Below are 57,671 nucleotides of genomic sequence, written 5' to 3'. Positions count from 1 at the left end.
AGCGGCGCTTCGTCGAGATCCGGCTCCGCGTTCCTGTGCTCGACGACGGCGACGCGCGACCACAGGTTGCGCGTATCGAAGGCCGAGCCAGCCGCCGCCAGGACGAACATCAGGGTTCCGAACGACCACAGCGCCGGGCCCACGACCACGCCTGCGATCGCAGACAGCTTCACGAGCGCGACCAGCAAGCCGAGGATCAGCACTTCGGTCATTCCCCACGGCTGGCAAAGGTGGCACAACCGGAATATGGCTGGGCCGCCCCACGGCGCACGGTCAAACTTCAAGGGTATCAGTAGCCACAGCATGCTCACGGTCTGCAAAATCGGCATCAGGACCGTGGTCGCAAACACGAGGCCCGCAATTGGCCATTTTCCGTCGTGGTACAGCACGTTCACTGAGCCCAGCAACGTTGTCTCAACGACCGTCCCGCTCACCGACAGACCGACTATCGGGTACACGTTCGAAACCGCGAAAAGCACAACGGCGGCAAGAGAAAACGCGAGTGCGCGGTCGAGGCTGTTGGGAACCTCGCGGTACAACTGGGCCCGGCAACGCTTGCAGCGCAAGGCGCCCCCCTCCGGCACGGCCACCTCGCGCTGCAGGAGATCGCATTCGTGACAGGCCACGAGTTTCCCGTGAGTCATTGTGGCCCCTTCGTCCACACACTTCGTAATACGAATCAATATTTGGACTCACAACTTGCGGCACCGCGAAATTCATACCGTCGATAGAACGCTTGAACCTGACAATCGACGTTTTGTTCGGGCCATGACATTCCGACGTTTTCGCAAATAATACGTTTGCACAGCACTGCGAGCAGGCAATCCGGGTTTGATTCGATCCGCTAGATTCCTTACGAATTCCAAACGACTGTAGATATCTCTACGGCAGGCCTCCAGCTTTGAGGCACCGAGGTCCGCGTTCATGTCAACGGGAGCGGGGGTCAACAGGTCGCAAGCGGTGCGGAAATTGGCGCCGGCTCGCTCTTGCCAGTTGTCAGCGGATTGCGAGTCCACACGCCGCCGTGGCCACCTTTGGTCAAGTCTGCACACCACCGGGGTGAAGCACAATCGGACTTTGGTCCGATATTCAAGCACTTGATCAATGCCGTGCCTCCCTGGAGGCTGACCAAAGATCGTGGCGATCTCTTCGCCTGCCCATCTGTCACGGACTGACACGAGAAATCTTGGTTCCGCGTAGCGCTGTTCCGGCCATCAAGCCTTGCTGATTGAAAATCATTGCATAGACGTCCGACTTCGCTGTCTCGGTGTTGAGATTCTTGGCGGTTCCCTCATCGACCACGACTACCGTTGGTCCAACACCGACCTCGAATTCACCGCTTGTCTTCAGGCTATTCAGTGCGGCATCGGTCATGAAAAGCATGACGTACGCGTATTGCTGTGCGCCTGCCTGGAAGCCGTAAGACACCGAGGTCGTAGCGTAATACCCCGTGACCTTGCCACTCTCGATTAATTCGCCGCTTCCATGCGAAACGCCGGCAAGAAATCCTGCCCTTACCACACTCGGAAATATCAAAACTGCTTTCGCCTTGTGCGCCAGGGAGTCCATCTGTGGGTGGGTTGAGGCGAGGCTAGACAAAGCCGCACGGGAGTCCGCATCCAGGACACGTGTCGCGCTGTTGCCCTGCATCTGCGGCACGGCGCCCGACGTTTGAGCCGCGGTTGATGTCGGCGCGGCGCTGTTGCTCATGGAACCATCAGTCGTGCATGCCACGAGGATCGCCAATCCGGAAATTGCGGTCAGCGCTGGTACAATTTTTGACATGACGTACTCCAATTCAAATTAACAACCCACCAATGCACCGACTCCATTGCAACTCGCTTTTTGTATCGGAGAGTCGAGTGCGGTTCCAAATTCGATCCGTTGTCTTCTGCGATTGAAATCAGGTGCCAAGCGGTAACGCGCAAGGTAACTGTGCCGTCGCTGGTGACTTCATTGAGAAACGGAGGGATAGAAGATCGGTTGCTGAGCTGCTGCCGCAGATGCCAAAGATAGCCACGGCAGGACGCTCGATAGTCGAGCAATCGTATGCATGACCATGTCTTCCTTGAGCGCTTGTTGACGTTCTTGAAAGCGTGTTGGTTGCAGTCAACTCCAGGCTTTTCGCAATCCACGAAGGGTTGCCGACAGAGCGTCAAACCTGCACTCGGAAGACGCCAGAATCCAGCTTGGCACAAGCACGTCATCCAATCCATAGGTCTTTGGTCCCATCCCCGCTGAATGCCGGCATCGAACAGGGTGAAGGTGCCTGGCAGGCTACATGCACGTGAGGGAGACACCTATTGAGCGGCCTGCGAATTGCCGTGCGACCTGAGTAATGTGCTTCATGCGCGTGGACTGGCATTCGAAAACTTCTATCAGGATTTGCTCGAAATGAGCTGGTGTGCGGCCTTCCTCCCCGGAGCTGGCCAGACAAATAACAGGCGCTTCAAACAGGACACGCAACCGGTCTGGAGTATGTTATTCGTGCAAATCGCTGACAGAGCCGAACTCAGCGTGTCAATCTTGACGAAAAGCCGAAGGCCGGTCTAATTCGCAAAGCAGCCGGTAAAGCATGCAGGGCTGAATGGCGGGGGGTCGCTCAAACGTCGGTTACGCATGTTTGGGCCGTTGATGCCCTCTTCGATACTTTGGAATTCAAGCAGTCCAAATCAACAGCGACGGCAGTCGGTGCCGGATGCGGCGAAAGCATCGCGGACCACTGTTATGCATTGGGCCAACCTAGCTGCTGCGCTCGATGAAGCGAGGCTCGGACGACTGCCCGATGAAAAGGTGCGATGAGCGTAATGTAGGCTCGGCCCAGCGGACGATTGTAGAAAACGAGCGTCGTCACTGTGAGGCGGGATCGACTGTGCGATGACGGCTGCACGAGGACCGACACGCGGAAATCCAGATGCGTGTCATCCTCGCCGAGAACGATCTCGTTATCCGATCGTTCGAATACGTGAAACAGGCTGATCCTGTCCCCTCCTTTCTGCTTGAAGTCAACGGTTGTCTTCAAGCCGAGAGGCCGCACGAGCGTGTCCCGGATTCCCAGCAGCATCGCAATCCATGCGGGCTGGTCGGCAAAGACGTGTCGTGCCAGCGCCTCTACGTCGTAGCAGGCTCTTTCTGGCAGATCCACGGAGAACGCGTCCGCGAAATCGGCCCGGCCGTACGACGAACTCAACTGCGAGGCCGGCGGCAGATCAGACTGTTCGATTTTCGGATAGCTGTACATGTGCGATCACCAATAGGGGCTCGTGGGAAGGACATAAGAGCAGCGCGACGCTGCCGTCGGCCACCTGCGCCGCTCCCAACATATATCGCGAATCGTCAGTCGGCGGAAATGGCACCGCTGCGACGAGATCGCCCGCTTCGCCCATCCGGCCCCTGCGCCTTGGAGGCCACCAGGCGCCGTACCGACTTTTTTCTACTGCTATGCCGGCAAAAGACCAGCAATACGGTAGCTTTCAATTAACCCGTCATAGACGGCGATATCCCCGCGACTTCTGGCGATGAGTTGAGCGCCGGCGACGGCTGCGAAGATTGCTCGCGCGCGTCCCTCGCGCTCCTCGGCGCTGGCAATGGCCGTGGCGGATAACACCTTGCTCAACCACGCAACATTCACATCTGCAAAGGCTCGAACCTCTTTCGTCACCGCTTCCGGCAAGTCATCAGATTCGGCAGCCATGAAACTGCAGAGGCAGATCCGATTGCCGCTCTTCAGCGCGTTGCGAAACGTTTCTGGGTAGCGGCGCAGACAGTCGACCGGGTCTGCGGATTCGGCCAAAAGTGCATTCAGCGTGGCTTCCGAGTCCTCCCAATAGCGCCTCGCTACCGCTGCTCCGAGATCGGACTTGCTTGCGAAGTGATGGTAGATGCTCGCGGCCTTGATGCCGACAGCTTCCGCAAGATCACGAAAATTCAGGCCGTTGTAGCCGTGCGCTTGCGCAATCTTTGTGGCGGCCACCAGGATTCGTTCCCTCGAGCTCAAACCTGAATCGTTCTTCACTACGACCGCCTCCGCAAACTGGGATGACTGTTGACATCGCGAATTATACCCCTTATGTTAAACCTAACGAACGTTAGGTAGGGCAACTGGACATGCTCCCCCAATTCCTTCGATTTCGAGTACCCGCCACCCGTAGAGGTAAGCATGACATCAGGCATCGTTAATTCCGATTCAACCAAACTCCCGATCATGACGATTTACGATTTCCCCACGGGACCCTACCCAACACGCGTGCGTATCGCTTTGGCCGAAAAGAATCTGCAATCGCGTGTCGAGTTCGTCATGGTCGATCTCTACAGAGGGGAGCACAAACGGCCCGAATTCATCTCAGGGAAGAACTACTCAGGCACGCTGCCGGTCCTCGAACTCAATGACGGAACCTGCATCGCCGAATGCACCGCGATTACCGAATACCTCGATACGCTCGATGGTGCACCCACGCTGACCGGCAAAACACCGCTCGAGAAGGGCGTGATCCACATGATGAGCAAGCGCGCCGAACTGGAGTTGCTCGACGCCATCAGTGTCTATTTCCACCACGCCACGCCTGGACTCGGGCCCGAAGTCGAGCGCTATCAAAACGCCGAATGGGGGTTTCGTCAGCGCGACAAAGCCCTGAGGGGCATGCGGTACTTCAATGACGTCCTGAGAAAGCAGCCGTTTGTCGCCGGGGATGCGTTCTCGATGGCCGACATCACCGTCATCGGCGGCCTGGTCTTTGCGTCCATCGTGAAGCTGCCGGTGCCCGCAGAGTGCGAATCCCTTCTCGCCTGGTACGCAAGAATGCGCGAACGCCCGAGCGTCAAAAGCCAGCCGGCATTTACCTGAAGTCGCAGCTGTTTGTCTGCCTTCATTGATGAGCGACCAATCACGAAGTGCGTTGCCCGCCCCCCTCCGGGCGGACCGTTCCAGACCGCAGTCAATCAACGGCATATTTGCGGCGCCATAGCTCAGCGGGCGAAACCGGCCATGTGCGGTCGTTGGAACAGTGCTCACAGATCGGCGACAATCGGATCTTCTGGAAAGCTATTTTTTCAACTGCGTTGACGTCCTGTCCACTGAGTGCTTCAAGTGCAGCCAGATTCGCGAGACACATCGAACCAGTTCGCAACATCATGACCGCAAGAAGAAGCCTGGCGCTCATTCCGGCATGCGTGCTTGCCACTTCTCTGCACGGCCACGCGCAATGTGTCGACCTGGTCGCCAGTCTTGACGACGGTCAGTTGATGCAGTCGCGAATCGCGCTGGTCGACCGCGCCACGGCGACCGAGCCGATCCGCGTCCTCGCCTACATCTTCGAAATCGATCAGACCGGCGGCCTGCTGTTGCGTCATCTGGTCGAGGCCGCGCGCCGCGGCGTGTCGGTCAAGCTGCTGATCGACGGCATCGGCCCCGAGCCGCACTTCGCGTTCGAGAACGAACTCATCGTCGCCCTGCACGAGGTGGCTCCCGGCATCGAACTGCGCATCTTCCATCCACGATCAGATCTCATCGAGATTTCGCATCGCATGCACGACAAGCTGTTCCTGGTTGGCGACACGGCAGTGATCGGCAGTACCTCGATCTGGGATGCGAGCTTCCGCAACTGGCTCAGCGAGCGCGATCTGATCGTGTCGGGCAATGCCGGCCAGGACACTTCGTCCCTGCACGCCATGTATCAGCATTTCGCCTTGTTCTGGGATAGCCCGGAAGCGGTTCGCCCCGAGCCGGAAAAATTCCTCGAAATCGCCAGTCCTTATCGCACCTCGCAGGGTTACGCGACGCTGGACCCGGCGCGCATCCACTATTGGCGCGAATGGCTGCTGGCACCGCTCGACGGTGCAGCCCAAGCGACGGACCTGGCCGCTACCGATACACCAACGGCTTCCGATACGCCCGATGATCCCGCCGCCGCGCCCGCTTCCGGGGCGGATTTTGATCCTGCCTGGATGCCGATCGCCTGCGAGCGCCTACGCTATGTCCACGACTGGCCCGACAAGCGCTCGCCAGGCACGCTGCAGGACATGCTGCAAGCGTTCGATTTGGCGCAGCACGAGATCCTGATCATCAACCCCTACCTGATCCTGGTGCCGGAACTGCGCGAGGCGCTTGAGCGCAAGCAGCGCGAAGGTGTCCACGTGATCCTGGTGAGCGCCTCGCTGGCGAGCATCACGCAGGAATTCCCCGCAGTCGGTCGTGCCTATGCCGACGATCTGCCCGGCTTGGTGAATGCCGGGATCGAGGTGCGCGAGTATTCCGACCGTGACAGCCGCATGATGCACGCCAAGCTGGTCCTCATCGACAGCCATCGCTACTACCTCGGCAGCTTTAATTTCGATTCGCTGTCGGCCCGCTTGAATACCGAAAACGGCCTGTGGATAGATATCCCTGAGGACGGGCTCGATCCCTTGCAGGACAGCGTGGCGTACTACCTGCGCAACTCAAGCTCGGTGAGCGACGCCAATAGCCGCCTTCTGGCGGATCCCGATGCGCGCTGCCGGGCCGCCGGCTGCGGCGGTGCCTGGCGGTGGGTGACGATGCTGATCAGGAACTTCCTCTGAGCGCGGCGTGCCCTGGCGCTAAACTACGTGGCCAGTTCGTGTCGCCGTGCGCACCGTGTCGCTCAGTAGTCGGCCAGATTCGGCTACCGATTGGGGGGGTACCGTCCTGAATCCGTACACAGAGATTCGTCAGGCCGGAAGCCCGAGAATAAGACTTCGATAGCCAGAACATACGACTTGCCAGGCAAAGAAAGCAAAGAGCCCTGACAATCAAAAGCACCGATTTGACCGCGCCCGGATGGCTGCTTTCGCTCGTTGACGCGACAATCCTCGCCACGCTTTACGGACCGCGAAGGAACTACGCACAGAATCGGCGATTGCAGCACCTACTTCTCTTGCTGCCTGTCTATGTTCCATAGACTCAGGACGAAACGGATATTACCGGAGACACCAGGTTTGGCCGGATTCGAAAACGGGATCGTCACTTGGCTCGTCGAATTCGGCACGAGCGGCGGTATTGGAACGGTACCGCCGGACATCGTCGGTTCTGCTGCCCACTCGTATTGAACTGTCCAACCCGAAGTGACTGCGGTTGGCGGCACTATGTGGAGGATCAGTGTCTTGCGGAATAGATATCCGCCCTCGAAATGTTGAGCCAGCCACATGCGGCCATCGACTTCGTAGTCAGGGACCTTGATGCCGACGGTCACAGAATAGGCTAACGTCGGGTCGTTCGGGTTCAGTTTGGCGAGATTTGCAAGGAATACTGTAGACAGGTAAACAGAGGTATTCCCGCCCGAGTTCAGCCATTCTTCGTGAGTCAGGCAGGCAACCGAATCCTCCTCGGCCACTCGCCTCGTGAGATACCACGGTTTTCCGCGAGGCGACGCGAGCAGTTCAAACTGATAAAGCGCCTTGACCGGCTTGTTCGTTGCGACAACGTCAGACGGCAATTGAAGATTTGTTATATCCGCCCAGATATCAACACGAAAATCACCGAAAAGAAATCTTGTCAGATTTTGATAGGATTCCTCCCCATTCACAATTCCGAAATTCCCTGAATGTGACCGGTAAGTGAAGGCTTTGGCGCAGGGCCTGCCTGGCTCGCCTTTGGCATTCAAGCTGCGCAGGGTAGCGTTCTCGATACGCACAAGACCGTCGCTTCCATGGCCAGCGAAAGTCCTCGAAGCCCCCATCGCGACCTCATAGTCCGTACGATTAGTGCCGACCATACAAAACACGTTGTCAGGGTTGATACTTCCGGACGGGAGCCAGTCGACGCGTCCTGTCGCTGCGTAAGCACTTTTCACATTGAGGTATTCCGCCATTCTCTCGCGGTTGAAATTGTTTATGTCGTCCTTCGAAAGCCACCGTGGAACGTTTAATCCTAGTAGGTCGATGCCGTTGTGTGGTGTCGCATAGGTGAAGAACTTGGCGACATGGCGCCGCGGATCGTCGCTTATGTCATCTGGATCGTTTTGCAAAAATGCGCGGCAAACGAGTCCACCCATCGAGTGAGCGACAAGGTAGCATCTGAAGTCATTGATATTGGCCACCCCGCCGGACTCCAGTAGCTTCTCCCTAACCTTCCGAATAAGCTCCGAGAGCTGTTTCGCCGACGTTTCTATGCTGGGTACTACGCCTGTTCCCAGCAGCTGGGACGCGTCATCGTAGTAGCGAAATATCACTATGCATCGTGGCGGTAGACCTCGAACGCGGTTTGGCATCCAATCGGGGTCCACAATATCGTAGCCATCTGAGTAGACGGTGCCGTACTGAAAATCCGCTGTCAACCGCACTACCGGCGATTCGAATACGAACCGTCGTGGCGCACTGTTTGAATCCGACACCGCACGATATATCGTGGAGCCGACGTTGTAACCGCAAAACGGGTCAGCCGCGGTTTGGTCGATGTCCCCCTGCGTCATGGCATAGCCTCTGACGTAGATGATGGGATGGAACGGAGAATTTTGATTAGCCATTTCCGCCTCGAATGTGAAATGAACCTTCTTCAAGCAGGCGGTTAGCTGTCGCAGGTATCACCTCGCGCGCTGGCCTCACCTTCTTCATCAGAGCGGCGGCGAATAGCGTGCACATTCCTGGAACGAATGGTGCTGTGATTCCCCTTGCAATCCTGTTGCCTTGCCACACGGCGTCGACGCTCGTCTCGTCAGATCATTTAAAGCACGGGCGGCACGAAACTCAAACGGCGTCCGCTTGCGTATGTGCGCGACCGCACACAGGCACTCACCCAGTGTTTCTCATCGAGCCCCAGCTAGCTCCGGATTACCCCGCAACCGCTGCGCGACGAGCCCGTGCAGCACGAGGCTGCGCCGATGCTTGTCGAGCTTCAGGTGTGGGGGGCACTCTCCCGCAACGGCGGCCGCCGCAACGGCCTCGTTCATCGCTTCGACCGTCACGGGGCGACCGCGCACCACGGCCTCCACGCGCTGGACAAGTTCGTTGCGCGCAAGCGGCGGATATGCGGCTACCTCGTACACGCGGTAATTGGCAATCCTGATTGGTTGGATCGCACCAAAGCGTTTATTCTGGATGGCGTGGAAGCGGGCGCACTGACGTCCGTGATTGCCACGGCGTTTTCCTTGGAGCAAATCGCCATGGCGCACTGCTATCTGAAATCGAACGAGCCGTTCGGAAAGATTGTCGTTACGCTCTGAGCCTGGCGCCGGTAACGCGCCAGTTCACGATGTAGCCGCGGCACACTGGGCGCAGAGTCCGAAAACGACGAGGCTCGAATGTGTATAGCGAAAGCGCTGCGCCGCGGCAATGGCGGCGTGCTGCTCCTGCAGCGTGGGCTCGTCGATGTCGACCACGGTCTTGCAGCTCTCGCACACGAGGTGCGCGTGCGGCGCGCCACGGCCAAGCTCGTACACCACGCGCGTTTCGCCAACCCACGTGCTGTGGAGCAGGGACGATTCCATCAGCTGGGCAAGCGCGCGATACACGCTCGCGAGACTGCATTGCTCCACGTCTTTTGCAATGCGGCGAAAGACCTGGTCGGCGGTCAGATGCTCGTGCGGCGCATCATGAAACACCTTCAGCACGGCCACGCGGCTGGACGTCGGGCGCAGGCGCGCGCTCTTCAGTTCGGAGTAGACCGTTCTCATACGATGGTAACCACGTCGGCAAGGCCGACAGTGTCCCCCGGGAATGCTTAAGGCTTCCTTATGTCGGTGGCGTGGGCGGCACGCCGCGACTTCCTTTCACGCCGCTTTATGCTATGGCACCGTATAGATGGAAAAGCACGCTCTTGGCGATCATTGGACAGACGCACGTACGGGGCCCTCATGGCTGCCACACCCACGGTGATCTTCGGTGCGTTCGACCGGCACAACTTCGGCGATCTGCTGATCGCGCAGGTGGTGGCGCGCATGCTGCCTCGGCACGAACGGCTGTTCGCCGGGCTCGCCGCGCGAGACCCGCATGGCGATGGCGGCCCGCACACCGTCGCGCTCTCGCGTGTCGCCGCATTTGCGCGCGGCCGCGCCGTGAACGTGATTCACGCGGGCGGCGAGCTGCTGACCTGCAATGCGTGGGAAGCCGCTGTGATGCTCGCGCCGCCGCAACGCGTGCCAGCGCTCATTGCCGCGGAACGCGAATGGCTGCGCGACACTCGCGCGTGGGCGCAAAGGCATGTTGGCGTGGCGTCACTCGCGCCGTACGCGCTTTCAAAGTCGGCGTTGCCCAACGTGCGCGTGAATCATCTCTCGTTCAACGCAGTAGGCGGTGTCGACCTCGACGCACGCTACACGCAGTTGGGCGCCGACGTGCTCGCCGCGCTGCAATCCGCTGACACGGTGAGCGTGCGCGACTCTCGAACCCAGGCGCTGCTCGCGCAACGGGGCATCGAAGGTGCCCGCCTGATACCTGACCCCGCCACGATGACGGCTGTTTTGTTCGGCGCGACGATACGCCGGCACGCCGCAAACCTCGCGCTACGCGAAGCGTTCCCGCGCGACTATGCCGCCGTGCAATTCAGCGCCGACTTCGGCGATGATGCAACGCTCGATACGCTAGCCGCCCAGCTCGAACGCGTGGCGCAGGCGCACGACCTGGGTGTTGTGCTATTTCGCGCAGGCGCCGCTCCCTGGCACGATGAGCTCGAAGTGTATGAGCGGCTTGCGGTTCGACTGCGCGCCGCTCACGTTCGCGTGTTCGCTTCGCTGAACGTCTGGGACATTTGCGCGTTGATCGCTGGCAGCCGGATTTATTGCGGCAGCAGCCTGCACGGTCGTATCGTTGCGATGGCCTATGCGCTTCCGCGCGTCAATATCAGTCATCCTGATTATTCTTTTGGCCGAAGCAAACATGTGGCTTACGTGCAGACATGGGAAGCAGCGGGCATCCCCGGCGTTGTACACCCGGGGAACCTGGCCGATGCGGTTGCCCATGCGCTGGCGAGCGATTGCGACGCATTGCGCGAAACCGCATCGGCGCTCGTGCGGCGGTATCGGAAGGAGTTCGAAGCCGTCGTTGCGGGCTGAGCGCGCCCGGGCACTCAGCCCGGCGGCGGCCCCGGAAACGGTTCGACCGCCTGCGGTTGCGCATCGGGATCGACCACGGCATTCACGCGTGCGCGAAAACCATTGACGCGACCCTCAAAGGCAAACGGGCTCGCACTAGCGATCATCGCTGCGCCGGACTGATTGACGAAAACCGGGTCTTCACCCTGCGTGGTGCGCTGGATCGCGTGCTCGCGATACGGATCGAGTTGCATCAACGTCACCATCAGCGGCTCGGGAAAGAACACCTGGCCGACATGCGAAACATGCGACGCGCTTGCCGTGCGGACCTTGAAATGAATGTGATTGGTGCGCCCAGGATAGTTGCCCGGCACGATAGTCTGGAACGTGACAACGCCCGCGCGATCGGTATGCTGAATGCCGCGCAGAAAAGTCTCGCGGTCAGTGGGCCGCGGCGCGGGCGGCGGACCGGCGCGCCAGTCCGCGGGTGGGCGGCCGGGTGCCTTGGGATCGAAATCGGGCGGCGGCGAGAGTGCCATTTTCGTGTAGCCCGAGTAAGCGCCCATTGCGTCGCATTGCCATATGTCGACCGCGGCGCCCACGAGCGGCGCGCACGTTCTTGCGTCGGCGAGCACGATGTCGAGCGTCAACGGCACACCCGGCTTGCCCTCCCGGACGTCCGTGCGCACAAGATCTCCGTCGATCCAATAAGGGCCGACTTCCTGCTCGGGCGTGAGGCGGCAAGGCGGGGCGCTCGCCAAAGCGGCGGGGCTCGCTTCGAGCGTCGCGGCGCTCGTGCCGAGCGCGATCGTCAGTTTGATGAATTCCCGGCGTGACAGGCGTGATGTCATTGATGTGCTGCATTGCGCGTGATGGCGGGACTCTACCCGACCCGGCGCGCATGACGATTACATTTCTATTACGCCTTATTTCGCGCCGGCAGGCGTATTTGTCCTGATTGCCCCGATTTGACCGGCTGTGCAGAAATGCGCATGGAAACCGTCGCGAATGGTCAAGACGAAGCGATATTGGCTTCCTATAGTCGCTTTCAGCGTTTCGCCCCGGCGCTCGTCGTGCGGGGCGGTTCGATCGATACCACGCCTTTCTGGAGGAGCCCAACCCGTAGTCGACGCGAACAAGAGAGTCGTGAACCGGCCGCCGCCCCGACCGCGCAAGGCGCGAAAAGCGGGGGAGCCCGGCCGGTATGCACGCCACAGCAGTGAACCCATGCTTGCCGACAAAGGAAATAACATGCGTTTTGCGAAGACTCTTACCCCTATCGCAGTTGCCGTTGGAGCACTTCTCGCTGTTGCACCGCTCGCCTCGCGCGCGGATACCGTTGTCAAAATCGGCTTTGCCGCGCCGCTCACCGGGCCGAACGCCAGTTACGGCAAAGACCTGGAAAACGGCGTGAAAATGGCCCTCGACGACGCCAAGGCACAAGGCGTCAAAATCAACGGCCAGCCCGTCTCGTTCGAGCTTGTCGCCGAAGATGATCAGGCCGACCCGCGTGTGGGCGTGCAAGTCGCGCAAAAGCTCGTGGACGAAGGCGTTTCGGTCGTTGTCGGCCACTTCAACTCGGGCACGACCATTCCCGCTTCCGAGCTGTACGAAAAGGCGGGCCTGCCCGACATCGATCCGGCCGCCACGAACCCGGTCATCAGCGGCCGCGGCTTCAAGAACATCTTCATGGTGATTTCGAGCGACGCGCAAAACGCTGGCACCGCGGGCGCCTATGCGGTCACGACGACCAAGGCCAAGCGCATCGCCGTGATCGACGACCGCACGGCCTTCGGCCAGGGCGAAGCGGACGAATTCGTGAAGGCCGTGAAAGCGCACGGCGGCGACATCGTCGACCGCGAGTACACGACGAACCAGGCGACGGACTTCAAGACGCAGCTCACGAACATCAAGAGCAAAAACCCCGATCTGATTTTCGTCGGCGCCCTCAATCCGCAGGCGGCCGGCATCATGAAGCAGATGGCCCAGCTCGGCATCAAGGCGCAGTACGTGGGCGGCGGCGGCGTGAAGGATGTGGACTTCGTGAAGCTCGCGGGCGATGTGTCGGAAGGCGCCATGGCGTGGGAATACGGCCGTCCGCTCGACAGCACGCCGGTCGGCGCGAAGTTCGCCGACCGCTTCAAGCAGAAGTATGGCGTGGACGTGCTCTCGTACGCGCCGTTCGGCTACGACGCGGCGTGGGCCGCCATCAAGGCGATGCAGGCGGCCAATTCGACGAAGCCCGACGACTATCGCCCGAAGCTGCAAAGCATCAGCTTCGACGGCATTACCGGCCATATCGAGTTCAACCCGAATGGCTCGCTCAAGAACGGTTCGTCTACCGTGTATCAGGTGAAGAACGGCCAGTGGGTGACGGTCAAGACGGTCAGCGGCCTCTGATCGCCCACGTGGGTCCGCCGCTTCCGGGCGGGCCCGCCCTTCAACCATCGAGCTTCAACCGTCGGTCGAAACCGTCACACTCTCCCAGGTGCGGATTTCGTCTTCCAGCGCCGCCAATTTGGACCTGACGAGCCCCAGTGCATCGCTGCCGAGCAGGAGATGCCTGGGAGGGTGGTCCGCTTCGATGGCGGCGAGCATCGCGCGCGCCGCTTTCTGCGGGTCCCCAAGCTGCTTGCCGCTCTTTTCCTCGCGCGCCTGGCGGACCGGGTCGAAAATCGCGTCGTAAGCCGCGATCGAACGCGGCGTTCGCCTCATCGAGCGCCCGGCCCAGTCGGTGCGAAACGAGCCAGGCGCAACGGCCGTCACCGCAATGCCGAATGGCTCGACCTCTTTGCCGAGCGCTTCCGAAATGCCCTCTAGCGCGAATTTGCTGCCGCAGTAGTAACTAATGCCCGGCATGGTGATATAGCCGCCCATCGACGTGATATTCAGAACGTGGCCGCGCCCGCGCTCGCGCATGAAAGGCAGAACCGCCTTCATCATGGCGACCGCGCCGAACACATTCACGTCGAACTGCCTGCGCATTTCCGATAACGGCGACTCCTCCATGACGCCTTCGTGACCGTATCCGGCGTTGTTGACCAGAACGTCCACGGGGCCCACGCTCGCCTCGATTTCCGCCACGACGCCGTCGATGGCATCGAACTCGGTCACGTCGAGCACGCGCGCGAACACGCGAGACGCCGAAAGCGATTCGACATCGCGCTTCGCCTGCTCGCTCCTCACCGTACCGACGACAGTGTGACCGGCCGCCAGTGCTTCTTGCGCCAGCGCGCGGCCAAAGCCGCTGCTCACGCCCGTAATCAGCAGAATTTTGGTGGATGCCATTGAAGGTGCTCCCGAACGGTGTCTGAAAAGTTCATACTAGTCTGAACGGGGCGGCGCGATCAGCCCAATTCCGGTCATTTTCTTGCCTAAAACTATGAACACGAAGCGGGACTCATCCAACCATTCCGGGCGCTCGTCACGAAGCCAGAAGCGCATGATCGCGTTGCTTCACGCGCTGGCGCCCGACGAGGGCTACAACCTCACGGCGCTGCCGAGCGTGCGCATTCTGCGCTCGAACCGGCCGCTCTCACGCACGCCGGTGCTCTACGACCCCGGCGTCGTGATCGTGTGTCAGGGGCGCAAGCGAGGCTATTTCGGCGGCCAGTGCTATCTCTACGACGAGCATCATTACCTCGCTGTGTCCGTGCCCGTTCCATTCAGTATGGAGACCGAAGCAACTGAGGAACACCCGCTGCTCGCGCTGTACCTCCACCTCGATTTCGCCCTCGCCGCCGAACTGGCGGCGCAGATCGATCGCGAAGGCATCAAGGAACCCGTGCAGGCGCCGCAAAGCATGATGTCGACGCCGATGGATGACACGATGCAGATGTCCGTGCTGCGCCTGCTCGAGGCAATGCATCGGCCTCTCGAAGCCGCCGTGCTGGGCCAGGGCTTGCTGCGCGAACTGTATTTCCGCGTGCTTACAGGCGCGCAGGGAAGCTCCATGCGCGAGGCTTTGGCGATGAAAGGTCAGTTCGGCCGAATAGGGAAGTCGTTGCGCCTCATTCACGCCGGCTACGCGCGGCCATTGGACGTCATGCAACTGGCCGAGGAAGCGGGGATGAGCGTGCCGAGTTTTCACAGCCACTTCAAGGCGATCACCCAGGTCTCGCCCATGCAGTACGTGAAATCCACGCGGCTGCATCAGGCTCGCCTGTTGATGGTCCGCCAGGACCTGAGCGCGGAGGCAGCGGGCCACGCTGTGGGCTACACGAGCCCGTCGCAGTTCAGCAGGGAGTTCAAGCGGCTTTTTGGTTTGACGCCGGCAGCCGAAGCCAAGCGCATGCGCGCAAGCTTTGCCATTCCGGCGCCGTTCGCCGACGCGACTTACGTTGCGTCGCACTGACTCTGATCGGTGTCCTCAAACGGGATTGCCGCTGCGCGGTGATCGCGCGACACGCGATGCATCATCAGCAATCCTTACATACAAATTACACGAAATATACCGGGTCGATACGGCCAAAGCCAGAACCCGATATCACTGGGCTCGCGCATGCGTGCCGCACTGTATAGCCGAATCGGCGCACAATAGCTTCAGTCGAATTTGTCTGCTTTCCGGAACGCGACCGGCCCCACACCCGGCCCCAAACGCTGTCACGCTACGATCACCATGCTCGAGCGGCGCATCAACCCGAAAGTCATCACATGGACGGCTTGCTGATCGGACCGGCAACACGCAGGCAGGCGCTCTTCGCCAGCGTATGCGCATTGGCGATTCTCCTCACGCTCGCGCTCGCGGCGCCGCGTGCGCGCGAAGCCTTGCCCGGCATCGCCCCGTTCATGCCGATGTGCGCGCTCACGGTGTTCACCACGTCGAGCATCGCGGCTTTCCTGCTGGGCGCACGTTTCGCGGCTACGCGCGTGGCCATGCTCGCTGCGCTGGGCGGCGCTTATGCGTTCACGGCTATTACCGTCGCGCTGCAGTTGCTAATGTTTCCTGGCGTGTTCGCACGCACGGGCCTGCTCGGCGCGCTGCCGTATAGCGCCGCATGGATGTGGGTGTTCTGGCACGCCGGCTTTCCCGCGCTCGTCATCGTGGCCGAACTCGTGCGCAAGCGCCTGCCCGCCCCGCCGTTCGCCCGCGAACGTCTCGAAGCCCGCGGCTGGCTGCTGATCGCCGCGCCCGCAGCGGTCGCCGCCCTGCTGGGCGTGCTCGTCACGCACGTCGATCTCGCATCGCCGTTTTACGACGATGCGAGCGCCGCGCCGGCTTCGGCCATCGCGAACAATCTCGCGGGCCTCGCGATCTGCGCGCTCAACCTGGCCGCCATTGCGATCGTGTTGCTCAAAGGCCGGCTGCGCCTCGTACTCGATTTGTGGATCGTGGTGGCGTTGCTCGCCTCACTCGTCGACGCCGCGCTCAATACGCTCAGCATCGAGCGCTTCACGGTGGGCTGGTATGTCGCGCGCGTGTTCAGTATGTTCGCGCCTGGCGTGCTCGTGTGCGTGCTGGTATGGGAAGTGACAGCGCTCTATCGCCAGCTCTCCGAAGAACACGCCACGCTGATCCGCGCTTCCGCGCGCGATGCGCTCACGCGCGTCTACAACCGCAGCTATTTCGACGAACAGTTCCGCGAAGCGTTCGAGCGCGCCGCGCGCAGCGGCCGGCCGCTCTCGCTCGTGATGCTCGACGTCGATCACTTCAAGCACTACAACGACGCCTTCGGCCATCTGCACGGCGACGCCTGCCTCGGCGCCGTGGCGGGCGCGCTCGCAAGCACGCTTGCCAGCACACTTGCCAGCACACTGCGCGAGCCGGGCGGCTTCGTCGCGCGCTATGGCGGCGAAGAATTCGCGCTGGTGCTGCCCGATACCGGCGCAGATGAAGCCGCGGCGCTTGCCGAACGCGCGCGCGCCGCCGTCGAGCAGCTCGGCATCCCCTCTCCCGCCGCAGGCGGCCTCGTCACGGTGAGCGCGGGCTGCGCCACCCGCGACGCAATCGTTGCGTCGTCCCCCAATGCGCTCATCGAAGCCGCCGATGCCGCGCTATATGCCGCCAAACACGCCGGCCGCAACCGCGTGAGCCACGCAGGCGCGAGCGTCGCCTGAAACGTTGCCTGCTGCGTTGGCGTTAGTGCCATTGCCTGAAACACCGTTGCGATAAGCACAACGCATTTGGGTTTCAACCAGGTGCTTCCACGTCGCGGCATCAATAAAGTGCGTGCTATGGCCTGTTTCGGCATTTGCATACTTTGCGCGCAACCCATGCAAATCCCTCGATGCATGCCCATTTTGCTCCCTACACGCTTTCAAAATGTAATGAGGAATCGGGATGTCCATTGAAAAATCGGCGGAAATTGCCGCCCGCTTCGACCGGCTGCCGCCATCGCGCACAGTCTGGACGATGGTGATTCTGCTGTCGCTTGGCGGTGTATTCGAGTTTTACGACCTCTTCTTCACCGGCTATGTCGCGCCCGGCATGGTCCATTCGGGTCTTTTCACGCCGGAGTCGCTCGGCTTCTTTTCCGCCCTCGGGCCGCTCAAGGTGGCAGGCTTCGGCACCTTCGTGTTCTCGACTTTCGCGGGGCTGTGGGTCGGTGCGCTCGCGTTCGGTCAGGTGGCCGACCGCTTCGGGCGGCGCATCATCTTCACGTGGTCGCTGATCTGGTACATCGTCTGTACGGCCATCATGGCGTTCCAGACGAGCGGCCAGGCGCTCAATATCTGGCGCTTCATTGCCGGCATCGGCATCGGCATCGAACTCGTGACCATCGACACGTACATTTCCGAGCTGATCCCGAGCGGCGAGCGCGGCCGCGCCTATGCGGTCAACCAGTTCATCACGTTCAGCGTGGTGCCCGTGGTCGCGTTTCTCGCCTACATCCTCAAGGACTCCCATCCGATTGGTCTCGACTACTGGCGCGTGGTGATCCTGATCGGCTCGGTCGGCGCCGTAGTGGTGTGGTTCCTGCGCCGTCACATTCCCGAAAGCCCGCGCTGGCTCGCGCGCAATGGCCGCGAGGACGAAGCCGAACGGATCGTGGCCGACATCGAGCGCCGCGTAAGCGCCGAAACGGGCACAGCTTTGCCGCCGCTCGGGCCGATCTCACTGGAAAAGGCCGGGCGCGGCTCGCTTGGCGAAGTGCTGCGTGCGCCGTATTTGCGGCGCACGGTCATTTTGTCGATTTTCAACATGGCGCAGGTAATCGGCTTTTACGGCTTTGCCGCCTGGGTGCCGACGCTGCTGATCGCCCGTGGCGTTCACATCACGCAAAGTCTCGCGTACGCCTTTGTGATTGCCATCGCCAATCCGTTCGGACCGCTGATCGGCGTGTGGTTCGCGGACAAACTCGAGCGCAAGACGCAGATCGTCGGTGGCCTGCTGATTATGGCGGTTGTGATTACGTTATTCGCGCAAGCCACGCAACCGGCCGTCCTGATCGTGCTGGGCGTGCTCTTCACGCTCGCTTCGAACGTGATGTCCTACGCCTATCACGGCTATCAGGCCGAGCTTTACCCTACGCGTATCCGTGCGCGCGCCGTCGGCTTCGTGTATTCGTGGAGCCGCATTGCCGCCGCGTTCGCGGGGCTCGCCATCGGCATCCTGCTCCATCATTACGGTGTGCCAGGCGTGGCGGTGTTCATCGGCGCTTCGATGCTCGTGGGCATCGTGATGATTTTGCTTGGGCCGGTGACGCGCGGGCTCTCGCTCGAAGCGATCAGCCATTAACGAGTGCGATCGTCAAAACAGCACGTGTGATTTGACGATCATTTGCGCGGCCGCGGCCAGCACGCACACGAGCACGACAACGCGAAACGCGAGCGGATGCAGGTTGTCGCGCAACGGTCGAATCAGCAGCATGCCCGCGATGGCGGGCACGCTGGCCGCCGCCGAAATCGCGAGATCGACGAGATTGGCGTGGCCGCCATGGCTGAACGTCGTGATGAGCGTGATGACCGAAACCACGAGAATGATCGCGATCTGCTTCGTGAAGGCACGGCCCGTGGCGCCCGACGCGATCAGATACATGGCGAGCAAGGGCCCCGGCACGGCGGCAATGCTCTCCATGAGCGCCGCTCCGAAGCCGAGCGCGAAGCCCACTGGCCTCGCGAGCGCAGGCGCGAGTTTGAAGCGCGGCGAGACAAGCAGAAGCACAGCCGCCACGATCAACGCCACGCCCGAAGCCGCCTGCGCGTGATGCGGCTCGAGCGCGATCAGCACCGACACTCCGATCACATTGCCGATCACGGTGCCAATTAATGGCGCCGCAATATTGCGCAAGGTAGGCAGCATTTCGCCCCCCTCCAGCGCCTGCGGAATATTGCCGAGAATGATCGGCATGGACAGCAGCAGCACCGCTTCCTTGACCGGCAAGAATTGCGTGACGATGGGCATCGCTACGAGCGGCACGCCAATTCCCGTCACGCCCTTCACCATGCCGCCCAGCACGAGCGCAATCACAATGCCGAGCAATTGAAGCACGTCGAGCGACTGCAGATGGGGCGCGAGAAGGCCCGAGGAAAAAGATAGGCCGGACATCGGTGACAAAGATGGCAAGGGGCGCGCGTCGTTTCGCGCTACTCATGTGAAAATGGCCGCGGGCGTCGAAACGCCGGAGCGGCCACCGGGTGCACAAAGCGATTGTCGCTTATGCGGTCTTCTGTGCAGCTTTTTTCGCGGTTGCTGCCTTGGCGCGCTTCGCAACGGTCTTTTTCACCGCTGCCGCATTGGCACGCGGTTTCCGTGCGACTTTGGCAGCCGGTTTTGCTGCGCTGCCATTGATCAGGAATTTCGAACGGTCTTTCACGTCGCGAATCCATACCGGTGCACGGCCGCGGCCGGTCCATGTTGCGCCGGTTTTCGGATCGGCATATTTGGCCGCAACGGTGCGCTTCGGTCCAGCGGCTTTAACGGCTTTGGCGCCTTTGCCGGGTTTGCGGCCACGCCTCTTGCCGATGAAGTGTTCGATGTCGGCCACGCTCAGACCGTGCCTGGCCATCAGATCGCGAATTTTCGTGAGACCGAGCGACGTTTGCTTTTCCACGATCGATTCGGCCTGCTTTTGCAGCTTTGCGATCTTCGATTGAATTGCATCCAGGGTGACCATTCACGCCTCCTTATTCACGGTTTTTACGGACACCCTTCAACCATCACTGGCCGATCGAATTGCGATCTTGTCGGCCGGGGCGTCGCGAAAGACAGCGTGATTATGAAGTCAAATCACGCATGCTGGCAATTTTAGACGAATATTTTGCAGTGAAAAACATGTTTCCTGATCAGACTATTGATTGTTTCGCAAACCAGGTCCCCATGAATTCTCATTACGCCACATTCGCGCCGCTACGCGACGGCGGGTGCGCGCTGCAATTCGACCACATTGACCTGATCGCCAAATAGCTCGCGAATCAACGGCAAAAGGTGATCGTGGTGCGTGAGAAACAGCACCTGCGTTTTCGCCGATAGATTCCGTAACGCCGCGAACCCGGCCTTTGCGCGTTCGTCGTCGAAATTGATGAACAGGTCGTCGGCAACGAAGGGCAACGCCGCCTTGCTCGCCAGTTGCAATTCGAGCGCTGCGATACGCAGCGCGAGAAAAAGCTGGTCGCGCGTACCTTCGCTCATTCCGCTCACTTCCACGGTTTTGCCGTTGCTGCGCCGCGCATGCAACGCGGGCGGATTGCGTTCGTTATCGACAACTAGCCGCGCGAATTCACCGAGCGTGAGTCCGTTGAATATTTCCCCCGCGCGACGCAGCATTGGCCCTTGCTTCTGGTCGCGATAACGGTCGGTTGCCCATTTGAGCAGACGGCTCGCGGTCGCGGCTTCGACGTACTGTTCCGCGGCTTCACCCATGGCGCTCAGGGCTTCCTGGCGCTTTGCCTCCGCAAGCGCGGCATTGGCCTGGCCGTTGATCGCGTCGAATGCCTGCCTCGCGCTCACCTGTTGCTGCAGGCATTCGCTCAACGCGCGGCTGCCCGCTTCGCGTTGCTGGTTCACGGTTGCGAGCAGTGCGGGCACCTCGATGATGGGTTGCTCCGCGATTTCCGCGGCGATGGTTTCCTGCGCAAGCCCGTCGCCTTCGCGCACGAGCCGGTCCCGCGCGGCCGCAATCGCATTCGACAACGCGCGGCGAGCGTCGGAGCGCTCGGCGAGCGGCAATGCCGTGTCGATTTCGTTCACGCCCGCGAGCTTCAGGATGGGCTCGATGCGCGCCTGTGCGCCCGCCACCGCCGCTGCGGCATCGGCAACGCGCGTGCGGGCGCCCTGCACCTCGGCTTCGGCCTGGGCGAGCGATTTCGCCATTTCGCGCGCGGTTGCGAGCCGCGCCGCGAGTTGGCGCGCCACGTCGATGCCATCGCTCGACGCAGGCCCTTCGGGCGCGAGCGTCTGGGCCAGGCGTCGCGCGTCGGTTTCCAGCGTCTCTAATTGCGCGCGAATTGCGCGAATGCGGTTGCGGGGTACTTCGGCATCCGAAAAAGCAGCCGAAATGGTATTGGCAAGTTCGACGGCGCCTTCCGCCGCCGCGAGCGTCGCGGCGCGCGTGCCGAGATTCGCTTGCGCGAGCGCCTCACGCCATTGCATCTGCCACTTTGTGTAGGCGTCCTGCTCAATCGTCAATCTGGATTGCGCGGATTCGCTCGCGTGTTCAGCGTCGCGAATCTGGGCCTCCAGACCTTCGCGCTGCACCGCGCTCTTTTGCGCCGACTGCACCACGGTTTCGGCCACGCCGATCAACGTCGTCAGCGCATCGTCTTCGTTTGCCTTCGCCACCGGGCGCAACGTTACGAGCAGCGCTGCATGGGCCGCGATGCGCGCCGCTCGACGCGCTTCCAGCTCGCTCGCGCGGCGGTCGCTTTCGCTCTGCGCATTGAGCGCCGCTTCGCGATTCGCCAGCCACGCGCCCATGTCCGCTAGCGACATGCCTGGCAGGCGTGCGTCATTCGCAATCTGCGTCCAGCCATTGCGAAAGGTCTCGAGTTCGCGCTCGCGTTCGCTTAGCGCAGCAAGCTTGCGCTGCGCATTCGCACGCGCGGTTTCGACTTGCTGACGCAGATTCTGCAAGGTGGCCGCGGCCTGCGAAGTGCCGAGTTGCGCGTCGACGAGTTCGTCGGCCAGCCGCATCGCGTCGTCGACGGCGGGCGCGCCTTGCGCGAGACTGACGCGCGCCTCCTTGACCTCGCTCCACGCGCTATCGCGGCGCAGGCGCGCCGCCTGCACTTCAGCGGTCGTGACAACCTTGTTGCCCTGCGTGAACTGCGTCTCCTGCAACGCGAAGCGCTCGATATCCTCTTGCGCAGCCGCCGCCGCTTCTCGCGCGGCGGCGACCGCGCTCACGCGTTCGCTTTCTTCCTTTTGCAGCGCCGCCAGGCGCGTAGCCGATGGCAGGTCGAGCGCGCGCAGCGCTTGCACCGGCTGGCTCCATTGGCCCAACAGTTGGCGTTTTTCTTCGACCGTGCGTTGCGCATCCGCCAGTTCGCGCTCGAGCGCGCTTTCCTTCGTCACGCTGTTGCGCCATTCACGCGCATCGTCGAGCGCGGCGCGCAACGCATGCGGCACGTCGATGCCGGGCAAGCGCGTAAGCTGCTCCTGCAATTGGGCGAGCTTGCGCGTTTGTTCGCCGTGCGCCTCGCGCGCCGTCATGAGCGCTTGCTCACGCAGACCGTGATCGCGCAGCAGGTTCGTCACCGTCTTCAACGCCAGTGCACCGGGCAGCGCGGCGCGCAACGCGGCTTCTTCGACCGGCCAGCCAAGCTGCGCCGCAGCGGCGAATGCGGCGTCGAGATGGTTACGGATTTCCGTTTCACGCACCAGCAATTCGCGCGGATGATTGACGCATTCGCCGCGCAGCGCGTCGAGCGCGTCGATTTCGGCGGCCAGCGCGAGTGCCGCGCGATCGGGCTCGATCGCATCATGCGACGCCTGCTTGCTGGCGAGATCGAGCTGGCGCGCTTCCTGTACTTTGCGCTCGGCGGCGATGTCGGCTTGTGCCTTCAACAGATCGGCATACGCGGTGGGCGGTAAATCGACGACCTCGCCCAATGCGGCCAACTCGCTCTGCTTGAGAGAAAGCTCTTCTATATAGGGAGCGAGGCGACGCACGCGCTCGAGCTTCGAGCGCTGCGATTCGAGACTGCGCTGTTCGGCACGCAAACGCTCGATAGCCTGCTCGACCGCTTCAAGCGCGTCCTTTTTCTCGACCCAGTCGCGCGTGCGCACTTGCGCCACCTTTAGTTCGCTCGTTGCCTCGGCGAACGACGTTTCCGCCTGTGCATACGCACTGCCGCTGCGCCGCGGGGCCCAGAGTTCGGCCGCGCGATTCTCCAATTCCTCGCGCACGGGCCCGAGGCTCCCCACGCCCGCTGCCGATTCGAACAACACCTGACCGAGCTTGTCCGATGCGTCGAGAATGCTGCGGCCGCCTTCAATGAGCCGCGCATGATCGAGGCCGAACATCTGCTCGAAAAACTCCTTGCTCGCGCCGTCGAGAAATGCGGCGAGAAAATCGTCGGGCAGCTTGTCGTCCTGCGGGGTGCGCAGCGAGTTGCGCCCACGCGCGCGGTGAAAACGCTGCTCGGCCGCGCCGTTTTCCAGCACGCCGCCAAGACGCAGTTCCGGCGTGCCATGGAGGAAATCGAGCGGCGTTTGCAGGCGCATGCCGAACAACAACTCCGAAACGGCCGTGCGCACCGTGGACTTGCCCGCCTCGTTCGGTCCCACAATCACGTGGAAATCGTACGCCGCGTGCGGAAACGGCAAGGTCGTATCGGTGAACTTGCCGTATTTGATTAAATCGAGTTGCTTGAGACGCACTGGTCATTCTCCCGTGGAAAGGCGCGCGAGCAGCGCGGGACCGACCTGCTCCACCAGCGCCGCGAGTTTGCCGTCGCGGGCGAGTTCGAGCAGCGGCGCGTCTTCTTTCACTTCGCTGCGCACCTTGCCGACGAACGCACGCAAATCGCGTTCGAGCAGCGCGAGGAATTCGGGGTCTTGTGTGGCGGCGTCGAGTATCTGTTTGAGATCCGCGAGCGCTTCGATCTGTTCGTTTTGCGCGGCGGCCGTGTCGGCTGGGCTTGTTTCGAGCTTGACCTTTTCCAGCCAGAGCTTGTCATTGCCGATAATGCCGATCTGGTTGAGCACTTCGGCGCGCAATTGCGTGGCGCGCCCGAAAAACAGCCCATGCGCCGGCGACCTGCCCGTCACCGTCACGCGCACCGCACGCGGCACATGGGCATCGATGGATAGCAGCGCTTCGAGCGCAGCGCCAATCTTGCGCGCAAGATCCGCAACGCTTTCGCAGTCGCTCGCATCGACGCGCACCGATTCCCAGCGCAGCACGTCGAGGTAGAGACGCTCGACCTCCGTGCGGCCGCCCTCGACATTCACGAGCACGGCGCCGCGGCGCCCGGTTTCGCGGATGTGCCGCCCCTGGAGATTGCCGGGGAATACGATGGTCGATTGTTCCGACCACAGCTGAAATTCATGTACGTGGCCAAGCGCCCAGTAGTCGTAGCCCTTCGCGTGCAATTCGGCACGCGTGCATGGCGCGTAGGTCGCATGGGCGGTATAGCCTTCGAGCGCGGTGTGGAGCACACCGATGTTGTAGTAACCGGAAACCGGCGACGGGTAGCCCACCGCGAGATTTTCGACCACGGCCTTGTCTTTGAAACTTTGGCCGTGCAGCGCGACCTTGAAATTGTCCAGCACATGCGTTTCGGGTTTGCGATGACTGAATACCACCACGTTGTCGGGCAGCGTGAGTTTCCTGGTCATTTCGCTTTCCGCGTCGTGATTGCCCCAAAGGGCGAAGACGCGAATACCGGCCTTGCGCAGACGACCCATCTGCTGGCCGAAGAAAATGCCGGTGTTGTGGTCCTTCCAGTCGCCGTCGTAGAGATCGCCGGCAATGACGACGAACGCGACCTCTTCTTCAATGGCGCGATCGACGAGCAGGCGCAATGCCTCGCGCGTGGCATTGCGCAATTGGCTGGCCGGCGCATCGGGATAGGCGCTCAGACCGTGTAGCGGGCTGTCGAGGTGCAGGTCTGCCGCGTGGATAAACTTCACGACGTGTCCTCTATTGTGTTTGCGGGCGCTGAATGGGGAAAGGGCGATTGCTGCTGTATCGCGCGAGCGGCGCATCATGCGCGCTAGCGCTTTCAGCACGAACATGAGCCCGGGTTGAAGCCCGGGCATGTGGCTCGCGAACGCGGGCCAATTTTAATCGACGCGCGCGGGTCTGTTTTGGCTGGCGTGGCGCGGTGAAGGACCCGACATGTGTTGGCATGCGCCGCGCGCTGTCAATTTATCGACTGTGGAGTGTGTCGTTGCGCGAGACTGTTCTATATAGATGGCACGTCACTTAGGCGCGAAGTGAGCGCTGTGGATTGTGATGGCCGAATGAATTGCGGAACATGACGCAGCGATGTTTAGAGCCCGGGGGTGGCGTTGCGCGTGTCGCCCGCAAACACGAACCGGTTTGCTCCTCATGCTGTCGAATGCTGTGAGTAATCTTGTCCCGACGCGAATTGCTTGCAGGCGTGCCTCCGAGGGTTGTTTTCGATTGGCGTCGCGATATTGTCGAAAACTACAAAATACGTATTGAAATATACGACTGACCCCGATGAGGTGCGCTTTACCTCGGTGACGACCATTCTGGCAGAGTTTCAGGGTCGGAGAGACGTTATGATCGTGAAACAAGTACTAGAATTTGGTTTGTTTTAGGCGTGAAAGCCCCAAGGGGCTTAGGTTTCGCCGATTTAGCGATTTGGACAGAAATGTTTCACGCTGAATTGGACGCTGTTTGAAACAGGGTAAGCGCGAGCACCGGTTATTTACGCGGCTAAGCATACGTAGCGTTCCCTTTTAGGTCGACGTGTGGGCGGCTCGCTTCCGGGAGTTGCTCCCCGTCGTTTCGTGTTTCTTGACGGTCGACACGTCGATCGCTCAGTTGGTTGGTTGGTGGTTTGTTGATTGGTTGTGATAGCCGAGGCACCGGCGTGCGTATCGTGCATTGACGGTTAGGGTGCTCCGCGGTGCCGAAGAGGATTGTCGGTTAGTTGCATTTGTAGTTGATTTCGCGGGCGAGACGAAGGCGAGTTATTCGGTGATGAGTGGCAATGCGGTCGCGGCTTGCCAGAAGAGTAACGAGCCGAACAGCCTCGAGCTGCGGAACACGAAGGTCGAGTGCCGTGGCCCGCTACCGTATCGAACGTTCCTCCCCTGCTCGCGCACAGCGTGTCGCGAGCACCCCGCTGACACGCTGGCTATTCGATCTGTCGCGCGCTGGCGTGCCAGTCCTCCTTCAAGACATGCGTCAATCGAGAGTTGCTGGGCGGTGTTTCTTCGACCGTGCACGCGGCCACCTTCTGGGAGAGTCGTCGCTCAAAGCGCAAAGAACGAGAATTAGCGCATGGCCTAGGCGTGTTGCCGTCAGACGTCAGTCGAGCAAGCGGACTGCGCTCGTACGCTGGTGAGTTAGGCCCGTTGGCACGAACTTGCGGCGTGAGATTTCATGCGGCAAGTCGTCGAAGAAGCTTATTGAGCTGGGGGCATCTGCTGTGAGAAAAGGTCGGTGATGGGGGGAAGGCAGAGGCTCCAGGCTACGTTGACGATGCTCCACTCTGCGGCTCGTAGATCAATCAGGAAATTAACCGCAACTAGGCAACCGGGGTAGACGACTCCCTCCGCACGCAACCCATAGTCGTGGAGCGGCGCTTTGCGGGCCGTCCAATTGACTCCGGCACCTGCTCTTTGGGAAACGAGTCCAGCATGGAACTCGGCCGGCCTTTTGAGAGAGCGTGATCTCGAGTCCAGCCGCCGGAACGTCGGCGCTTTCCGTTGGCTCGCGAGCGCTCCTTACCTGGTGCCACAGAGAGTCGAGATGCGCCGTCGGTGTGTCGACTCGACACACCGGGGCGCGCCAGATCACACGCACGCCGGCTATGCCGGTTCCAACTGTGGCGGGCTGCGCAATGAAGATTGGCGACCCGATCTCAGAGCGTCGTGATACGCAGTCAGTGTGTCGACTCGACACACTGACTGCGCCAGATCACACGCACGCCAGCTACGCCGGTTCCAACTGTGGCGGCCAGCGCAATGAAGATTGGCGACCCGATTACAGAGCGTGGTGATACGTAGTCAGTGTGTCGACTCGACACACCGAGATGCGCGAGCCGACAAACATGGCGCCTACGTCGACTCCAACCGTGGTTGGTCAGCACAATCAACCATGGCCACCCGATCGGCGAGTTGCACGCAGACTCTACTGACGCGCCAATTGGATGCACGCCACCGCGCAAATGGGGCCTCCATATCTGTCGCCCAAAGTGACACGTCTCGGACCACAATCACGTGAGGGCGCAGAGGCAACGATAGTGTGTCGACTCGACACACTGTTTCTTCCACCCAGCGAGTCCCCTTAGACGAGAGGAGTCTCGCCCGCGCGCACACTACGATGGAGTCGTCGGGAACGCGACATCAAGTCTGGTTCTCGTCCCGCCACCGATGCGGCGTATCGCAGTTCGCAATCCCATCAGTCAGCCACGGCGACGATGCGGCGCGGTGTGTCGAGTCGACACACCGCGCCCGAGTGCAAGTTGGCGTGTGTGCGATGGGCCAATTTCTCACACAACACAATAGATAGAGCAACGGTCGAGAATCCCGCATGCCTGCCCTTGTGCCTCCTCTGACTCTCTCCGGTTTGTGACCATCCGCAGCGTGTGTCGACTCGACACATCGCCCCGATCAGCCGAATTCGAGTACCCAGGTTTCCTGACTTCCTGTGCGCCAACCACCGGCAGCAACCGGTAGGCAGAGCCCCTTCTGCGTCGTAGTCGAGACGCCTTATTCTCAGACTCTCAACGGGCGTGGTCGTCGTGTGTCGAGTCGACACACGAACGCTCAACGGAGTGGCACAGGCATTTCCGATGCTTCCGCCCGACAGCTCGTCGCGAGTCAGGCGCACTCCGCCCCACCGTGTGTCGACTCGACACACGCCGCGGTCTGTCGCGTTCCGCCGACCGGCGAGCAGCTGTCCGGCGCGGATCCTTGATGCGCCGTCTGCAGGCGCAGGTGCGGGTTGTGTCGACTCGACACACAATCCAAGCCACAAAAAGAAAAAGCCCGCCGAAGCGGGCTTCCGTCCACACCAACCATCCCAAGACTCGATCAGCCTGGCTTTACGTTGAACAGCTGACTAATCAGCTCCCGGATTTGCGTTTCCTGAGCATCCGAAAGCACGCCCGTCTTGAGCTTCACGGTAAAGCTGTTGGTATCTTTAGTGATGCTCCCAGCGTGGCTCTTGCCCGAAAAGATCTTCTCGATGCTGCGCTCGGAAACGCTTTCGGTCGACTCACCCCGGCTAGCTTGTGCACCGATCGCCGCAGCCAGCTTACCTTGATCCAGCGTCCGGCCGACTACGGCCGGCCACAACTCGCGCGCCGCCGAATGCCCTGCCACCCCATACTTCTTGATCGCCGAAACGACCTCGTCTGCAGCCGATCCGCCGAGCAGTCGGGGATTCAAATCAAGATCGCGTCGAATGAAATCCGGCAGATTTTCAAAGGCCAAAAACCGGTACAAGCCCTTGCGCGACATACCCAGCGCCTCGGCCATGCGCTTGCGAGTCGGAAACTCCCGTTCGGCGCGGCGTAGCGATTGCCCAATCTCATAATCAGTGAGGTCTTCGCGACCGACGTTTTCGACCAGCGCAAGCACGGCCATGTCCTGATCGGAACACTCGATCACCGAGGCACGAATGTCCTGCGCCTGAATCAGAGCGTGCGCACGCAGACGTCGTTCGCCGGCGATCAGCTGATAGCCGTTCTCCGCGCGGCGAACGACGACCGGCTCCACAAGCCCGACTTCGCGGATCGATTCGGCGAGCGATGCCAGGCCCTCGTCGCTGAAAATCTTGCGCGGCTGCCACGGGTTCGGCTGAATGGCGTTCACCGGAAGCATGAGCTTGTCGCTCGTGTTCTCCAGCTCCTGGATGCGCTGCTGCGCCACCGCCAACGCACCGAGCATGCCTGGTCCGGTCTTGAACGCGCTGCTGCGGCGCGGCTCCGCCGGAGCCACGGCAGCCGGGCGTTCGGCAGCGGGCCGCTCCGAAGACGAGCCGAGTTCAGCGGTCTTCGCCGCCATCTTGTCGCGGAATGAACTCACTTGCCGGCCCTCCATTGTTCTACGTAAAGATCGTCAATCCACTGTACGTAATCCGTCAGCGGCTGACGCACTCGCGCCACCGTCTTGTCCGCGAGGTCGCCCTTGCTGATGTCGAACACGGTGGCCATGGCCAGTGCGCCGTTGCTCATCGCGGAGCTGGCCGGCACCTCGAGCGCGTTCACCCAATCCTTGTAGGTCCGCTGCACCCAGGAGCGCACGACCGGTGCCGACGACGTTTTGCCGTAGTCCACCTTCGAAAGCAGAACGGAGACGAAGTCGTACGTCTTCTCGTCACCGCGTTCCATGATCGTGTGCGCGAGGTCGGAAAACAGGCTCCAGAACGACACCGAGCTGATGAAATCCAGGCTCTCGGGCACGAGCGGCATGACCATCGCGTCGGCTGCCATGAGCGCATTGATTGTGAGATAGGACAGCGACGGCGCCGTATCCAGAATGATGTAGTCGTATTGCTTGCGCAGCACTTCGACGCCCTGGCGCAGCAGGTCCCAGAACTTGAATCCCGGGTTCTTGATCACCGTGCCCGGAATATGGAACTCTGCGGAAAAAAGTGTGGGGTGCGCCGGAATGACATCGAGCCCGTCCCAGTAGGTCTCCTGCACAAAGTTCAGCAGGCCGCCTTCCATATGCGGGTCGTAGATGAACGGCAGGACCGTGCTATCCTCGGTCACTTCCTTTTCGGCATACAGACCACAGAGTTCCGTCAGCGACGCCTGCGGGTCCAGGTCGATCAGCAGGACCTTGCGGCCGCGCAAGGTCAGGCCTTGAGCGAGACACATGGTCGTGGTCGTTTTCGTCGAGCCGCCCTTGAAGTTGGCAACAAGGATCACCTTGCCATCGGCGTCGCGCACGCCGGTATGGAGCGGCGTCTGATAAATATCGGAAACCTGCTGGACCCAGGTTCTCGCTTCCGGCAGCGTGAAGACCCGGCTTCGCCCGGACCCTTGTGCCACGCCTTGCGGGAGGCCCTCGCGGGTGGCAAGCAGATTGTTTAGTTTGATGCGGTCGATGCCGCACATCTCTGCGACCTGAGCCGACGTAAAGGTGGGCGCCATCTTTCGCGGCCGCGGCGCCAGCATCATCTCCCGAAGCTCTTCAGACAGACGGCCAGCCTCTTCGGCAAACTCAGTGATCGCGGAAAGATCCACACGTCGATCGATCGACGGCAATTCGATAGTTTTCGCCATTAATACGCTTTTTATCAGAATTTGGATAAAGCGTAGAATACAGGAAAAGTGTGTGAAAACACACTAATTGAGGGCGATATGAAAAAAATGACCCTTCAAAACGGCCTGTATGACCCTCGCGAGACATTTCCAAGGCCAACGTACCAATAGAACCGGCAAAGCCACCAGCGCCCGTATAGGCCTACTCTGTCCGATATGCCTATTTTTTGCGCAATCACCCAGGGTCGGAACGATTCGTCGCAGCGTTCGCGGTCGAGGTTTTTGTGCAAATGTAGTTACCGATCGATCCACACTAAATGCATCGCTTGCAGATACCCCCTTGCGGTCACGGTTTTTGTGCACTTCCGTCGTCGATTTCGACGGCGCGCGAAGATGACGGCGCCGGGTAACGATTTTTGTGCTTCCTGATTTCTACTACCGCGCTTAGCCAGCCACAACTGCACAAAAACCGTTACCGCGTGCGTCCGGAGAAAGGCTTTGCCGCGTACGCCCCACCCTGCATTGCACAAAAACCGTTACCCCGTTGCCTCGCCATGTGCCTCACGGCTGCGAATCCGGACATCCTGGCGGTCAAATTTCCCCAAAAGCCTTCCCACGCTCTAGCTGCACAAATTCCGTTACCGCTCGCCTATGGCGAACCAGTGAACCGCGACGCCTCAACGGCACAATAAACGTTACCTCCCGGGGCGCTGTTCATGGTCTGCACAAAAAACGTTGCTATTGCGGCCTGTCTCAGGCTTGCACAAAATCCGTTGCCTTCGGCAATTCCCGTCGAAAAGTCACCCTGAGTCGAGTCTCACCGACAACCGTTGCCCGGTTCACCCCGATCTCGGCTGCTCGCTAGACCTTCTGCACAAAAACCACTTCCTTGAATCAGCCGATCTGCACAGAAATCGTTACCCGTCGATGTGTTCCACTGGTCCGAAGGCGGCGCGCGTCCGGAGTCCTGACCGCGGAAAGCCTTGTCAAATGGGCCTTTGCGGCCACTTTTGCGTAAATATTCTGACCAGTTTGCGAGACACAGCACGTCAAATTTCGCGCAGAGCATCTTTTTTTGAGCGCGGTTTGTTTGTTTACTTAAAGATAAAAACCCACCAACCAACTAACGTACGCATGCGTTTCCTTTGATTTCAAAGGCTTGCTCGCCAAAAGCACCGTTCTCTGTGCTCGCTGCACCGTTTTATGTGCAGCGAGGTTCCGTTTTATGTGCTGCTGGTGTAGAGAAATTTGTGCACTCAGGTACGTTTATTGTGCGCGAGCCAAATCGGGCGCCTGTTTGAGGTAACGTTTATTGTGTTGACTTGTGTTTGCGTAGTGATAGAGTGCCCGCCAATGTCGACGGGGAGAGCGTGCGTATGTCGGAGGAGAGCGGGCGAAGGACAACAACACTGCAGATGTCGCTGGGTCTCTTTGAGGAGATGTCCGGCCAGCCGATCAATGAGAGCACGCGCGAGATCGGCTTTCAGCGCAACAACGTGTTCGTCGCCATCAACGGGCTTGGGCTGTCGTCGCGCCGTTTCATCGACGCCGCCTATTTCATTGCCGCCCAGGAGCCCGCACCGCGCGATACCTACGACGTCGACCTGAACTACTTCAAGTGGCTCATGCGCTATGAGAGCCGCAACGTGCGCCATTTGCAGAGCGTCATCAAGGAAGCGCAGCGCGTGCTGATCGAGGTGACCGACACGCCGCCCGACCGCGCGCCCAACGAAGACGACCAGTGGATATCCGAGCAGCTGATGGGCAGCGTCAAGATCGGCAAGGGGCGCATCCAGTTCCGTATTCCGCCGCTCATGCTGCGCCACATCACCGGGCCCGACAAGCATCACTGGCTGAACCTGTGCATCACGGCGTCGTTCTCGCAGACCTACGCCCGCGCGATCTACGACTACGTGCTGCCCTACGTGGCAGCGGGCCTGACCGACTGGATCGAGCTCGACGTCATGCGGCGCTGGCCCGGCAAACTCGGTACGAGCGCGTCGGAGTTCAAGCACTTCCGGCCCAAGTACCTCGACCCCGCGGTGCGCCAGATCAACGAACTATCCGACATCGACCTGAGCTACGAGACCCGGGCCGACTCGGAAACCTCGCGCAAAATCAACAAGATCCGCTTTCGGATGAAGCGCAAGGACACGGTCGCGGCGCTGCTCTCCCGGCAGCCCGACGCGCACGACCTGCTGCTCACGCTCAAGGAGGAGTTCGGCCTGAGCAACAAGCAGTTCGACGTGATTGCGGAGCACCGCATGAGCTGGACCGACGAGCGCATCCAGCAGGCCATCGAATACACGCGTTTCCGGCTCAACCAGGGCAAGGTGACCAAGAGCCCCGCGGGCTATCTGATGAAGGCGCTGAGCCACAACTGGCAGGTCTCGGAGGCAGAGCGGAAGATGGTGGCGATCCAGAGCGAGCTGGCCGTGGCAGCGACCGCTCAGGAGAGCGCCAGGACGGTCGCGACCACGGCGGTGAAGCAGAGCATCGCGGCGCGCGACGAAGAGGCGAGGTCGCAGCGCAACGAGGAGGTCAAGCAAGGCCGCGAGCACTTCGAATCGGCCGACGAGAAGACCCGCAAGGAACTCGTGCGGCTCTACATCGCCTCGCAGGCCGGCAAGCTCATGCTGCGCCGCCTGAAGCTCGAGGCGGGGGCCCTCTCCGACGCGAACATCCTCAACCACTCCGATTTGTCGTGGTACTTCGGGCAATTCGTCTACGGGAAGATGAAGCAGCTTGCCGTGCAATGAGTGTCTTCAATACGCTTGACGGCTGATAGGCCGGTGGGCGTATTGAGGCAACGCCTGGCAGCCCGTCATTGCCTCCCGCGTTCACGCGGTGAAAAATCTCCAGCCGATCAATGGGTTAGGGCACTCGTCCCAGGCGTTCTCCACAAGTTTGTCACCACAATCTGTGGAGAAGTTTGGTCCACGGCGCGCAGGTCACACGAACGTCTGCACGGTTTGGGTTCAACAATCCAGGCGTTCACCTGCCGGATCTGAGTCCGCGCGGCTGTCCCTGTGCGCCCACAGACTTCTACGGGCACGCGGACAGGGAGACGCGCGAGCGTCTGTCGGTGCCTCCGATCTGCCAACTTTGTTTAGCGCCCGCTCATCCTCATGCCGTCTTCCCGAGCGTGCCGTTTCCTGAGCCGGTACGGATGCCGTGCAACGTCAATTTAAAGGCGGCGCAAAGAGTTGGTCAGTGAAATCGCCGGTCTTGCGGTGGAGCTGGATGACCAGTATGCCGTCATCGAACGCATGTCTGACCTGGCACAGGCAGCTGCGTTCGCGCAACGACCGCAAGCGCCTCGAGCGCATCTCGCGCTTCATTGAGGTGGCGAAGCAGGCTGCGACCAACTACCCCGACTTACTCGTCACTGGCTGATACCGATCAGCCTCTACACCATTTCTCATTTGTTTCATGCGTTACGTATCGGACTGCGAATCAATTTCGGATTTGTCCGGTTGCAGGCGACCAGTTGGTCAACGGAGCATGAACAAACATCACCGGTCGCGTCACCGGGCAGGTTGTTCTTCTATTTCACGGAGGTGTCGAATGAGGCGAGCCATTCTGAAGAAGGGTGACAAAACAACGGCTGGCGGCGTCGTGCTCGAAGGCATCGAAACCTGTACACACCACGGTACGCCAATGACGTTCATCGGCGCGAAGATATGGTGTTGCGCATGCAACTCGGAAGGCGTGATTGGTTGGAAGGGGCCGCATCGAACAGCAACGATGACGGGCAAGCAGCAGGCCCTGGAAGGCGATATCTGCTTGTGCAAGTGCGATCCGCCGCCTGTGCTTCTTGCGTCGCAGAAGAGCGCCTGGCATGTGTTCGAGGCGCATGAGTTGGGGGAAGCAACAGGCGCAGGCCAATTGATGGCTGGCGGAAATCCCGGCAGGTATGACGAACAGTTCACGCTTCGCGACGCGAAGGGTTCACCGCTCGCAGACACGTACTACACCGTTCGCATGTCTTCGCGCGAACTACGACACGGCGTAACTGATTCACGCGGACACACCGAGCGCTACGAAACGGACGGCGTTCAATCCATCAAACTCTATCTTGGTCACAGACAGGAGGCGTAAATGTCTGACGCACTTTGTACGGTAAAAACGAACACCGATCCGAACTCAAACGTCACAGCGTATACGCAGCGTTTGTGCAAACCGTGGAAAATGTCGCAAGACGGCATTAGATTTCTTGAGGGTTGGGAAGCGTATAGTGCAACGATGTATGACAAAGACGGAAGTAAGGACGGGAACGCTACGGTCGGATACGGCCATCTGGTCCACTTAGGAAAAATCTCCGGCGCTGTGTCCGAGAAGCCCTTTCTTAAGCGCATTACGGAGCCGCAAGCGGAGGCACTTCTTCGACAAGATATCGGATGGGCTGAGGGGATAATCAACGACACCGTTAAGGTGCCGCTGTTTCAGTTTGAGTACGATGCCTTGGTATGTTTCATGTATAACTTGCAGCGACACGGAAACGGGATACTAGATTTTGTCAATACCGGACAATACAACAAAGTCGGCGACAAGATGAGGACGTATGCGACATCGAAAGGTCATCCTGTGAAGGGCTTACTCAGGCGTCGCCATCGTGAGGCGGAAATGTTCGAGGCGGGAGTTTATGATTCGTCACACTGACATTCTATGTGCTCTGGCGATTCTCCCGATCTTTGCGAGTGCGAAGACTGTCTATTCTGGGGAATTTGACTACCACTACTTCAAATCGCCTGAAGCCTACTTTTCGGGACGATCCGCCGCCGAGGTCGCACATATGTGCGACTCAGGCGAGCATGCGAGTAACGAGGATCTGGGACAGTGTTCCCACTTAAAGTTCAACAAGTCGAGCAACCAACTAGACAAAAGGCTTAAAACGGTACGCCTGATGAACGAGAAAGGCGATAAGTCACTTAAAACTACCGGCGACCCAGCGGCATCGCCTTACTTCGAGAAAGCGCAAAACGCGTGGTATACGTATCGTGATAACGAATGCTATAGCGAAACCTACGCCATGGGTGAAGCGGCCGAACGCGAGATATTCTTTTGGGAATGTATGGCGAATATCACGAACAGTCGTGTGAAGGAACTAGACGATCTATTAAAAAATTGATTGGCAGTTTGCGAGTATGCGAATGGAAAAATCACAGGGTGTGATTTCCATGAAAACGAAGAGCAAATCCATACTACGTGGCAGCGGATTGCGGCCGGCATCGAGGGCTACATCGGGGAGCATCGCTGCAAGCTCGCGGCGCTCTTCCTGCATTCCGCTCGCTGCTGATGATTGACCTCAAGGATGCTGCCCGGCCACAACTGCTGGAGGGCGTGCGAATACTGACCTGTTCGCTTTTCGCTGCCCCGGTGCTGGCGGACCGGAAGAGTAAGCCGTTTGATGTCTAGCCCTATCACCAGGGGATGGCGTTCATGCTGAATCGTGGCGCGTTGGTAGAGGGGCAACTCGTCCGGCGACGGTTTCATGGCGAGGTGGCGCTAGCCGTTGTGACGTGGAGCTGCTTTGTCACCACAATCTGTGGGTAACTCGATCGCCAGATACCACCCCGCGAAGCCATAAAAAAAGGGAAGGCGCAGTGCCTTCCCTTTCTTCATCAAGCGACGACGCCTTACTTCTTCTCGTCGTTCAGTTGCGGCAGCGTATAAGCCGCACCCGGCGCGAGCAGGCCGACCTTCGAGTACACACGCAGCTTCTCGCGCGTGTCGGTGATGTCGAGGTTGCGCATCGTGAGCTGGCCGATACGGTCGCGCGGCGAGAACGTCGAGGCGACCTTCTCCATCGACAGACGCTCCGGCTGATACGTGAGGTTGTCCGACTTCGTGCTGAGGATCGAGTAGTCGTTGCCGCGGCGCAGTTCGATCTTCACTTCGCCGGTGATGGCGCGCGCCACCCAGTGCTGGGCCGTTTCACGCAGCATGATGGCTTGCGGGTCGAACCAGCGGCCCTGGTACAGCAGGCGGCCCAGACGGCGGCCGTTCTCGCGGTACTGCTCGATGGTGTCTTCGTTGTGGATGCCCGTCACGAGGCGCTCGTACGCGATGTAGAGCAGCGCCAGACCCGGGGCTTCATAGATGCCGCGGCTCTTTGCCTCGATGATGCGGTTCTCGATCTGGTCGCTCATGCCCAGACCATGACGGCCGCCGATGCGGTTCGCTTCGAGCAGCAGTTCCACGGCGTTCGGGAAAGTCTGGCCGTTCAGCGCGACCGGCTGGCCTTCTTCGAAGCGGATCGTCACTTCTTCGCGGTCGATCTTGACGTCGTCGCGCCAGAACGCCACGCCCATGATCGGGTTCACGATCTTGATGCCGCTTTCGAGGCTCTCGAGGTCCTTCGCTTCGTGCGTGGCGCCGAGCAGGTTCGAGTCGGTCGAGTAAGCCTTTTCGGCCGACATCTTGTACTCGAAGCCCGACTGGCGCATGAACTCGGACATTTCCGAGCGGCCGCCGAGTTCGTCGATGAACTGCTGGTCGAGCCACGGCTTGTAGATCTTCAGGTCCGGATTGACGAGCAGGCCATAGCGGTAGAAGCGCTCGATGTCGTTGCCCTTGTAGGTCGAACCGTCGCCCCAGATGTTGACGCCGTCTTCCTTCATCGCGGCCACGAGCATCGTGCCCGTCACGGCGCGGCCGATCGGGGTCGTATTGAAGTACGTGACGCCGGCCGTCGAGATGTGGAACGCGCCGCATTGCAGGGCGGCGATGCCTTCCGCCACGAGCTGCGCGCGGCAGTCGATCAGGCGTGCGCCGGCGGCGCCGTATTCGGTCGCGCGGCGCGGGATCGAATCGTAGTCGTCTTCGTCGGGCTGGCCCAGGTTCGCCGTATAGGCGTAAGGCACGGCGCCCTTGAGCTTCATCCAGTGCAGCGCGGCGCTGGTGTCGAGGCCGCCGGAGAAGGCGATACCGACCTTTTGGCCGGTCGGAAGGCTTTCAAGAATTGTGCTCATGATCAGAAAGAACCCGGTAGAACGAGAATGCGGAGGGAATTCGGTCGAATCGTCAAGTATGTTGTATCCCTGGCCTTTCGGCAAGCCTGGCGGGTAGGGCGGCAGGCCCCGTTCGACGCGGCATCCGCGTAAATAAAAAAGGGGCGTAGCGAGGGTGCGTGCTCAGCGCAGGCTGTCCCACGCGGCTTCGATCGCATGCAGTGCGCCCATCACGATCGAGCGGTTCAGCGCGGCGGCCAGCACGCCGTCGCGCTCGGCGTAGGCCTCGCACAGCCGCTGGTGGTCGGTGCACGACCGCTGCAAACGCCCCGGCAGCGACGTGCTCAGGTGGCGCAGGCGGTTCGTGCGCATGCGCATGGAGTCCAGCACCTCCTTGAAGATGCCGTTGCGGCTCACGCGCAGTTCCTCGTCGCGAAACGCGACGTTCGCCCAGAAGTAGCCGTCCACGTCGCCCTTGGCCGCGACTTCGGCCAGCTTGCCATGTGCGCGCCAGAGCGCCGCGATGTCCTCGTCCGTGGCGTGCTCGACGATCGCGAGCGACACCTGGCCGTAGAGCAGGGCGCGCAGCGCATAGATTTCGCGCACTTCTTTGAGCTGCATGGCGGCCACGCGCGGGCGGCGGCGCGGCGACCAGTCGACGAGTCCCTCACGCGTGAGCGCGAAAAGCGCTTCGCGCACCGGCGTGCGGCTCACGCCGAAGCGTTTGGCGAGATCGACTGAATTCAGGTCGTCGCCGGGACGCAGCCGGCCCTCGATGATGCCGCGCGCCACCCAGTCGACGATCTCGGCCACGCTCGACGGGTCGCCCGTTTCCGGGGCGGCCATTACGTCGACATCTTCATCCATGCGCTTTCCCCCGAGGCGCCGCGACCGGCCGCAGCGCCGCCAATTGTAACAAATCCCGAGTCGGCTTCGCTCTCGAAGTCACTGGTCACGTACTTAAGTGTATACACTAAGGCGGGAATATCTCGGTGAATCGCGAAATATCGCCATATACTGCTTCGTACTGTCGACACTAAAACAAAGTCCGATCGGCTACCCGTCAGGCAAGGAGACGCCATGTACATGGGAACTGAGATTGCCGGGTCAACGCACGTCGAGGCGAGCGTCTCGGCGCGGCTCGACCGGCTGCCGCCCACGCGGTATTTTCGCGGGCTCGTTGCCCGCATCGCGGTGGGCGGCTGGTTCGAGTTCTACGAGATGTTCATGGCGGCCTATATCTCGCTGGGCCTGATCCACAGTGGGCTGTACCGTGCCACCACCGCCGGTCTCTTCGACGTGAACGGCTTCGCCAGCTTCCTCGGGTCGTTCTTCGCGGGCATGTTCGTCGGCACCGTGGCGCTGGGCGGGATTACCGACCGCTTTGGCCGGCGCGTGGTGTTCACGTTTGCCATGCTGACGTACTCCGTGGCGAGCTTCATCGCCGCCTTCCAGCATTCGCCGCTGGGCATGGACGCCTGGCGCTTCGTGGCGGGCGTGGGCATCGGCATGCAGCTCATCACTGTCGACACTTACATCTCCGAACTCACGCCGCGCGACGCGCGCGGGCGCTACACGGCGTTCAGCATCCTCGTCATTCTCACTTCGGTGCCCGTGGTCGCCGTGATTTCCTATGTGCTCGTGCCGCGCACCTTCCTCGGCATGGAAGGCTGGCGCTGGGTGATGATCATCGGCGCGGCCGGCGCCGTGTTTATCTGGTTCATACGCCACGGCTTGCCGGAGTCGCCGCGCTGGCTGGAGAGCAAAGGGCGCGTGAGCGAGGCGCGCCAGATCGTCGACGAGATCGAGCGCAAGGTGGTCGCCGAAACCGGCAAGCCGCTCGCCGAACCGCCCGATGGCCCGGACGCGAGCCAACTGCAGGCACGCGGCGCGTGGATCGAGATGTGGCAGGGACGCTACTTCAAGCGCACGGTGATGCTCTCGCTCTTCAACTTCTGCCAGACCTTCGGCGTGTACGGCTTCGGCGCGTGGGTGCCGGTGCTGTTGTATTCGAAGGGCATCACGATCACGCATTCGCTGCTCTACACCATGGTGATCGCCATTACGACGCCGCTTGGCGCCATTGGCGCCATGGCGTGCGCGGAGCGCTTTCAGCGCAAGTGGCAGCTGGTCGGCTGCGCCATCGTCGTTGCCGTGGCGGGCGTGATGTTCGGCCAGGCGCGCGACCCGGTGCCGATCCTGCTTTTCGGCAGCGCGGTCACGATCGCGAACAACTGGCTCATCGGCATTTTCCACACCTATCAGGCCGAGCTGTATCCCACGCGCATCCGCGCGCGCGCCGTGGGCTTCGTCTTCAGCTGGAGTCGCGTGAGTTCGATCTTCGTTGGCTTCTGGGTGGCGGCGCTGCTCAAGCACTACGGCGTGCCCGCCGTGTTCCTGCTGATTTCGTCGGCCATGGTCGTGATCGTCGTGGCGGTTGGCGTGTGGGGTCCGAAAACCAACGGTGTACGTCTAGAGGAGTTGTCGCAATGAGGGGTTCCATCGCCGCGGCGTTCGCGCAGGGCTTGTATGCACTGGCACAACGTCCGTTGCCCGCCGGCGTTTTGAAGGAAGCGAAGCGTTCGTTCATCAACGTTGTGGGCACAACAATAGGCGCGTGTATGCATCCGGGCGTGGAGGCGATACTCGCCGCTGCGCGCGATCTGGGCGCTGCGCGCGAGGCGGGCGTGCTGGGCCGTACCGAGCGCACCGACGTGCATTTCGCCGCGCTGGCGAACGGCTTCGCCGGTCATCTGGACGATTTCGACGATACGCATCTCGCCACCGTCATCCACCCCGCCGCGTCCACGCTCGCGGTGCTCACCGCGCTCGCGCCGCAAACGCGGCCCACCGGCGCGCAGGCGCTCACGGCTTTCGCGCTGGGATGCGAGGCGCAATTACGTGTGGGCGTGGCAATCTCGCCGGAGCACTACGACCGGGGCTGGCATATCACGGGCACGTGCGGCGTGATTGGCTGCGCGGTCACAGCGGCGCTATTGCTCGGGCTAGACGAAGCCAAACTTAAGGAGGCTGTATCGATTGCAGCCTCGATGTTCATCGGGCAGCGCGAAGCTTTCGGCACCATGACCAAGCCATTTCATCCCGGCAAAGCGGCTGCCAACGGTATCGACGCAGCAAGACTCGCGAAGTACGGACAGCAGGCGGCTGCGGATATTTTCGAAGCGCCGGGAGGCTACGCGCGATCGCTCTCGACGAAGGTGGACTTCGAGCGCATGAATGGCGAGTTCGGCGAGCGCTGGGAACTGCTGTTCAACACCTATAAGCCCTATCCGTGCGGGATCGTCGCGCATCCGGCCATCGACGCGGGCCTTGCGATTGCGGGCCGCATTGCGGATGCCGCTTCAGTCGACGCGATCGTGTTGCGCTGCCATCCGCTCGTGCCCGAGCTGATGGGCAATCCGCAGCCGCATGACGGCCTGCAGGCGCGCTTCAGCGCGATCCATGGCGTGGCCGCCGCGCTGTGCGACGGCCAGGTGGGGCTCGCGCAGTACGAGGACAGCCGCGTGACGCGCGACGACGTGAAGACGCTGCGCGCGAAAACAACGCTTGTGCCCGACGCCGCCGTGAACCGCGACGAGGTGTATATCGAGGCGCGGCTTCATGACGGCAGCGTTGTCGCGCATCACGTCGAGCACGCGCGCGGCAGTCTCGCGCGACCCCTGACTGACGAGGAACTGCGCGACAAGGTGCGCTTGCTGATCGACCCGCGACTTGGCGCAGGCGCGGCGGATCGTATTGCCGCTGCCGTTGAGAACGTGGAGCGCGCAGCCGGTCTCGATGCGTTCTTCGCCCTGTGCACGCCTAACAAGGATCTGGTTCATGCATAACCCCGCCGCTCACTCCGCCGTTTCCGACGCATTCGTGTCGCTTGCCGCCGCGAAGCCCGGCGCGCGCGAACTCGAGGCCGCGCGCAGCGCCGTGGCCAACGCGCGCCGCTGCGCCGCGCAGCCCCGCGATGCCAGTCCGCTGAGCGAAATGCTTGGCCAGGCCACCGATGCGCGCGCGCGCGCGTGGCAGCTCGGCGCTGCGCTCGCTCCGCTGGATGCCGGTTCGACCGCCACGCCCGTCATTGCGGCAGCGCTTGCGCTGGGCGAGTCTCTCGAGGCCGCCGATGAGGACATCGCCGCTGCCGTGGCGGTCGGCACGCGCGCTTCGGCGCGGCTGGGGGGCGCCGTGGACGACGAAGCGTTTCGTGCGCGCTGGAACGTGGCCGCGTCGCTCGGGATCGTGGGGGCGACGCTCGCGGCAGCGCGTCTTCTCGGGCTCGACGCGCTGCGCACGCGCCACGCGCTCGGCGTTGCCGCCACGCAGGCCGCGGGGCTTGCACGCAACGTGGGCGAAGCCATGGGCGCGCTGGAGACCGGCAAAGCGGCCGCCGACGCCATCGAAGCGGCCTTGCTCGCGAAGCACGGCTTCACGAGCGCTGCGGCTTCGATAGACGGACGGCGCGGGCTGGCCGCGCTCATGGCCTATCGTTTCGACGCGGGCGCCATTACTGCATGAGCCGCAGCTAGCAGAACGATATCAATACCGATTCCGAACGGATAAAGATGCCAATAACGCCTTCGCCCTCGCGCCGCCGCATGCTTCAGTGCGCCGCGGCGTGCAGCATGCTGCCTGTCCTCGGCGCAAAGCACGCATTTGCCGCCGACGTATCGCCTTCGTCGTCGCCCGACGACACCGGCATCACCGCGCAACTCGCGCGCTACATCGTCGCCGCGCGCGACAAGCCGTTACCCGACGCCGTGCTGATCGAATGCAAGAACCACATACTCGATACCATCGGCGCGATGGTGTCGGGTTCCCGCATGCGACCCGGCATGCTGGCGACGCAATACGTCCGTTCGCTTGGCGGTGCACCCCAGGCTTCGGTCGTTGGCTCGGACCTGCGCACGAGCACCGTGAACGCCGCGCTCGCCAACGCCATGTGCGCGCACTCCGACGAGACCGACGACTTCGAGCCCGTCACGAAGGCGCACCCCGGCTGCTCCACGGTGCCCGCCGCGCTCGCGCTAGGCGAAGCACAGGGCGCATCGGGCGCGGCGTTCGTGCGCGCCGTCGCGCTGGGCTACGACACCGCATGCCGGCTTCTCATGGCGCTCGACCCGGACCTCGTGCGCGCGACACATCGCAGTGCGGAAGGCACGGCCTCGACGTTCGGCGCGCTTGGCGCGGCCGCGGCTCTTGCGCGGCTCGACGAACGCCAGACGCGCTACGCGATCTCTTACGCGGCGCAACAGGTTTCAGGGCTGTGGAGTTGGGTGAAGGACCGCGATCACATTGAAAAGGCGTTCGATTTCGCGGGCATGGGCGCGCGCAATGGCGTGATGGCGGCGACCATGGTGCAGTCGGGCATGACCGGCGTGGCCGACGTGCTCGACGGCACGCACAATCTGTTCATTGCGCTTTCCACGAAGCCGCAGCCCCAGGCGATGATCGACCAGCTCGGCAGCCGCTTCTTCGTGACCGAAACGGCGATCAAGACGTATTCGGTGGGCTATCCGATTCAATCCCCGCTCGATGCTTTGCTCACGCTGCGGCGGCAATATCAGCTCACGCCGGACAACGTGCGTACGGTGGCGGTGAAGGTGCCGCCCGACGCCATCGGCATTGTCGGCGACAGCGCGATGCCCGACGTCAACTGCCAGCACATGGTGGCGCTGGCGCTCGTGAAGGGCGCGGTGTCGTTCGCGGACAGCCACGACGCCGCGCTCATGCGCGACCCGCAGATCCTGGCGCAGCGCGCGAAGGTGAGTGTCGTTGCGGACCCGAAGCTGAGCGACCCGGCCGCGCCGCGCGGCGGCATCGTCGAAGTGACGTTGACGGACGGGCGCACCGTGAGCCACTACACGCGCTTTCCGCCCGGCACGAAAGAGAACCCACTGAGCGTCGCGCAGGTGAACGAGAAGGCGCGCGATCTCATGGAGCCGGTGCTCGGCCAGCAAAAAGCCGCGCAACTGATCGAGCGGATCAACGCGCTGGAGCACGTCGCGAACGTCGCCGATCTGCGGCCGCTGTTCACAGCGTGAAACGCGCGTTACGGCATGCGCGTTCGGGAAGTATCCACGCCTGGCTCGTCCTTGATGGCCAACAGGGCGACAGACTCAGTGCCGGGCCGCCGCGTGGCCTTCCAGATCATCAGCAGATGGTAGTAAAGGCGCGGGCTGAAGCCGAAGCGGTACGCGTAGAGATTGCCGAGCGCGAGCTGCAGCCCGGCGCGCGCTTCGCGATTGCGCGCGAGCAGCGAGACCACGATCGGCACGAGCCGGCGCATGGCGAGCTTGCGGGCCGGTTCGAGTTCGCGCGGCAGCGCGAGGCCGTTGAGAAAGCGCCACGCCGAGATCGACGACGCATTGATGCTCGTGCGTGTTGCCTGGGAAACCGAAACATCGGTGATGCGATAGCACGAGACGTATTCGTTCACGTAGCACACACGTTTTGCGGCGAGACAAAGCTGCGTGCCGAACACGTAATCGCAGCAGGTGCCGTAGCGGTCGTCGTAGCCGATGCGCTTGACGAGTGCCGCATTCGCGAGCCAGCCGTTGTTGGGGAACATCTGCACGATGCCCACGCGGCCCGGCGGGTTTTGCAGGCCCGCCGCGCTGGCCGTACGGTGATACGCGTTATTCATGCGCTCGCTGGCCGCGTGCATGATGCGCCCGTCATGATCGGTTTCGTATTGATCGCCGAACGCGACTTCGAGGTCCGGGTAACGCTCCCACTGCGCAAGCAGCTTCTCGATGCAGTGCACGAGCAGGTAGTCGTCGTCGTGGATCAGGAGGATCTTGTCTCCGCTCGCGCGCTCGAAGAGGCTGGCCACGTTGGGCGCCTGGCCGAGCGCGGGCACGTTGCGACGGTAGGCGATGCGCGGGTCGTTGCCGTAACGCGAGGCGACCAGTTGCGCCGTGCGGTCGTCGCTCGAGTCGTCGCCGATCACGATCTCGATGTTCGCGTGCGTTTGCATGAGGCACGATTCAATGCAGCGAACGAGCAGTTCAGGCCGGTTGTACGTCGGCAGGCAAATGGAGACCTTCGTTGTTGTCGTCATGGGCAGACCCCAGTGCTTGAGGGATGCGGAGACGTTCGCAAAAGCGGGTTCGTAATGCGAACTTCATCCGTTGGACATGACGGTAAATGAAAAAAACTCGAAAGAAATGGGAAATAATTCGGAAGGAATGCGCCTTGCGCACGGCGGCCCGCAGAGCCTTTTGCGGCGGCCATCCGCGCAAGGCGGTGATCTTTTATCTGACAAATCGGAAAGAAAATCCGGGCGGCAAAATAATCCGGATTGATCGGTCGATGCACTGAGTGCCGGAACACTCGCGTCAATCGCGTTAACATTGGCACTCCGCCTGAAACGACCGCTGGCATCCATGGCTTCGATCTCCTACGCCCACAAACCGCTCACGCCGTTTCGCCGTGCGCTCGCCCGCTTTTCCCTCTCCGAACTCGCGAAATACACGAAGCTCACGCTCGGCATGTGGATCGGCTTCGGCGTTCCGTACGCGTGCGGATATCCCGAAGCGGCGGTCGCGCTCTCGGGTTCGGCCATGCTCACGCTCGCGCTCGGCAGTTCCATCTCGGCGGCGCGCGGCTACTTCTACAAGCGCGTGATGTCGAACCTCGTGGCAATGCCGATCGGCACGCTGCTGATCTGGCTGACCGCGCCGGATTTGTGGCTCGGGGTGATCCTGCTGCCGCTCGTGATCTTCACGATCGTGCGCATCCGGCCTTCGGTGTTCCAGATGACGAGCGTTACCGTGCCCATGACGCTCGTGCTGTACACGGGCGAGCACATACCGTTGCTGGAGCAGCGTTTGATCGGCGTAGTGCTCGGCATGCTGCTTGGCTTCATCATCCAGCAGATTGCGTTTCCGCCCGATCACGGCTTCTGGGCGAATACGCTCGTCAACGACGGCAACGCGCAGGCCGAAGCATTGCTCACCGAGGTCGCAACGAAAACGCTGGACCGTGCAAAGCTGAAATCGGCGACGGCCGCACTGCGGGTGTCGAGCAGCAATCTGAAGCAGGCGCACGATCTGCTCAAGTCGGACCTGGAGCAGTCGTGGGTGTCGCCGCATCTGAAGCGCAACCGCGATCGCCTGCCGCTGTTCTCGTGCTACCACGAGCTATTCGATTCGATCGTCGGCTTTCTCGAAACGCTCGACACGTTCAACGCGCAATACGAGGCGCTCGACGCGCAATGGAAGGACGCGTACCGGCGCGGCCTCGCGCGCCTCGTGGACGTCCACCGGCAACTGGCTTCACAGGCCGACCTTCGGGTGGAACGCCCGGGTCTTCTGGTGGAGCCGCTGACGCGCGAGGAACTGCATGCGCTTGTCGAAGCGCTGCCCGCCACGGGCGTGTTCACGAGCGTCTATCTCGGGCACCTGACCGGCTACGGCATCCTGCTCAACCGCTTGAGCGACATGCATACCGAGCACTTGCGCAAGGCGTGAGCGCGGCTATGCCTTAAACATATTGAGCGTCTGCACCGGCATACCGCCCGGCGCAGGCGCGAGCGTCTACCCGTACTTCTCCTGGGGTGGGCGCGCCGCGCTACCACGCGTGGCGCGTTCCTGTCGCAGCCTCCCTTCAGCCTTGGCCGCCGGCCTTGCGTGCCCGATTGTTCGCGATTCGCAAATGACGTATTCGGGCGTTATCCGGTACTGATTACGCCTCGCTTGCGACTATCTTGGCGGCGTCGATGTCGATGGCGTCCTGCAAGCCTGCAGCGTGACACCTCGCGTCGCACACCGTTTTCGAACATGAGCGTGTGGCGCGGCATCCGGCCGGCCCAAGGAGACAGAGATGAAACCGAACACATGGGATACGGCCTACGAATGGAAGGCCGTGACGCTGCTGGCGCTGGGCTTTGGCCTCGTGGGCCTCGACCGCTGGCTGATCGCGCCGCTGTTCCCGTCCATCATGAAAGACCTCAACCTCAATGCGCAGGATGTCGGCAACTGCATCGGCATACTCGGCCTTTCGTGGGGCGTGTTCGCGGCAGTCATGGGCGGCCTGTCCGACAAGGTCGGGCGGCGCAAGGTGCTGATTCCGGCGATCATCGCGTTCTCGCTGCTTTCGGGCTTCTCCGGCATCGCAGGCGGTTTTGCCAGCCTCCTTGCCGTGCGCGCACTGATGGGCGTGGCCGAAGGCTCGTTTTGCCCAACGAGCTTCGCCGCCACGGCCGATGCCTCGCACCCGAAGCGCCGCGGCTTCAATCTCGGGCTCCAGCAAAGCGGCTTCGCGCTGTTCGGGCTTGCGCTTGCGCCGATCATTGCCACGCAGCTGCTGGGCGTGATGAGCTGGCGCTGGGTGTTCGCGCTCGTCTCGGTGCCGGGCCTCATTCTCGGCCTGCTGATGTATCGCATGATCCGGGAACCGCAAGGCGCCTCGTCGCCTGACGCAGGCGCGCACGCGGCAAAGGCCGAACGCGGCCACTGGCGCGACGTGATCCGCAGCCGCAACATTCCCGTGGCGATGGTCGCGCTCTTCTGCGCCATGACGGGCGTGTTCGTGCTCGGCGCCATGCTGCCGCTCTACCTCACGCAGTATCTTTCGCTCGACACGCAGCGCATGGGCATCGTGGCCTCGGCGATCGGCTTTGGCGGTTTCGTCGGACAGTTCGGCTTGCCTGGTCTTTCGGATCTGCTGGGCCGGCGAGTGGCGAGCATTCTCGGCTTCGTGGGCACCGCTGTCATGCTGATCGTGTTCCGTGGTCTCGGTGCACAGCCGCTCGAACTCTTCGCGGTGCTGTTCGCCGCTTCCTTTTTCACGCTGGGCCTCGTTTCGCTGCTCTCGGGACCCGTTGCCACCGAAGCCGCGCCGGCCGGCATGGTGTCGACTTCGATCGGCCTCGTGGTGGGCGCGGGCGAAATCTTCGGCGGCGGCGTGGCGCCTGCGCTTGCGGGATTCGTTGCGGCGCATTTCGGTATCCAGAACATTTTGTGGTTGCCCATTGGCGCTGTTCTGCTCGGTGTCCTGGTGAGCCTGCTGCTCAAGGAAACCGCGCCCGCGAAGCTGCGCCGCAGCGAGCCCGTTGCCGCTGCCGCGCCATTGCCCGCGGCGGGGCAGGCCGAGTAGGGCTGGCGCGCCGTCCCCCTCTCTTGCCATGCCGCTCGCGAAGCAGCGGCATGAACGACGGGAAGCGGGCCCTATACTGGGAGGGCGCGAACCCATAAAGAAGAGAGGAGCATGGATCGATTCCTGAGCATCGAGGCTTTTGTGCGCGTCGCGGAAACGAGCAGTTTTGCGGAAGCGGCCCGGCAACTCGGGGTTACCAGTTCGGTCGTGACGAACCGCATCCAGCAACTGGAGAAGTTCGTCAACGCACCGCTCTTTCATCGCAGCACGCGGCACGTGCGCCTCTCCGAAGTCGGGGAGGCGTTTTATCGTGAATGCGCCGAGGTGGTGGGGCGAGTGAACGAGCTGACCGACCAGATGCGCGAACTGCGCGCCACGCCAACGGGCAGGCTGCGCATCCAGATACTGCCGGGCTTCGCGCTGGGCCATTTCGGCGCGCCGCTTGCCGAGTTCAATCGCCGCTATCCCGGCATTCAGCTCGATGTGATCGTCAATGACCGCGTGGTCGATCCCATCGAAGAAGGCTTCGACGTCGCCTTCCAGATCTTCCCGCCTATTTCCGATTCGCTGATCGAGCGGCGGCTCTTTTCCGTGCGGCGGCTCTTCTGCGCCACGCCCGCTTATGTGGAGGAGCATGGCGCGCCGCAGCATCCCCGCGAATTGCTGCAGCACACCACGGCGCTCTATTCGGGTTATCCCTCGCGCAACCGCTGGACGATGACGCGCGGCGACGAAGTCGTGGAGATGGAATTGCCCGGCATGATCCGCTCGAACTCGGTGCATTTGCTGCGCGACTACGCGCTCACGGGCGGCGGCGTGGTGTGCCTGCCTACGCTCGTGGCGAGCGAGGCGCTCCTGAACGGCTCGCTCGTGCCGATCCTCACCGACTACCACCTCTCGGCGTTGAGCTTCGCCGCCGTGTATCCCTCCACGCAGCGCCAGGCCCTGAAAGTGAAGGCGCTCGTGGAGTTTCTCGCCGAATATCTGGGCCCCGAGCCCGCGTGGGACGTGCCGCTGATCGAGCGCGGCTGGGTGCGCTAGCGCTCGCGGTGGGCCGCTGGATTTGCCTGCCGCGATTATTTGCGAAACGCGAATGCCGTAGTCGCCTGGCCGCCGGTTGTGGCCGCCGTGCAGCGCTCCTAAAGTTGTTTCCAACGACACCTTCCAAAACAGGAGACAGCCATGACCGATTCGTCGTTCCACACCCTCTTCGCCTCGCTCGAGCAGTACCGCAAGGGCGAGATCGAAATCACGAGCGGCGACGCCCGCCACTATGTTTTCTCGAACGTCTTCGAAGTCGCTGCAAACTCGGCGCCCTTTGAAAAGGTCGTAGTCGGCAAGAACCTCGAATACGTGATCGAGGTCCTGCGCACGGAAGGGCAGTCGCGCTGGTTCGCCTGCGCACACGACGAGTTCGTGATTCTGATGGATGGCGAAGTGCGCATCGACTTCATCAAGCTCGATACGCCGCCCAAGGGCGCTACGGGCACGGTCGACGCGGGCGAGCAACCCGCAGGCCGCAAGATGGGCCACGTGGTGCTGCGCCGCGGACACCAGGCGCTGCTGCCGGCGGGTTGCGCGTATCGCTTCAGCGCGCAGAAGGCTGGCGTGGCGCTCGTGCAGACCATGGTCGGTCAACTGTCCGTGCAAAAGTGGGCAGATATCTGCCTGCACTGAAACACGCGCCAACCCATCACTAGAGACGACTGGAGACACAAATGGCCACCCTCGAAACCCTCGACCACTCCGCAGGTTTTGCCGCCGACACCGTACGCGCGAGCGAGCCCGACGCCGTGACCGGCTATCGCCGCTATACGCTTGGCGCGTTCGAATTCACACGCGACGAATACTTCGTGAAAGTCCTGTGGCCCGCGAAAGGGCAGACCCGCACGCACGCCATTCCCGCCGACGCCTTCCTGCGCGCGATGATGCGGGACGTGGCCTGGGGCTTCTTCTACGGCTGGGTGAATTTCGATCACGTGTTCGGCACGCGCAATCACTACGGCAAGGTGGACGTCTACGCCGGTTCGTTCAACGGCATCATGAAGGAAGCCGGCGTGGACTATATCGAGACCTTCGAAACGCCCACCATCATGGCGACCTTCAAGGCGATCCTGCACGACTGGACCAACGAAGGCTTCGACCCGTTCGCCGCGCCCGAGGAAACCGGCACCGCATTCGGCCGCAAGCATGGCGAGAACGACGCCGCAATCGAGCGCACGCGCATTGCCACGCGCCGCATGCCGGGCCTCGAAGGCGACTCGCCGCTGCGCGACGACCTGCCGGTGAACCGCGCCTTCGCCGACGTGCCTCAGGACAACCCCGAAGTGCACGCCGAGCCCGGCTTCGAAGGCGAGTTGCACGCGTTCAACCTCTTCAAGTACCTCTCGCGCTCGGACGTGACGTGGAACCCCTCGGTCACTTCGGTGTGCGGGCAGAGCCTGTTCTGCCCGACCACGGAGGAGTACATCCTGCCGGTTTTCCACGGCAACGACCGCGTGGAATGGTTCCTGCAGCTTTCCGACGAAATCGTCTGGGACATCGGCGACAAGAACACCGGCGCGCCGCGCGCCCGTATCACCATGCGCGCGGGCGACATCTGCGCCATGCCCGCCGATATCCGCCATCAGGGCTATTCGACCAAGCGCTCGATGCTGCTCGTGTGGGAGAACGCGACCGCGGACCTGCCCAAGCGCTACGAGAGCGGCGATCTCAAGCCGTATCCGGTCGACTTCTGATCGAGTCTTGCAGTTATGCAGCATGCCTAAGCATTAATCGAGGATTGACTCATGCAAACGCAATTGTTCATCGACGGCCGTTTCGTTGACGCCGCTGAAGGTGGCACGATCGACGTGCTCAACCCGCACGACGGCTCGTTGATCACGAAGATCGCCGCCGCGACTGCCGCCGATATCGACCTGGCCGTCGCCGCCGCCACGCGCGCTTTCCCTCAGTGGGCCGCGATGCCCGCCGCCGAGCGCGGCCGGCTGCTGCTGCGTCTGGCCGACGCCATCGAAGCGAACGGTGAAGAGCTTGCGCAACTGGAATCGCTCGATACGGGGCACCCGATTCGCGATTCGCGCGCGCTCGACGTTCCGCGCACGGCGGCGTGCTTCCGCTATTTCGGCGGCATGGCCGACAAGCTCCAGGGCTCGGTCATTCCCGTTGAAACAGGCTTTCTCAACTACGTGCAGCGCGCGCCCATTGGCGTGGTGGGGCAAATCGTGCCGTGGAATTTTCCGCTCATGTTCACGAGCTGGAAGATGGGCCCGGCGCTCGCGGCCGGCAACACTGTCGTGCTGAAGCCCTCGGAAATCACGCCGCTTTCCACGCTGCGCATTGTCGAACTGATGGCGGAAGTCGGCTTTCCCGCGGGTGTCGTCAACATTGTGCCGGGCTATGGCCATACGGCCGGGCAGCGGCTCGCGGAGCATGAGGGCGTGGGCAAGATCGCCTTCACCGGGTCGACGGCTACGGGGCGGCGCATTGTGGAGGCCTCGAAGGGGAACCTGAAGCGCGTGCAACTCGAACTCGGCGGCAAGGGCGCCAATATCGTGTTCGACGACGCCAATCTCGACGCCGCCATCAACGGCGCGGCCTGGGCGATCTTCCACAACCAGGGCCAGGCGTGCATCGCCGGTTCGCGTCTGGTGCTGCACGAGCGCATCGCCGACGAATTTCTCGAACGCTTCGTCGCGCTCGCTGCCTCGATTCGTGTCGGCAATCCTTTGGATTCCGAAACAGAAATGGGGCCGCTCACCTCGCTGCAACACCTGGAGCGTGTGAAGGCATTCGTGGACGTGGCGCGCGAGCAGGGCGGGCGCGTGCTCACGGGCGGCACCTCGCCGCAGGACCCCGCGCTCGCCAACGGCTACTACGTGCGCCCCACGGTGATCGAGGCGAAGACGCCGGACGATCGGATCGCACAGGAAGAGGTGTTCGGCCCGTTCGTGACCGTGCTGCGCTTCAAGTCCGACGAAGAGGCGCTCGCCATTGCGAACGGGACCGAGTACGGGCTTGGCAGCGGCCTGTGGACGCGCGACCTGTCGCGCGCGCACAGCATGGCGGGCAAGATTCACGCGGGCATGTGCTGGGTGAACTGCTACAAGCGCGTGAATCCGGGCAGCCCGTTCGGCGGCGTCGGTCAATCGGGCTACGGCCGCGAAATGGGCTTCGAGGCGATGCACGACTACACGGAGGCCCGCTCGGTGTGGGTCAACGTGGACGCGCAGGTGCCCCCGCACTTCAAGCGTTGAGGCACGTATGGATCGCTTCGTTTATCAGGGCTTGCCGTCGCGCGTGGTGTTCGGCTGGGGCAACCTCGCGCGCTTGCCCGAGGAAGTGGACCGGCTCGGCGCGCGCCGCGCGTTGATCCTCTCTACGCCCGAGCAGCGTCCGCTCGCGGAAGAAGTCGCGCGCCTGCTCGGTGAGCGCGCCGCCGGCATCCACGCGCAAGCGGTCATGCACGTGCCGGTGGAAGTCGCGCGGGCCGCACGCGAACAGGCGGCGGCGCTGGACGCGCAGTGCTGCGTGGCCGTGGGCGGCGGCTCGACCATCGGCCTTGGCAAGGCCATCGCGCTCGAATCGTCGCTGCCGATCGTCGCTGTGCCCACCACCTATGCGGGCTCGGAGATGACACCCATCTACGGCCTCACCGAAGGGCGCCTGAAAAAGACCGGGCGCGATCTGCGCGTGCTGCCGCGCACGGTGATCTACGACCCGTCGCTCACGGTCTCGCTGCCCGCCGGCATTTCGGCGGCGTCGGGCGTGAACGCCATGGCGCATGCGGTAGAAGCGCTCTATGCCCAGGACGCGAACCCCGTGATCAGCTTGATGGCCGAAGAATCGATTCGCGCGCTGGGCGAAGCGCTGCCGGTTGTCGTGCGCCACCCGGATGACGCGCCGATGCGCAGCCGCGCGCTCTACGGCGCGTGGCTCGCGGGCAGTTGCCTCGGCGCGGTGGGCATGGCGCTGCATCACAAGCTCTGCCACACGCTCGGCGGCACGTTCAATCTGCCGCACGCGCAAACGCATGCGGTCATGCTGCCGCATACGGCGCACTACAACCACGCGGCTGCGCCACAGGCGCTCGAGCGCGTGGCGCGCGCGCTCGGCGGCGTGCATGCGGACGAAGCCGGGCCGCGGCTCTACGCGTTGAACGAATCGCTTGGCATCGCACTGTCGCTCAAGGAAATCGGCATGCCCGAAGCGGGCCTCGACGAAGCGGCCGATCTCGCTTGCACGAATGCCTATCCCAATCCGCGTCCGCTGGAGCGCGAGGCGATCCGCGCGCTGCTGCAACGGGCGTGGGAAGGCGCGGCGCCACGCTAGCCGCGCCGCGCGCGTGGCGCACAAAACAGAGGAAAGGAGACAACCATGTCGATGCATGGCACCGAGGCCGAACGCGCCTTGACCGAACAGGTCGTGGCCCGGTTCGCGAACACACCCGACGCGCGCCTGCGCACGCTGATGCAAAGCCTCGTGCGGCATTTGCATGCTTACGTGCGCGAAGTCGAGCCGACGGAGGCGGAATGGTTCGCCGCGATCCGCTTTCTAACTGAAACGGGCCAGATGTGCGACGACGTCGTGCGCCAGGAATTCATCCTGCTTTCCGACACGCTTGGCGTTTCGATGCTCGTCGACGCGATCAATCACCGCTATGCCTCGGGCGCGACCGACACGACCGTGTTCGGCCCGTTCTATATCGAAGGCATGCCCGAACGCGCCTATGGCGAGAACATGGCGTTCACCCCGGGCACGCCGGCCCTCGTGCATGGCCGCGTGCTGACGACCGACGGCAAGCCCGTGGCGAACGCGCTGCTCGACGTGTGGCAAACGGCGGACAATGGCATGTACTCGGGGCAGGACACCGCGCAGCCGCACGGCAACCTGCGCGGCCGTTATCGCACCGACGCCGAAGGCCGCTATGCGATCCGCACCATCGTGCCGGTGTGCTACCCCATTCCGACCGACGGTCCGGTGGGCCGCATGCTCAACGCCACCGGGCGGCATCCGTGGCGACCCGCGCATCTGCACTTCATGATTACGGCGCCGGACCACAGCCCGCTCGTGACGCATCTGTTCAACCAGAACGACCCGTATCTGGACTCGGATGCCGTGTTCGGCGTGAAGCCCTCGCTGCTCGTCGACTATCGCGAGCACCCTGCGGGCGACGCGGACGCGCAGCAGTTCGGCTTCGAGGGCGGTTTTAGCGAGGCGCGCTACGACTTCGTGCTGGAGCGCGCATGAGACCGCACACGCGCTACTACGCGGTATTCGCCACCGACAAGCCCGGCATGCGCGAAGTGCGCGAGCGCGAGCGCGCGGGGCATCGCACGTATCTGCGCTCCGCCGCGCAGCGTGGCGTGTTCGTGAGGCTGGGCGGTTCGACGCTCGCGCCGCATTGCAACGCGCTCAACGGCACGCTGCTCGTGATCGAGGCGGAAGGATACGACGACGTGATGCGCTTCGTGCGCGACGATCCCTATACGCTGGCGGGTTTGTTCGAACGTGTCGAGATTCGCCCGTGGGACTGGAATCTTGGCAATCCTGAGCAACGAGTGTGAGTCATGCAGACTGTGAGCCTGTGTTGCCTCGACGATGTGCCCGATGGCGGCGCGCGCGTGATCGACGCCGCGCTGGCAGGGCGGCCGGTCGTCGTCGTGCGGCGTGCCGGCGAAGTGTGGGCGTACGCGAACCGCTGCCCGCACTTCGCGGTGCCGCTCGACTACGAGCCAGGCCGTGTGCCTACGTATCGCGCGCAAGTGATCATGTGCGCGCATCACAGTGCGTTGTTTCGCTTTGAAGACGGGCAGTGCATCGAAGGTCCATGCGCAGGCGCGAAGCTCGATGCGATTCCCGTGTGGCTCGATGCGCACTCCAACGTCGTGACGCAGTGCGCATGAGCCGCCCAGGTACGCGCCGTTAGCGGCGCAGTCACGCCCGTTTGATGAGCCCGAGCTGCGTAAGCGCCGTTACGCCGTCGTCCAGTCCGATCTCTTCCACGATCTTTCCGTTCTTCAGGCGCAACACCGTTGTGCCGGTGAAATGCATCTTGCGGCCGCTCGCCGCCGGCAACGCTCCCGCGAGAAAGTCCCCGAACGCCGGGCCCGAATGCGTGCCGCCGCCTTCCCACTGACCCACCACGAACTCGCCTTCGGCGATGAGGTCGGCTGCGCCCCAGAAGTTCAGATTGGGGAACGCCGTGCGAAAGCCGCTCATGAACGCCTTGATGTCCTCGCGGCCGCGGCGCGGCTCGTGCAGCGAATACTTGAGCAGCATGTCCGGCGCGGCCAGTTCGTCGACGATACCCAGGTTGCAGGTTTCGCCCCAGAAACTCGTGAACCAGCGGCCAACGATCGCCTTGTTGTCCTCTTGCATCGACATGTTCGACTCCTTGCTGATTTCGATTCATGGTGAAGCGGGATTGCTTCGCCTGAAACGCACGATATCGAGCAGCAACCCGAGCAGATACCCGTTTCTTGCCGTGACGTTCGAGCGCGATTCACGTGGCGGCGCGCGCGGAATTAGAGCGCAACATTCGGATCGGAACGCGTGGTGTGTCGGCGTATCGTAGGCCCGTATACGATGTCGGCGAGAATAGCCGTTGCGACATGAGGAAACGAAGCGATGAAAACCGCAGCCATGAGGGCGGACAAGCCGGAATCCGGCACTTACGATTGGGTCGAGATCGAGCGATCGCTCGATGCGCGCGGCTACGCCGTTTTGCCCCGTGTGCTCAGGCCCGTGCAGTGCACGCAACTCGCCGCGCTATACCCGAGCGACGATGGCTTCCGCTCGCGCATCGTCATGGCGCGTCACAATTTCGGGCGCGGGGAATACAAGTACTTCGCGTATCCACTGCCGTCGTTGTTGCAGCGGTTGCGGCAGGCGATCTATCCGCACCTCGCGCCTATTGCCAATCGCTGGAACGAGCAACTGGGGATCGACACACGGTTTCCGGCCGACCTCGACACGTTTCTCGACCAATGCCACCGCGCAGGGCAGACGCGCCCGACGCCGCTCATCCTCGAATATGGCCCTGGCGACTACAACTGTCTGCATCAGGATCTCTACGGCGAGCATGTGTTTCCGCTGCAGATGGCGATGCTTCTCTCGCGGCCCGGCGTTGACTTCGAGGGCGGCGAGTTCGTGATGACGCAGAGCGCATCGAACGGTCAATGTGCGGAAGTGATATCGCTTGAGCAGGGCGACGCGGTGCTGTTCACCGTCAACCAGCGGCCGGCGGCGAGCCGGCGCGGCGGTACGCGCAAGGTCGCCATGCGCCACGGCGTGAGCGTCGTACGCAGTGGGAAGCGTCATACCGTCGGCCTGATTTTTCACGATTCACGTTAGTGCGCGCAGAACGCGAAGGACCGCATCATGCAATTGTTTCTTGGCCATATCGAGTCGCCGCTTGGCGATCTCATGCTGGTGAGCGATGCGCAGCACCGGCTGCACGCGCTCGAATTCTCCGATCACCGCTCGCGCCTGCATCGGGGATTGCGCGAACGCTACGGGAGCGCCGAATTGATCGACGCTGCCGCACCGTCTTCGATAGCCGACGCCATGGCGCGCTATTTCTCCGGCGAATTGAGTGCGCTCGATGCTCTCCCGGTCGTCATGGCGGGTTCGGACCTCGAAGAAAAGGTCTGGGCCGCGTTGCGTCGCATTCCGGCTGGAACGACCACGAGCTACGGCAAGCTCGCGAAAGCGCTGGGATTCGACGACCCGCGCGCGGCAATCGACATCGGTGCGGCGAATGGCGCGAATCCCATCGCTATCGTCGTGCCGTGCCATCGCGTGATTGCCAGCAACGGCGAGTTGAAAGGCTACGCATGGGGCCTACATCGCAAGCGTTGGCTGCTCGAACACGAGAAGGCGATTCCCGCTACGCGCGAAGTTCCGCGAACGGCAACGCTTCCGGGGTTTTGACATGATCGACGCAATGGATTGGCGTGCGATCGCCGCACAACTGGATAGCGAGGGCTATGCAGTACTGCCTCGACTCATTGGCGCGGACGAAGCCCGTGTGCTTGCGCGCGAGGCCAGCGCATCGAACGCCTTGCGCCGCGTGTCGCTCGATTCACTCGATCTCGGTTGTGGCGATCTGCTGTATTTCGACGCCGCTTTGCCGCAGCCTTGGGCGCATTGGCGTGCGGACTTCTATCGTCAACTAGCGCCTCTCGCGAATCGCTGGAACGAGATCCTTGGCATGCCTTATCGATTTCCGATTGAACTGACTGAATTTCTCGAGCACAACCGGCGAGCAGGGCAAACGCAGTCGCAATCGCATTTGAATCAACTACGCACCAACGACTACCTGGCGCTGCACCAGCGCAGCGAAGGAGAGCATGTTTTTCCGCTGCAAGTGGTCGCCTTGCTCGCGGCGCCGGGGAAAGACTTCACGGGCGGCGAACTGGTGTTGACGGAGCAGCGCCCACGCATGCAGTCGCGCCCGACAGTCGTTCCGCTTGGCCTGGGCGACGCGGCGATCATCGCCACGGCCCAGCGGCCATTCAAAGGAAGTAGCGGTTACTACCGTGTGAACCTTCGGCACGCCATCAGCCGGGTGCGCAGCGGCGAGCGCATCGGCTTTGAGTTGTCGTTCCACGACGCGCCGCAAGCGGCAAACGGTCAACACGCCTTCGATCTGGATACCTGACGCATCCCATGCGGTCGCGCTGAGGCGCGCACAGGCACTCCGATCCATCATATGCAGATGCAACTAACCGCCTAGTCCGCCCACCCCGGACCAACGCCGCCCTGCGGCGGCCTCAATCCGCTTCCAGATAGCGCATTTGGCCCAGGGACTTCCCTTAAAAAGACTTTATCGACTATTTGTCGATAAATTGTCGTGATAGATTCCTGGCCTGAATCGGGCGCAACGGGGAAGCGCGCCCGCGCGGCCGGCACCACGAGTCCGGCGCAAAGACATAAGGCGGAGGAGAGATGCTGGTTCTGATAGGGGTGCCGATCGTGGTGATCGGTTTTGCATTGCGCCTGAACGCGCTGCTCGTCGTGACCGCGGCGGGTATCGCAACGGGGCTTGCGGGCGGCCTGCATACGGTCGAGATCGTCAGCGCTTTCGGCAAGGCGTTTGCCGATAACCGCTACATGGGCCTTGTCTGGCTCACGTTGCCCGTGATCGCGCTGCTCGAGCGCAACGGCCTGCGCGAGCAGGCAAAAAACCTCATTTCGCGCGTGCACGCCGCCACCACCGGCCGCGTGCTGATGCTCTACTTCGTGATCCGCCAGATCACGGCCGCACTCGGTCTCACGTCGCTGGGCGGCCACGCGCAGATGGTGCGCCCGCTCATCGCGCCCATGGCCGAAG

General features: G+C 62.1%; 50 protein-coding genes (2 of these 50 only partly in view). 31 read left to right on the top strand and 19 right to left on the bottom strand.

The genetic code is table 11. From position 1 onward, the window contains the following. The 4 genes from U5A58_RS04135 to U5A58_RS04120 all read right to left on the bottom strand — a co-directional run. Positions 1–644: the 5' portion of a paraquat-inducible protein A gene (locus U5A58_RS04135; protein WP_321960404.1), read on the bottom strand. Its footprint begins 616 nt before the window's first position; 644 of the gene's 1,260 nt are visible here — the first part of the coding sequence; its start codon is at positions 642–644; its stop codon lies off the left edge, out of view. A gap of 520 nt (positions 645–1,164) precedes the next feature. Continuing rightward, positions 1,165–1,785: a lipid-binding SYLF domain-containing protein gene (locus U5A58_RS04130; protein ID WP_321960403.1), complete on the bottom strand. Its 621-nt coding sequence runs from the start codon at positions 1,783–1,785 to the stop codon at positions 1,165–1,167. 940 nt (positions 1,786–2,725) lie between these two features. Beyond that, positions 2,726–3,241 carry a DUF2867 domain-containing protein gene (locus tag U5A58_RS04125; RefSeq protein ID WP_321960402.1) on the bottom strand — a complete coding sequence of 172 codons (516 nt, stop codon included), beginning with the start codon at positions 3,239–3,241 and terminating at the stop codon, positions 2,726–2,728. A gap of 198 nt (positions 3,242–3,439) precedes the next feature. Next, positions 3,440–4,015: a TetR/AcrR family transcriptional regulator gene (locus tag U5A58_RS04120; protein ID WP_321960401.1), complete on the bottom strand. Its 576-nt coding sequence runs from the start codon at positions 4,013–4,015 to the stop codon at positions 3,440–3,442. A 144-nt stretch (positions 4,016–4,159) separates the two neighbouring features. Here U5A58_RS04120 and U5A58_RS04115 point away from each other — a divergent pair, with 144 nt between their 5' ends. Further along, entirely contained in the window at positions 4,160–4,843 is a 684-nt protein-coding gene (locus U5A58_RS04115) for a glutathione S-transferase (protein WP_321960400.1), read from the top strand. Positions 4,844–5,130: 287 nt separating this feature from the next. Further along, positions 5,131–6,555 carry a phosphatidylserine/phosphatidylglycerophosphate/cardiolipin synthase family protein gene (locus U5A58_RS04110; protein WP_321960399.1) on the top strand — a complete coding sequence of 475 codons (1,425 nt, stop codon included), beginning with the start codon at positions 5,131–5,133 and terminating at the stop codon, positions 6,553–6,555. Positions 6,556–6,881: 326 nt separating this feature from the next. Here the strand turns inward: U5A58_RS04110 and U5A58_RS04105 are convergent, their stop codons facing one another. Next, positions 6,882–8,510: a hypothetical protein gene (locus tag U5A58_RS04105; RefSeq protein ID WP_321960398.1), complete on the bottom strand. Its 1,629-nt coding sequence runs from the start codon at positions 8,508–8,510 to the stop codon at positions 6,882–6,884. A gap of 321 nt (positions 8,511–8,831) precedes the next feature. On the opposite strand from U5A58_RS04105, the gene U5A58_RS04100 reads away from it, so the two are divergent. After that, positions 8,832–9,173 carry a zinc-binding dehydrogenase gene (locus tag U5A58_RS04100; RefSeq protein ID WP_321960397.1) on the top strand — a complete coding sequence of 114 codons (342 nt, stop codon included), beginning with the start codon at positions 8,832–8,834 and terminating at the stop codon, positions 9,171–9,173. A gap of 24 nt (positions 9,174–9,197) precedes the next feature. Here U5A58_RS04100 and U5A58_RS04095 read toward each other — a convergent pair whose 3' ends face one another. Beyond that, positions 9,198–9,623, bottom strand: coding sequence for a Fur family transcriptional regulator (locus U5A58_RS04095; protein ID WP_321960396.1), 426 nt, complete (start codon positions 9,621–9,623; stop codon positions 9,198–9,200). A gap of 180 nt (positions 9,624–9,803) precedes the next feature. Between U5A58_RS04095 and U5A58_RS04090 the strand changes: the two genes are divergently transcribed. Further along, entirely contained in the window at positions 9,804–11,000 is a 1,197-nt protein-coding gene (locus U5A58_RS04090; protein ID WP_321960395.1) for a polysaccharide pyruvyl transferase family protein, read from the top strand. Positions 11,001–11,014: 14 nt separating this feature from the next. Here the strand turns inward: U5A58_RS04090 and U5A58_RS04085 are convergent, their stop codons facing one another. After that, positions 11,015–11,830: an intradiol ring-cleavage dioxygenase gene (locus U5A58_RS04085; RefSeq protein WP_321960394.1), complete on the bottom strand. Its 816-nt coding sequence runs from the start codon at positions 11,828–11,830 to the stop codon at positions 11,015–11,017. 400 nt (positions 11,831–12,230) lie between these two features. Between U5A58_RS04085 and U5A58_RS04080 the strand changes: the two genes are divergently transcribed. Beyond that, a complete protein-coding gene (locus tag U5A58_RS04080) occupies positions 12,231–13,379 on the top strand; it encodes a branched-chain amino acid ABC transporter substrate-binding protein (protein ID WP_321908198.1) in 1,149 nt (382 codons plus the stop codon). A gap of 54 nt (positions 13,380–13,433) precedes the next feature. Here the strand turns inward: U5A58_RS04080 and U5A58_RS04075 are convergent, their stop codons facing one another. Continuing rightward, positions 13,434–14,267 carry an oxidoreductase gene (locus U5A58_RS04075; RefSeq protein ID WP_321960393.1) on the bottom strand — a complete coding sequence of 278 codons (834 nt, stop codon included), beginning with the start codon at positions 14,265–14,267 and terminating at the stop codon, positions 13,434–13,436. Between the two features lie 94 nt (positions 14,268–14,361). Between U5A58_RS04075 and U5A58_RS04070 the strand changes: the two genes are divergently transcribed. The 3 genes from U5A58_RS04070 to U5A58_RS04060 all read left to right on the top strand — a co-directional run bounded on the left by U5A58_RS04070 (position 14,362) and on the right by U5A58_RS04060 (position 18,657). Next, entirely contained in the window at positions 14,362–15,333 is a 972-nt protein-coding gene (locus U5A58_RS04070) for an AraC family transcriptional regulator (RefSeq protein WP_321960392.1), read from the top strand. A 299-nt stretch (positions 15,334–15,632) separates the two neighbouring features. Next, positions 15,633–17,036, top strand: coding sequence for a GGDEF domain-containing protein (locus U5A58_RS04065; RefSeq protein WP_321960391.1), 1,404 nt, complete (start codon positions 15,633–15,635; stop codon positions 17,034–17,036). A 295-nt stretch (positions 17,037–17,331) separates the two neighbouring features. After that, complete coding sequence (locus tag U5A58_RS04060) at positions 17,332–18,657, top strand: MFS transporter (protein WP_321908584.1); 1,326 nt, start codon at positions 17,332–17,334, stop codon at positions 18,655–18,657. A 12-nt stretch (positions 18,658–18,669) separates the two neighbouring features. Here U5A58_RS04060 and U5A58_RS04055 read toward each other — a convergent pair whose 3' ends face one another. The 6 genes from U5A58_RS04055 to U5A58_RS04030 all read right to left on the bottom strand — a co-directional run bounded on the left by U5A58_RS04055 (position 18,670) and on the right by U5A58_RS04030 (position 30,296). Beyond that, the gene (locus U5A58_RS04055; RefSeq protein WP_321960390.1) at positions 18,670–19,467 is read right to left on the bottom strand and encodes a sulfite exporter TauE/SafE family protein; all 798 of its coding nucleotides are present in this window, start codon (positions 19,465–19,467) and stop codon (positions 18,670–18,672) included. A 109-nt stretch (positions 19,468–19,576) separates the two neighbouring features. Further along, positions 19,577–20,035: an H-NS histone family protein gene (locus tag U5A58_RS04050; RefSeq protein WP_321960389.1), complete on the bottom strand. Its 459-nt coding sequence runs from the start codon at positions 20,033–20,035 to the stop codon at positions 19,577–19,579. 233 nt (positions 20,036–20,268) lie between these two features. Next, on the bottom strand, positions 20,269–23,739 hold the full coding sequence (locus U5A58_RS04045; RefSeq protein WP_321960388.1) for an ATP-binding protein: 3,471 nt from the start codon (positions 23,737–23,739) through the stop codon (positions 20,269–20,271). A gap of 3 nt (positions 23,740–23,742) precedes the next feature. After that, complete coding sequence (locus tag U5A58_RS04040; RefSeq protein ID WP_321960387.1) at positions 23,743–24,993, bottom strand: DNA repair exonuclease; 1,251 nt, start codon at positions 24,991–24,993, stop codon at positions 23,743–23,745. Positions 24,994–28,095: 3,102 nt separating this feature from the next. Then, positions 28,096–29,091, bottom strand: coding sequence for a ParB/RepB/Spo0J family partition protein (locus tag U5A58_RS04035; RefSeq protein ID WP_321960386.1), 996 nt, complete (start codon positions 29,089–29,091; stop codon positions 28,096–28,098). Beyond that, on the bottom strand, positions 29,088–30,296 hold the full coding sequence (locus U5A58_RS04030) for an AAA family ATPase (protein ID WP_028208684.1): 1,209 nt from the start codon (positions 30,294–30,296) through the stop codon (positions 29,088–29,090). The genes U5A58_RS04035 and U5A58_RS04030 overlap by 4 nt, the downstream gene beginning before the upstream one ends. 1,394 nt (positions 30,297–31,690) lie before the next feature. Here U5A58_RS04030 and U5A58_RS04025 point away from each other — a divergent pair. From U5A58_RS04025 to U5A58_RS04005, 5 genes are all read left to right on the top strand, one after another. Then, the gene (locus U5A58_RS04025) at positions 31,691–33,034 is read left to right on the top strand and encodes a replication initiation protein (RefSeq protein ID WP_321908184.1); all 1,344 of its coding nucleotides are present in this window, start codon (positions 31,691–31,693) and stop codon (positions 33,032–33,034) included. Between the two features lie 493 nt (positions 33,035–33,527). Then, positions 33,528–33,671, top strand: coding sequence for a hypothetical protein (locus tag U5A58_RS04020; RefSeq protein WP_321945491.1), 144 nt, complete (start codon positions 33,528–33,530; stop codon positions 33,669–33,671). 171 nt (positions 33,672–33,842) lie between these two features. Continuing rightward, positions 33,843–34,376: a PAAR domain-containing protein gene (locus U5A58_RS04015; RefSeq protein ID WP_321960385.1), complete on the top strand. Its 534-nt coding sequence runs from the start codon at positions 33,843–33,845 to the stop codon at positions 34,374–34,376. Continuing rightward, positions 34,377–34,937: a lysozyme gene (locus U5A58_RS04010; RefSeq protein ID WP_321960384.1), complete on the top strand. Its 561-nt coding sequence runs from the start codon at positions 34,377–34,379 to the stop codon at positions 34,935–34,937. It begins immediately after the preceding gene. Beyond that, the gene (locus U5A58_RS04005) at positions 34,921–35,406 is read left to right on the top strand and encodes a lysozyme inhibitor LprI family protein (protein ID WP_321945494.1); all 486 of its coding nucleotides are present in this window, start codon (positions 34,921–34,923) and stop codon (positions 35,404–35,406) included. The genes U5A58_RS04010 and U5A58_RS04005 overlap by 17 nt, the downstream gene beginning before the upstream one ends. A gap of 508 nt (positions 35,407–35,914) precedes the next feature. Here U5A58_RS04005 and argG read toward each other — a convergent pair. Together argG and U5A58_RS03995 are read right to left on the bottom strand one after the other, a co-directional pair. Then, on the bottom strand, positions 35,915–37,249 hold the full coding sequence (gene argG / locus U5A58_RS04000; protein ID WP_110383903.1) for an argininosuccinate synthase: 1,335 nt from the start codon (positions 37,247–37,249) through the stop codon (positions 35,915–35,917). Positions 37,250–37,411: 162 nt separating this feature from the next. Beyond that, positions 37,412–38,095: a GntR family transcriptional regulator gene (locus U5A58_RS03995; protein ID WP_321934621.1), complete on the bottom strand. Its 684-nt coding sequence runs from the start codon at positions 38,093–38,095 to the stop codon at positions 37,412–37,414. Between the two features lie 213 nt (positions 38,096–38,308). Here U5A58_RS03995 and U5A58_RS03990 point away from each other — a divergent pair, with 213 nt between their 5' ends. The 4 genes from U5A58_RS03990 (at position 38,309) to U5A58_RS03975 (ending at position 43,278) form a co-directional block, all read left to right on the top strand. Beyond that, positions 38,309–39,721 carry an MFS transporter gene (locus tag U5A58_RS03990; RefSeq protein WP_321960383.1) on the top strand — a complete coding sequence of 471 codons (1,413 nt, stop codon included), beginning with the start codon at positions 38,309–38,311 and terminating at the stop codon, positions 39,719–39,721. Beyond that, the gene (locus U5A58_RS03985) at positions 39,718–41,076 is read left to right on the top strand and encodes an MmgE/PrpD family protein (RefSeq protein ID WP_321960382.1); all 1,359 of its coding nucleotides are present in this window, start codon (positions 39,718–39,720) and stop codon (positions 41,074–41,076) included. The genes U5A58_RS03990 and U5A58_RS03985 overlap by 4 nt, the downstream gene beginning before the upstream one ends. Further along, the gene (locus tag U5A58_RS03980) at positions 41,069–41,752 is read left to right on the top strand and encodes an MmgE/PrpD family protein (protein ID WP_321960381.1); all 684 of its coding nucleotides are present in this window, start codon (positions 41,069–41,071) and stop codon (positions 41,750–41,752) included. Before U5A58_RS03985 ends, U5A58_RS03980 begins: the two co-directional genes overlap by 8 nt. A 107-nt stretch (positions 41,753–41,859) precedes the next feature. After that, the gene (locus U5A58_RS03975) at positions 41,860–43,278 is read left to right on the top strand and encodes an MmgE/PrpD family protein (protein WP_321960380.1); all 1,419 of its coding nucleotides are present in this window, start codon (positions 41,860–41,862) and stop codon (positions 43,276–43,278) included. 8 nt (positions 43,279–43,286) lie between these two features. Here the strand turns inward: U5A58_RS03975 and U5A58_RS03970 are convergent, their stop codons facing one another. Further along, positions 43,287–44,297 carry a glycosyltransferase family 2 protein gene (locus tag U5A58_RS03970; RefSeq protein ID WP_321960379.1) on the bottom strand — a complete coding sequence of 337 codons (1,011 nt, stop codon included), beginning with the start codon at positions 44,295–44,297 and terminating at the stop codon, positions 43,287–43,289. Positions 44,298–44,360: 63 nt separating this feature from the next. After that, positions 44,361–44,624: a hypothetical protein gene (locus U5A58_RS03965; RefSeq protein ID WP_321960378.1), complete on the bottom strand. Its 264-nt coding sequence runs from the start codon at positions 44,622–44,624 to the stop codon at positions 44,361–44,363. On the opposite strand from U5A58_RS03965, the gene U5A58_RS03960 reads away from it, so the two are divergent. From U5A58_RS03960 to U5A58_RS03915, 10 genes are all read left to right on the top strand, one after another. Continuing rightward, positions 44,623–45,708, top strand: coding sequence for an FUSC family protein (locus U5A58_RS03960; protein WP_321960377.1), 1,086 nt, complete (start codon positions 44,623–44,625; stop codon positions 45,706–45,708). The two genes, U5A58_RS03965 and U5A58_RS03960, sit on opposite strands and share 2 nt — an antisense overlap. 352 nt (positions 45,709–46,060) lie before the next feature. Beyond that, positions 46,061–47,335 (top strand): MFS transporter, encoded by a 1,275-nt coding sequence (locus U5A58_RS03955; RefSeq protein ID WP_321960376.1) that lies wholly within the window; start codon positions 46,061–46,063, stop codon positions 47,333–47,335. Between the two features lie 111 nt (positions 47,336–47,446). Beyond that, positions 47,447–48,376 carry a LysR family transcriptional regulator gene (locus U5A58_RS03950; protein ID WP_028204520.1) on the top strand — a complete coding sequence of 310 codons (930 nt, stop codon included), beginning with the start codon at positions 47,447–47,449 and terminating at the stop codon, positions 48,374–48,376. A gap of 141 nt (positions 48,377–48,517) precedes the next feature. Further along, positions 48,518–49,012, top strand: coding sequence for a hydroxyquinol 1,2-dioxygenase (locus U5A58_RS03945; protein ID WP_321960375.1), 495 nt, complete (start codon positions 48,518–48,520; stop codon positions 49,010–49,012). Between the two features lie 41 nt (positions 49,013–49,053). Beyond that, positions 49,054–50,073 (top strand): hydroxyquinol 1,2-dioxygenase, encoded by a 1,020-nt coding sequence (locus tag U5A58_RS03940; protein WP_321934627.1) that lies wholly within the window; start codon positions 49,054–49,056, stop codon positions 50,071–50,073. A 51-nt stretch (positions 50,074–50,124) separates the two neighbouring features. Next, complete coding sequence (locus U5A58_RS03935; protein WP_321960374.1) at positions 50,125–51,591, top strand: aldehyde dehydrogenase family protein; 1,467 nt, start codon at positions 50,125–50,127, stop codon at positions 51,589–51,591. A gap of 7 nt (positions 51,592–51,598) precedes the next feature. Further along, positions 51,599–52,666 (top strand): maleylacetate reductase, encoded by a 1,068-nt coding sequence (locus tag U5A58_RS03930; protein WP_321960373.1) that lies wholly within the window; start codon positions 51,599–51,601, stop codon positions 52,664–52,666. Between the two features lie 45 nt (positions 52,667–52,711). Then, positions 52,712–53,584 carry an intradiol ring-cleavage dioxygenase gene (locus U5A58_RS03925; RefSeq protein ID WP_321960372.1) on the top strand — a complete coding sequence of 291 codons (873 nt, stop codon included), beginning with the start codon at positions 52,712–52,714 and terminating at the stop codon, positions 53,582–53,584. Continuing rightward, positions 53,581–53,901, top strand: coding sequence for a YciI family protein (locus tag U5A58_RS03920; RefSeq protein WP_321908149.1), 321 nt, complete (start codon positions 53,581–53,583; stop codon positions 53,899–53,901). Before U5A58_RS03925 ends, U5A58_RS03920 begins: the two co-directional genes overlap by 4 nt. 3 nt (positions 53,902–53,904) lie before the next feature. Then, a complete protein-coding gene (locus U5A58_RS03915; RefSeq protein ID WP_321960371.1) occupies positions 53,905–54,240 on the top strand; it encodes a Rieske (2Fe-2S) protein in 336 nt (111 codons plus the stop codon). 31 nt (positions 54,241–54,271) lie between these two features. On the opposite strand, the gene U5A58_RS03910 is transcribed toward U5A58_RS03915, so the two are convergent. Continuing rightward, positions 54,272–54,721, bottom strand: a complete 450-nt coding sequence (locus U5A58_RS03910) for an ester cyclase (protein ID WP_321960370.1) — start codon at positions 54,719–54,721, stop codon at positions 54,272–54,274. A gap of 243 nt (positions 54,722–54,964) precedes the next feature. Between U5A58_RS03910 and U5A58_RS03905 the strand changes: the two genes are divergently transcribed. The 4 genes from U5A58_RS03905 to U5A58_RS03890 form a co-directional block, all read left to right on the top strand. Continuing rightward, entirely contained in the window at positions 54,965–55,690 is a 726-nt protein-coding gene (locus tag U5A58_RS03905; protein ID WP_321960369.1) for a 2OG-Fe(II) oxygenase, read from the top strand. A gap of 27 nt (positions 55,691–55,717) precedes the next feature. After that, positions 55,718–56,269 (top strand): methylated-DNA--[protein]-cysteine S-methyltransferase, encoded by a 552-nt coding sequence (locus U5A58_RS03900; protein WP_321960368.1) that lies wholly within the window; start codon positions 55,718–55,720, stop codon positions 56,267–56,269. Between the two features lie 139 nt (positions 56,270–56,408). Continuing rightward, positions 56,409–56,999, top strand: a complete 591-nt coding sequence (locus U5A58_RS03895; protein WP_321960623.1) for a 2OG-Fe(II) oxygenase — start codon at positions 56,409–56,411, stop codon at positions 56,997–56,999. 287 nt (positions 57,000–57,286) lie between these two features. Further along, positions 57,287–57,671, top strand: partial view of a DUF969 domain-containing protein gene (locus U5A58_RS03890; RefSeq protein ID WP_321960367.1) — the 5' portion only. Its footprint extends 326 nt past the window's final position; the window shows 385 of its 711 coding nt (coding positions 1–385); the start codon lies at positions 57,287–57,289; the stop codon falls past the right edge of the window.

Origin of the sequence: Paraburkholderia sp. J7, from assembly GCF_905220155.1 — a bacterium.
Lineage (GTDB): Bacteria > Pseudomonadota > Gammaproteobacteria > Burkholderiales > Burkholderiaceae > Paraburkholderia.
The sequence above is the reverse complement of the archived record's forward strand: the minus strand, read 5'-3'. Positions and strand labels throughout refer to the sequence as shown.

Excerpts from the sequence above, each read along its gene's own strand:
- U5A58_RS04060 (WP_321908584.1), top strand. The coding sequence starts at position 17,332 with ATGGTGATTCTGCTGTCGCTTGGCGGTGTATTCGAGTTTTACGACCTC.
- U5A58_RS04030 (WP_028208684.1), bottom strand. The coding sequence starts at position 30,296 with ATGGCGAAAACTATCGAATTGCCGTCGATCGATCGACGTGTGGATCTT.
- U5A58_RS03975 (WP_321960380.1), top strand. The coding sequence starts at position 41,860 with ATGCTGCCTGTCCTCGGCGCAAAGCACGCATTTGCCGCCGACGTATCG.
- U5A58_RS04050 (WP_321960389.1), bottom strand. The coding sequence starts at position 20,035 with ATGGTCACCCTGGATGCAATTCAATCGAAGATCGCAAAGCTGCAAAAG.
- U5A58_RS03935 (WP_321960374.1), top strand. The coding sequence starts at position 50,125 with ATGCAAACGCAATTGTTCATCGACGGCCGTTTCGTTGACGCCGCTGAA.
- U5A58_RS04090 (WP_321960395.1), top strand. The coding sequence starts at position 9,804 with ATGGCTGCCACACCCACGGTGATCTTCGGTGCGTTCGACCGGCACAAC.
- U5A58_RS04075 (WP_321960393.1), bottom strand. The coding sequence starts at position 14,267 with ATGGCATCCACCAAAATTCTGCTGATTACGGGCGTGAGCAGCGGCTTT.
- argG (WP_110383903.1), bottom strand. The coding sequence starts at position 37,249 with ATGAGCACAATTCTTGAAAGCCTTCCGACCGGCCAAAAGGTCGGTATC.
- U5A58_RS04025 (WP_321908184.1), top strand. The coding sequence starts at position 31,691 with ATGTCGCTGGGTCTCTTTGAGGAGATGTCCGGCCAGCCGATCAATGAG.
- U5A58_RS03995 (WP_321934621.1), bottom strand. The coding sequence starts at position 38,095 with ATGGATGAAGATGTCGACGTAATGGCCGCCCCGGAAACGGGCGACCCG.
- U5A58_RS04115 (WP_321960400.1), top strand. The coding sequence starts at position 4,160 with ATGACATCAGGCATCGTTAATTCCGATTCAACCAAACTCCCGATCATG.
- U5A58_RS04125 (WP_321960402.1), bottom strand. The coding sequence starts at position 3,241 with ATGTACAGCTATCCGAAAATCGAACAGTCTGATCTGCCGCCGGCCTCG.
- U5A58_RS04015 (WP_321960385.1), top strand. The coding sequence starts at position 33,843 with ATGAGGCGAGCCATTCTGAAGAAGGGTGACAAAACAACGGCTGGCGGC.
- U5A58_RS04070 (WP_321960392.1), top strand. The coding sequence starts at position 14,362 with ATGAACACGAAGCGGGACTCATCCAACCATTCCGGGCGCTCGTCACGA.
- U5A58_RS04065 (WP_321960391.1), top strand. The coding sequence starts at position 15,633 with ATGGACGGCTTGCTGATCGGACCGGCAACACGCAGGCAGGCGCTCTTC.
- U5A58_RS03955 (WP_321960376.1), top strand. The coding sequence starts at position 46,061 with ATGAAACCGAACACATGGGATACGGCCTACGAATGGAAGGCCGTGACG.
- U5A58_RS04100 (WP_321960397.1), top strand. The coding sequence starts at position 8,832 with ATGCTTGTCGAGCTTCAGGTGTGGGGGGCACTCTCCCGCAACGGCGGC.
- U5A58_RS04080 (WP_321908198.1), top strand. The coding sequence starts at position 12,231 with ATGCGTTTTGCGAAGACTCTTACCCCTATCGCAGTTGCCGTTGGAGCA.
- U5A58_RS03940 (WP_321934627.1), top strand. The coding sequence starts at position 49,054 with ATGGCCACCCTCGAAACCCTCGACCACTCCGCAGGTTTTGCCGCCGAC.
- U5A58_RS03925 (WP_321960372.1), top strand. The coding sequence starts at position 52,712 with ATGTCGATGCATGGCACCGAGGCCGAACGCGCCTTGACCGAACAGGTC.
- U5A58_RS03910 (WP_321960370.1), bottom strand. The coding sequence starts at position 54,721 with ATGTCGATGCAAGAGGACAACAAGGCGATCGTTGGCCGCTGGTTCACG.
- U5A58_RS04130 (WP_321960403.1), bottom strand. The coding sequence starts at position 1,785 with ATGTCAAAAATTGTACCAGCGCTGACCGCAATTTCCGGATTGGCGATC.
- U5A58_RS03945 (WP_321960375.1), top strand. The coding sequence starts at position 48,518 with ATGACCGATTCGTCGTTCCACACCCTCTTCGCCTCGCTCGAGCAGTAC.
- U5A58_RS03920 (WP_321908149.1), top strand. The coding sequence starts at position 53,581 with ATGAGACCGCACACGCGCTACTACGCGGTATTCGCCACCGACAAGCCC.
- U5A58_RS03950 (WP_028204520.1), top strand. The coding sequence starts at position 47,447 with ATGGATCGATTCCTGAGCATCGAGGCTTTTGTGCGCGTCGCGGAAACG.
- U5A58_RS04095 (WP_321960396.1), bottom strand. The coding sequence starts at position 9,623 with ATGAGAACGGTCTACTCCGAACTGAAGAGCGCGCGCCTGCGCCCGACG.
- U5A58_RS03960 (WP_321960377.1), top strand. The coding sequence starts at position 44,623 with ATGGCTTCGATCTCCTACGCCCACAAACCGCTCACGCCGTTTCGCCGT.
- U5A58_RS03970 (WP_321960379.1), bottom strand. The coding sequence starts at position 44,297 with ATGACGACAACAACGAAGGTCTCCATTTGCCTGCCGACGTACAACCGG.
- U5A58_RS04085 (WP_321960394.1), bottom strand. The coding sequence starts at position 11,830 with ATGACATCACGCCTGTCACGCCGGGAATTCATCAAACTGACGATCGCG.
- U5A58_RS04055 (WP_321960390.1), bottom strand. The coding sequence starts at position 19,467 with ATGTCCGGCCTATCTTTTTCCTCGGGCCTTCTCGCGCCCCATCTGCAG.
- U5A58_RS03930 (WP_321960373.1), top strand. The coding sequence starts at position 51,599 with ATGGATCGCTTCGTTTATCAGGGCTTGCCGTCGCGCGTGGTGTTCGGC.
- U5A58_RS04110 (WP_321960399.1), top strand. The coding sequence starts at position 5,131 with ATGACCGCAAGAAGAAGCCTGGCGCTCATTCCGGCATGCGTGCTTGCC.
- U5A58_RS04005 (WP_321945494.1), top strand. The coding sequence starts at position 34,921 with ATGATTCGTCACACTGACATTCTATGTGCTCTGGCGATTCTCCCGATC.
- U5A58_RS03905 (WP_321960369.1), top strand. The coding sequence starts at position 54,965 with ATGAAAACCGCAGCCATGAGGGCGGACAAGCCGGAATCCGGCACTTAC.
- U5A58_RS04020 (WP_321945491.1), top strand. The coding sequence starts at position 33,528 with ATGCCGTCATCGAACGCATGTCTGACCTGGCACAGGCAGCTGCGTTCG.
- U5A58_RS03990 (WP_321960383.1), top strand. The coding sequence starts at position 38,309 with ATGTACATGGGAACTGAGATTGCCGGGTCAACGCACGTCGAGGCGAGC.
- U5A58_RS03965 (WP_321960378.1), bottom strand. The coding sequence starts at position 44,624 with ATGGATGCCAGCGGTCGTTTCAGGCGGAGTGCCAATGTTAACGCGATT.
- U5A58_RS03900 (WP_321960368.1), top strand. The coding sequence starts at position 55,718 with ATGCAATTGTTTCTTGGCCATATCGAGTCGCCGCTTGGCGATCTCATG.
- U5A58_RS04010 (WP_321960384.1), top strand. The coding sequence starts at position 34,377 with ATGTCTGACGCACTTTGTACGGTAAAAACGAACACCGATCCGAACTCA.
- U5A58_RS03985 (WP_321960382.1), top strand. The coding sequence starts at position 39,718 with ATGAGGGGTTCCATCGCCGCGGCGTTCGCGCAGGGCTTGTATGCACTG.
- U5A58_RS03980 (WP_321960381.1), top strand. The coding sequence starts at position 41,069 with ATGCATAACCCCGCCGCTCACTCCGCCGTTTCCGACGCATTCGTGTCG.
- U5A58_RS03915 (WP_321960371.1), top strand. The coding sequence starts at position 53,905 with ATGCAGACTGTGAGCCTGTGTTGCCTCGACGATGTGCCCGATGGCGGC.